Consider the following 57671-nt stretch of genomic DNA (forward strand, 5'->3'; position numbering starts at 1 on the left):
GGCGGAGCGCGTGGCCCTGCACGATGATGACGTCGGCCCAGGCCTCGTGCTCGACCATCTGGCGCGGGTGGCGGTGCGGCACCGTGACGACCTCGTACGAGGGGTCGATCGGCGACGAACGGGTCAGGCTGATCACGCGGACGTCGTGCTCGTTCGCGAGCTGCTTCGCCATCTGGGTGGCCCGGATCGCCGGGCCGGCCATCTTCTCGCCGATGGAGTCGCCCGTGATGATGAGCACGCGGCGCCGCGTGCCGACCTCGAGCACGCCGAGCGAGTGCACGATCTTGTCGTAGCCGGCGAGGTAGTTCTCGATCGGGTACGCCGGCTCGTCGCGGTTGCCGAACAGCCGGAGGAGTTCGCGGTCGCTGCGGACGCGGCTCGCCTGGATCTCGCGGCGCGACTCGGTCATCGACGGCAGCTGCTCGACGAACTGGTCGACGCCGTAGATGCCGGCCATGCTCGTCTTCGGCACGGGGATCGTCGGGACGCTGTCGTCGCCCGGGTTGCGGAGGTCGAGCTCGGTCGAGTCGAGCTCGCCACGGCCGATCGCGCGGCGGACGACGAGCGCGAGGGAGCCGGGGAGGGCCGCAGCGAGCTGCTCGTCGCCGAGGTTCTTGTAGAGCGTGAAGAGGGCGTTCCGCTCGAGCAGGTACGTCTCGCGGAAGTCGCCGAACTTGTTCATCGACGCGTGGTGCTTGTGGAACGCGACGGACTTCGGCTGGTACCGGAAGCGCCAGCCGAGCAGGTTGAGACGCCACCCGAGGTCGACGTCCTCGTAGAACATGAAGTAGCGGTCGTCGAACCCGCCGAGCTGCTCGAAGAGCTCCGCGCGGATGAACATCGCCGCGCCGGTGCCGAACAGCACGTCGGTCTCGGACTCCCAGCGGCCGGTGTCCGGGGAGCCGGCGAAGGGCTTGTAGCCCATGCCGTACCAGGTCATCGCGGCCTCGGTGAAGTCGACGTTGACGCCTTCCCAGTCGAGGACCTTCGAGGCCACCGCACCGATGTCCGCGCCGGAGGCGAACGTGGCCATCGCCTCGCGCACCCAGCCGGTGTCGGGACGGGCGTCGTTGTTGAGGAACGCGACGATCTCGCCGGAGGAGTGCTCGACACCGAGGTTGCAGCCCCCCGTGAACCCGAGGTTCGCGCCGGAGTCGACGAAGGTGAAGTCGAGGTCGGAGGCCTTCAGCCGTCCGACGTGCTCCGGACCGGAGCCGTTGTCGACGACGATGACCTCGAGCTTGTCCTGCGGCCAGTCCTGCTTGCGGAGCTCGGCGATGCTCGTCAGGGTGTCGTCCGTGCCCTTGTAGTTCACGAGGACGACGGACACGACTCCCGGCTTGCGCTCTGTCACGGCGGGTTCCTCCAGCGGCTGCCGCGCCAGCGGCAGGGATCGGTGATGCGACCGTCGGGGATGCCCGTCGGCCGACATCACCCTACAAGGCGCAGCACGGCGCTCGGCTGAGGTCGGGTCCGGGTCGTGCACAATGGCACTCGTGTCGCACCACTCGATCCCGTCCTCCCCCGCATCGTCCCCGCTCGCAGAGGAGTACGCCGCGATCGCACGCGGCGACCACGCGACGGGCCCGAGGGGCACGATCCGCTTCGCGGTCTCGACGGACGACCCGACCGAGGGTAAGGGCGACCTGTTCGTCGCGCTCGGGCTGGCCCGGGCGCTCCGGTCCGCGGGCTGGGGCGTCGACTTCTGGCCGATCGGCCGCTGGACCGAGGAGGTCCCGGCGGACACGACGGTGCTCGTGAGCATGATCGAGTCGTTCGTCCCGGGTCTCGTGCCGGCCGGCACCGCGACGGTGGCGTGGGTGCGCAACTGGACGGCGCAGTGGGCCTCGCTCCCCTACCTCGCCGAGTACGACGCCGTGTGGGCGTCGTCCTCGATCGCGCGGGACGCCCTCGCCGCCGTGTACGACGGCCCGGTCGAGGTGGTGCCGATCGGCGTCGACCTCGACCTCTTCACGACCGAACCGACCGACCCGACCGAACCGACCGACACCGCCGGCACCCCGACACCGCGCAGCGACCGGACCGTCACGACCGTCAACTTCTGGGGTGCCCGCCGCCGGGTCCAGGACGTCCTGCTCGAGATCGCGCCCGCCGAGCCCGTCGTGTGGTTCGCCGCGAACGTCGAGCACGTCGAGCCGTCCCCCGGTGTCGAACTGCGCGCCGCGGTGCCGTACTTCGCCCTGCCGGAGGTCTACCGCGCGGCCGCGTTCGTGGTGGACGACGTGATCGCGCCGGCCGCCGAGTTCGGCACGCTCAACTCCCGGCTGTACGAGTCGCTCGCCTGCGGTGCCCTCCCGGTCACGGACTGCGCGCTCGGACTCGACGAGCTCGGGCTGGGCGACGTGCCGGTGTTCACCGACGCGGCCTCGCTCGAGCGTGCGATCGCGATGCCGACCGCGGAGCGCGACGCCCTCGTCGAGCGGCTGCACGCCGTGGTCGTCGAGCGGCACTCCTACGCCGCCCGCGCCGAACAGGTCCGGTCGTCCCTCGACGCGGCGGTCGAGCGGGCGGACGGCCGCACCGGCGATCGTGCGCCGCTCCTGCGCTGGGCGACGCTGCAGCGCGAGGAACTCCGCGAGACCGCCCACGAGCGCGACGTGCACCGCTCCGGGGTCCACCAGATCAACGAACGGCTGATCGTCTCGGAGGAGGCGGTCGCCGTTCTCGACCGTGGCCGACGCGACGCGGACGCGGCCCGCCAGGCGGCCGAGTCGGAACGCGATGCCATCGCGCTGCGCTACGAGGCCCTGACGCGCTCCGCCGAGTACCGGGTGCTGGACCGCCTCGGTCGCGTGGCGCGCCGGCTCCGGCAGCGCGGCTGACGGAACGGACCGGTCGACGGACGGGAGGCACGGTGCCAGCTGGCACCGTGCCTCCCGTCCGTCTGTCCGTCACCACCTACGAGACGGTCACCGTCTTCGTGCCGAAGTCCTTGTAGACCCCGCCCGGGAGTTCCTGGTACCAGACCCGCACGGTGTGCTTGCCGGCCGTCAGGCCGGTGAGCGAGACGTCCAGCCCGACGTCGGAGCCCCAGCCGGGGTGGACCTTCTCGACGTCGGTGCGTACGGTGTCGGCGCTCCCGGCGGTCGCCCCGACGCCGTCGACGTGGATCTTGTACTTGACCGGGGCGAACGTGTCGGGGTCGATGGCCCAGCCGGTGACCCGCGCGGTCCCCCTGCCCCCGGTCACGCCGTCGTACGCGCCGTAGACCGCACCGGTCTTGCCGGTGCTCGTGCTGCTCGTCGCCGTGACCGTCACGGACTTCGTGCCGAAGCTGACGTAGGTGCCGCTGGGGAGGTCCTGGTACCAGACTGTGACGGTGTGCGTGCCCGGTGCGATCCCGGTCAGCGTCGTGGCGAGACCGACGTCCGAACCCCAGCCCGGGTGCGACGACGCGATGTCCGACCGGGCGGCGTTCGCGGTGCCCGCCGCGGCGCCGACCCCGTCCACGTGGATCTTGTACAGCACCGGGTCGTACCGGTCCGGATCGATCGCCCAGCCCGTGATCGCGACCGTCCCGGCGCCGCCGGTGGCCTGCTCGAACGCGCCGGTGACGGGGCCGCTCCCACCGGTGGCGCCGCTCGACGGCGGGGTCCCCACGGTCACGGTCTTCGTGCCGGCGCTGACGTAGGTTCCGCTCGGCAGGTCCTGCCACCAGACCGTGACGGTGTGCTTCCCGGGAGCGATCCCGGTCAGCGTCGTGGCGAGCCCGTGCGCCGAGCCCCACTTCGGGTAGGCGGTCGCGACGTCGCTGCGCGCGGCGTTCGCGGTCCCGGCCGCGGCACCGACCCCGTCGACGTGGATCTTGTACAGCACGGAGGCGTACGTGTCGGGGTCGATCGCCCAGCCCTTCAGCGCGACGGTCCCGGCGCCGCCGGTCGCCGACTCGAAGGAGCCCCGCGGGGCGCCGGTCGCGCCGGTCTTCGCGGTGACCGTGGTCGCCTTCTGCGCGACCTTGACCCAGACGGAGCCCGGTCGGTCCTGCGTCCAGAGCGAGACCGTCCTGGTCCCCGCTGCGACGTTCTGGACGGTCTTCGAGAACCCGACCGTGGAGCTCGCGCCCGGGTACTTCGCCGCGATGTCCGCGCGCTGGACGTCGGCGGTCGCAGCGATCGCGCCGACACCGTCGACCTGCACCTTGTAGGCGGTCGCAGCCGACGAGTCACGGTCGAGCGCCCATCCGCTCACGGCGATGGTCCCCTGGCCGCCCGTGACCGTGTCGAGACTGCCGACCGGCGCCGAGGACGGCACGGTGACGTCGCCGCAGTTCAACAGCGTGTTGGCCCCCGGCCCGACGTTGATGCCGAACACGCAGACGTTGTGACTCCCGGGTGCGATGCCCGTCAGCGTGGTCTGGAACCCGTGCGCCGTGTTGTTCGCACCGAGCTGGCCGGCGAGGTCGGCTCGCGTCGCGTCCGCCAGCACCGAGGCCTTGCCGACACCGTCGACGTAGAACTGCGCCTTGATCGGGGCGGTGGTGTCCGGATCGGCCGTCCACCCGCGCACCGAGATCGTGCCGCCCGCTGCGCCGCTCTGGGCGTCGACGAACCCGATCGGGGACGAGCCGCCCGTGGGCGAGCCGAACCAGTCGGTGTACATCCGCCAGAAGTTGCGGTTGCCGTAGGCCGAGCAGCTGTCGCCCGTGCCGTAGAGGTTCGCCATCGCAGCGGTGTTCGGCGTGTACGGCGTGTAGATGTACAGCCCGGCGGTGGCCGCGTTCTGGATGTACACGGTCTTCCGGCCGCACGCGGCGTTCGGGTTGTACAGGATCGAGTTGTTCCGGCCGGCCTGGTACGCCCACGAGGTCGGCGACGCCTGGTAGCGCTTGAACTGCAGCGCGGCGGCGTAGACCTGCTGGCCGAACCCGAAGTACTTCGGGTCGCACGGTGCCGTGTCCGGGCAGGCGAAGCCCGTGGCGTGCAGGTACATGTAGTTCGTCGGGGCGTTCGTCGTGACGATGCCCTGCTCCTTCTGCAGGAGCACGAGGAGCACCTTCTGGCTGATCCCGCAGGCCGCGCCGACCTGGGCGATCATCGTCGCCGCCGACTTCGACCCGGCGGCGATCGCCGCGCACCGTCCGGAGACGGCCGGGATCGCGCTCATGCTCTGCACGAAGTTCTTCAGGCACACCGGGCCGCCGGACTGCTGCTTGCAGTTCGGGGCGACGCTGTTGAGGAACGACTGCACGCTGGTGGCGCTCATCGCGGACCCGTTGTAGAAGTTCGCGTCGCTGATGATGTAGCCGGGGTCGAAGTTCGCGGCGACGGCGGCCGAGGCCGACTCGGAGCCGTCGTTCCCCGCCGCGATCGTGCCGATCGTCAGGCCGCCGGCGGCGACCGCCAGGGAGGCGACGAGCGCCAGGGTCGCGCGGAGCGGGCGGCGTCGCCCGTCCTTCGTTCGGATGGATCGCATCACGGCACCTCCGCCGTCATCGGGTCGGACGTGGTCGACTTCGACCCGACCGTGTACTTCAGGGTGATCGACCACGTGCCGGTCGACACCTGGTTCGCGGGGAACGACACCTGGGCGCAGTTCACGGACGAGGCACTCGCCTCGGCCTTGCTCGTGGCGGTCCGCGACACCGTGCCCTTCTTCGCCGTGAAGGTGCAGGTGCCGGACGTGTCGGTGGTGCCGGAGACCAGGCCGCCGGCCTGGAGGGTCTTGCTGCCGGTGTCCCAGCCGGAGAAGGTCAGGACGGCGGTGGCCGGGAAGTCCGACGGGTCGACGTCGGGCTGGGTCGTCTGACCGGAGCCGGGGAAGGCCGTCGGGACGTCGTCGTCGCCCGCGGTGGCACCGGACGACGGCTCGCCGACCCCGTCCGTCGTCGTGGGGGTCGGCGACGGCGTCGTCGTGGCGGAGGCCGACCGCGTGGCGCTCGGCGTCGGATCGGTGTCTCCGCCGGCGGAACAACCCGCCGCGAGGAGACTGAGAGCACCGACCACCGCGAGCGCAGCGATCGGCCGTGGAGCAAGCTGCATGCTGACGGGCCGTCCTGTGGATGTTGACAAGGGTCCGGGTTGCGTCAACGGTAACCCCAAAGTGAAGGTTGAGGGTTGCTCCTGCGCACATTCACCCCCGCACGGGGGCGAACGACACGTGTCGCTCGGCACCGGCGTACTCCGGTTCCCCATCGCTGCGGTGAGTATGCTGTTCCGGTCCTGCCCCCACGAACGAAGAGACGAATGGTCGATCAAGCCCGCATGGCGGCGCTCGCGAAGGAACCCCTCGTCGTCGTCGGCGCCCCGACGAGCGCGATCCGAGGCACCTGGCGAGAACTCCGCGACGTCTTCCGGCAGCGCGAGATGCTCGGGATGCTCATCCGCCGCGACCTCAAGGCGCGGTACAAGGACTCGGCGCTCGGGTTCGTGTGGACGCTGGTGCGCCCGCTGACCCAGCTCCTCATCTACTACTTCGTGATGGGACAGATCCTCGGCGCGGCCAAGGGCATCGACAACTTCGCGATCTACGTCTTCACCGGCCTGAGCGCGTACACGCTGTTCAGCGAGATCGTCGCGGGGTCCACCGGATCGATCGTCGGCAACTCCGGCCTGATCAAGAAGGTCTACGTCCCGCGCGAGGTCTTCCCGCTCGCGAGCGTCGGCGCCGCCCTGGTGAACTACGTCATCCAGTTCGCCATCCTCATCGCCGCGACGATCGTGCTCGGTCTGTTCCCCTGGCACGGCGGACTCGTCTACCTGATCCCCTCGTTGCTCGTCATCCTCGTGTACGGCGCCGCGATCGGGCTCGTGCTCTCGGCCCTGAACGTGTACCTGCGCGACGTGCAGTTCGTCATCGACGTCGGCCTGATGGTCCTGCTCTGGGCCTCGCCGATCGTGTACTCGTACTCGATGGTCATCGAGCGGCTGAAGGTCGACTGGGTCCTCGCCATCTACACGAACAACCCGCTCACCCTGTCGGTCCTCGGCATGCAGAACGCCATCTGGCTGCACGACCCGGCGAAGGTCACGTACCCCGACCACCTCATGCTGCGACTCGGCATCGCCTTCGTGATCGGGCTCTTCTGCCTGCTCGGAGCGCAGCGGGTGTTCTCCCGCCTGCAGGGCAACTTCGCGCAGGAGCTCTAGACCATGGCCATCAGCACACCTGTCTCCCCCACCACGCGCCAGGACACCGCCGAGCGCCCCGACGTCATCGTCATCGACCACGTCCGCAAGCGGTTCGTCGTCCGCAAGGACAACACCATCCGCGAGCGCATCGTCACGCTCGGTCGCGCCGGCCGGAAGCACCGCCAGGACTTCTGGGCACTCGACGACGTCACCGTGTCGATCCAGGCCGGCACCACCGTCGGGCTCATCGGCCAGAACGGCTCCGGCAAGTCCACGCTGCTCAAGGCCATCGGCGGCATCATCCAGCCGACGTCCGGCACGGTCGCGCGCCGCGGGCGTCTGGCGGCGCTGCTCGAGCTCGGCGCCGGGTTCCACCCGGACCTGTCCGGCCGCGAGAACGTCTTCCTCAACGCGAGCCTGCTCGGCCTGAGCCGCAAGGAGACCGAGGAGCGCTTCGACGACATCCTCGCGTTCTCCGGGATCGGCGACTTCATCGACACCCAGGTGAAGTTCTACTCATCCGGCATGTACGTGCGACTCGCCTTCGCGGTGGCCGTGCACACCGACCCCGACGTCCTGCTGGTCGACGAGGTCCTGGCGGTCGGCGACGAGGCGTTCCAGCGCAAGTGCCTCGACCGCATCCGGTCGTTCCAGGAGCAGGGCAAGACGATCATCATCGTCACCCACTCGCTCAGCCAGGTGCAGGAGATGTGCGACCGCGTCGTGCTGCTCAACAAGGGCAAGGTCCTGCACGACGGCGACGCGATCCAGGCGGTCAGCAAGTTCCGCGACGTCCTCGAGGAGCGCCGTTCCGACGAGCTCAGCGCGGACGTGGCGGTCGGTCGCGGCACCGTCCTCGGCGCCACCGTCACGGTCGAGGGCAAGGAGCACCGCGCTCCGGTCGTCCCCGGTGACGACCTCATCGTCGACATGGAGTTCGAGCACCTGGACCGCGTCGAGGACTGGGAGGCCGCGGTGCAGATCAACAACACCGCCGGTCAGGTCGTCTACGGCACCACCACGGGCATCATGGGCATCCACCTCGAGCCGCTGCACGGTCGCCGGAAGCTCCGCCTCCGCATCGCGGACACGAACTTCGGCACCGGCAAGTACTTCATCAACGTGTCGATGATGGACTCCGCCGGACGACACCTGCACGACCTGCCCGAGTGCGACTCGTTCGAGGTCCCGTCGTTCGGCGACGCCGTCGGCACCGTCTACGCGAAGCCCTCGATCGAGGAGCTCGGCTGACCCCGACCGACGGCGCCAGCCGCACCGCGGTCGTCGTCGTCAACTGGAACCGCGCCGACCTCACCACGCGGGCGGTGCGTGCCGTCCTCGACGACGGCGCGGCCGATGAGGTCGTGGTCGTCGACAACGGCTCGACCGACGACTCCGTGGCCGTGCTCCGACGCCAGCTGCCGGAGGCGACGGTGCTCGTCCGTGAAACCAACGGCGGGTTCGCGGCGGGTGCGAACACCGGCATCCGGCACACGGACGCCGAGATCGTGGTCCTCCTCAACAACGACGCCGAGCCCGCTCCGGGCTTCGTCGCGGCCCTCCGCGACCACCTGGACGCCGCCCCCGCGGCGGTCGCGGCCGTGACGGGCCGCATCGTGCTCGCCGGACGCTGGTCGCGCCTCCAGTCCGGTTCACCATCCCCCACCGGACGCGCGCTGCGGGACCACGACGGCCACCTGTGGGTGCCGTCGCCGGACGGCGAGGTCCGTCTCAACTCGACCGGCGTGCGCGTCGACCGCGACGGCAACGGCAGGGACCGCGACTGGTTCGCAGCCGTCGACCGGGCCGCCGACCGCGAGGTCTTCGGGTTCTCCGGCGGCGCGTCAGCGCTCCGACGAGCCGCGTTGGACGACGTCGGACTCCTCGACGAGTCGCTGTTCATGTACTACGAGGACACCGAGCTCGCGTGGCGGCTCCGACGCCGTGGATGGCGCGTCGAGTACGCCGGCGACGCGGTCGTCGAGCACGACCACTCCGCGTCGTCGGGCGTGCAGAGCGACCTGTTCGTGTTCCGCAACGCACGCAACCGGGTGGTCGTCGCCCTCTGGCACGCGCCGTGGTCGACGGTGCTCCGTGCGAGCACCCGGACCCTCGTCCGCGGCCTGCGCGGACTGGCCGCCGGCAGCACCCGACGGGAGGCGCGACTCGTCCTGGCAGCACTGGCCGACGTCACGGGACACCTCCCCGCGCACCTCGCGCACCGGCTCCGCCAGACGCGGGTCGCGTCCGTCCCGCGGAGCGCCGTGGACCCGAGCGCATGAGCGCGGCGGGCTATCCTGGGGACTCCCCCGTCGACGGCACCGGCCGCGGCGTTCCCGCACGGAAGGAACCACGCGTGCCGCAGCTCACCGTCCTGATCGACGGGACGGCGGTACCGCGGAACCTCGGCGGCGTCGGACGCTACGTCGAGGGGGTCGTCTCGCACCTCACGGATCCCGACCTCGACGTCCACCTGGTCGTCCGGCCGGTGCACGCGTCGCACTTCGCCGAGATCGCCCCGCACGTCACGGTGCACCGGGCGCCGGCGTGGACCGACTCGGTGCCGCTGCGCTTCCTCTGGGAGCAGACCGGCCTGCCCGCACTCGGCCGCCGACTCGGTGCGACCGTGCTGCACTCACCGCACTACACGTTCCCGTTCTCGTGGCGACGCGGGTCGGTGGTGACGCTGCACGACGCGACGTTCTTCTCCAACCCGGAGTGGCACTCGCGCCTGAAGCGCACGTTCTTCACGTGGTGGAGCCGCCGCTCGCTGCGGACCCGTCCGGTCGTGATCGTGCCGAGCGCCGCCACCGCGACCGAGGCCGCGCGCGTCGTCACCGGCATCCGCGCCGACGTCCGGGTCGCTCCGCTCGGGGTCGACCGCACCCGCTTCCACGAACCGACCACGGCCGAGGTCGAGGACGCCCGGATCGCCGCCGGACTCCCCGACGACGCCCCGTGGATCGCGTTCCTCGGCACGATCGAGCCGCGCAAGAACGTCACGGCGCTGCTCGACGCGTACGCCGCCGTGCGGGGTGCGCGGGACGCGACCGGGTCACCGACACCGTGGCTCGTGCTCTCCGGCGCGCGCGGCTGGGACGACGCCGCGATCGAGCGGCTCGACGCGCTGCAGGACGCCGACCACGTCGTCGAGGCCGGGTACCTCCCGCTCGAGGACCTCGCCGGCTTCCTCGGCGGCGCGGAGTTCGTGGTGTACCCGTCGCTCGGCGAGGGCTTCGGCCTGCCGGTTGTCGAGGCGATGGCCACCGGGGCGTGCGTGCTCACCACCCGCCGACTCTCGCTGCCCGAGGTCGGGGGCGACGCCGCGGTGTACACCGAGCCCGACGCCTCGGCGCTGGGAGCCGCGATGGCGTCGCTGCTCGACGACCCCACGCTCGTCGCGTCGCACCGGGCCGCCGCGCTCCGACGGGCCGACGACTTCACCTGGGACGCCACGGCCGCCGTCCACGTCGGCGCCTACGAGGCCGTCGGAGGTGCACGATGATCCGCGTCGCCGTCCTGACGGTCACCTACAACACCGGTGAGACGATCCGGCCCTTCCTCGCGAGCATCGAAGCCGCCTCGACGTCGCCGGTCGCCGTCGTCATCGCCGACAACGGGTCCACCGACCTCGACGCGCTCCGGGCGATCGGCGAGTCCTACGGCGCCGTCGTGGTGTCCTCGGGTGGGAACCGCGGCTACGGCGGCGGGATCGACGCCGCCCTCGCCGCGCTCGACGACGTCCTGCCCGACGTGCGGCCGGACTTCCTGCTCGTCACGAACCCCGACGTCGTGCTCGAGCCGGGGTCGATCGACGAACTCGTCGCCGCGGCCGACCGGCTGCCCGACGGCGGGTCGTTCGGGCCGCAGATCCTCGACGACCAGGGCGAGACCTACCCGTCCGCCCGGCGGCTCCCCTCGCTCCGCACCGGCCTCGGCCACGCGGCGTTCTCGCGCTTCTGGCCCGCGAACCCGTGGAGCCAGCGGTACTGGTCCACCACGCAGGTCGTCGAGCGCGAGGCCGGCTGGTTGTCCGGCGCGTGCTTCCTCATCCGCACCGACCTGTTCCGGCAACTCGGGGGCTTCGACGAGTCGTACTTCATGTACTTCGAGGACGTCGACCTCGGGCAGCGGGTCGGGTTGTCCGGACGGGCGAACGTCTACGTGCCCACCGCCGTCGTCACCCACACCGGCGCGCACTCGACGTCGTCGAACCGGCGCCGCATGGAGATCGAGCACCACCGCAGCGCCTACCGGTTCCTGTCGCGGAAGTACCGGGCCTGGTGGCTGTGGCCGCTGCGGCTCGTGCTGCGCGTCGGTCTCGCCGTGCGTGCGCGCTGGGTCACCCGCAAGTAGCACGGCGGCGTCGTCCACGCGCACCGAGTCGGTGCTTCGCGTCCTGGACGGGCGGCCGGTGCCTCTGCGCGTCAGCGCCGGAGGCGGGCCCGCTCGGCGCGGGCGGCGTCCAGCAGGACCCGGGCGCGGGCGTCGAAGGAGTGCTCGGAGGCGATGCGGGCGGCGACCTCGGCGCGCTCGTCGGGTGTCGGCCAGGGGCGCACCGGGTCGAGCAGGGCGGCGAGGTCGTCCCGCGACCGAGCCACCGCGAGCGTCGGGACGTCGAGCACGTCGTCGAGACCCTCGACCGGATCGGTGACGACGACTCCTCCGGAGGCCAGCACGTCGAACACCCGGTTCGACACGAAGCCCCCGGCGGCCATGTCCGGCCAGTGGTCGTTGAGCACCACCCGCGCGGAGGCGTAGGACGCGGCGACCTCGGCCCGGGTCAACCTCGACGCCCCGCGCATCGGCTCCGGCACGACGGACTCCCACCCGGGTCCGTGCACGCGCAGATCGGCACCGAGCGCGACCGCGTCGGACACCACCGGGCGGGAGGCACCCCGGGTCGACCCGACGAAGACCACCCGGCCGGCATCGGGTCCCGTCGGCGGGGACGGACGGAAGACCGCCGGGTCGGTCGCCTGCAGCAGCGTGGTGACCGGGACACCCGATCGCTCCGCCGCCGCTGCCGCCCAGACGGGCCCCGCCGCGAACACCGCGTCGAAGGAACGGAGTTCGGTGTCGACGAGGTCGTCGGGGTGGCTGATGACCCAGAGCAGGTTCACGGACGCCGGGTTCGGCGGCACCCGGTCGAGGCCGCGCACCACCAGCGTGACGTCGTCCGTGCCGTCGTCGTCACGGACGTGGGCGTCCCGGCGGTCGACGCGGACCCGCTGTCCCAGCCGTTCGAGGGCCCCGGCGAGCTCGGCGGCGAAGTGGACGTCGCCCCAGCCGTCGCCCTCGGGCCCTGCGGGGGCGGCGATCTTGAGCGACCACGCGAGCTTGTCGGTCGACACTGTCCGCTGCGGCGCGGGCGCGACCGGACGGGCACCCCATGGTGGCAGCGGCGGACCTGCGACGACACCCGAGCCGCCGGGCTCCGGCTCGCGGTCGCGCCAGGCGGCGAACGCGTCGACGACGGTGCGGTCGATCGTGCGACCTGCCTCGGCCGACCGTTCGACTGCCCACGTCACGACGGGATCCTGCCCGGTCCGGTCCGCGACCGCTCGGGTCCAGGCCGTGACCGTCATGCGTTCGTCCGGGAGGCACGGCGCCGGCACCAGCGCTGCACCCGGCACCGCGACCACCGGTTGGTCAGCCGCGAACACCTGTGCCGTCCGGATCCCGTCGGCGAGGCGCGCGTCCGACACGGCTGCGGCGACGTCCGGCGACGGCGGGGAACCCGGATCGTCGTCCGTCCCGGGGAGCGCCCCCGGTCGGAGCAATCGAGATCCGTGCCGACGACTGCCGTCGGCCAACCACACGCGCGCCTGGGCGACACGGTCGTGGCCCGCCGTGGCGAGCACCTGCAGGTCCTGGTCGGTGACGCCGACGGTGGAGTCGACGACGAGCAGGACGCGACCGACCCCACCGGACACCCCGGCGTTGATCGCGGACCCGATGCCGTCCACCGGGTCGGTGCGCACCCACGGCAGGCCGCGCTGCGGGGCGTCCCGTGGCGAGGCGTCGGCCACGTACCCGACGGCACGGACGTCGGCCTCGGGGCCGAAGGCCCGACGGGCCGCCGCCACCAGCGCGGGCAGTCGCTCGTACCGGTCCGACCGGCTCACCAGGACCACGGTGACCGCGCGGTCCAGGTGCGGCAGGGTGCCGTCGAACCCGGCCACGAGAACGGGCGACGCCGCCGTCTCGGACGCGGGTCGCGCCTCCAGGCCGGAGCCGGAGGGCGTCGCGTCGCGACGGCGGCGTCTGAAGATCGCCACGAGAGCGACTACGCGGAGAGGAGCCGCTGCAGGTAGACGCCGTAGCCGCCCTTGACCAGCGGCGCGGCGAGCTCGGCGAGCTGCGCGTCGTCGATCCAGCCGTTGCGCCAGGCGATCTCCTCGATGCAGCCGATCTTGAAGCCCTGACGGTCCTCGATGACCTTCACGTACTCCGAGGCCTGCATCATCGACTCGAACGTCCCGGTGTCGAGCCAGGCGGTGCCGCGGTCGAGGACCTGCACGCCGAGCTCCCCCGCCTCGAGGTAGCGCTCGTTGACGGTCGAGATCTCGAGCTCGCCACGCGCGCTCGGCTCGATCGTCTTCGCGATCTCGATGACCTTGTTGTCGTAGAAGTACAGACCGGGGACGGCGTAGTTCGACTTCGGCTCCGCCGGCTTCTCCTCGATCGAGACCGCGGTGAAGGCGTCGTCGAACTCGACGACGCCGTACGCCTTCGGGTCGGCCACGTGGTACGCGAAGATCGTCGCGCCGTCGACCTCGGTGTTCTTCCGGAGGTTCGTGCCGAGGCCGGTGCCGTGGAAGATGTTGTCGCCGAGGACGAGCGCCACGCTGTCGTCGCCGATGAAGTCCTCACCGATGACGAAGGCCTGCGCGAGGCCGTCCGGGCTGGGCTGCACGGCGTACTGGATGTCCATGCCGAGCGAGGAGCCGTCGCCGAGCAGGGCGCGGAACTGGTCGTTGTACTCGGGCGTCGTGATGACCAGGACCTCGCGGATGCCGGCCATCATGAGCGTCGACAGCGGGTAGTAGACCATCGGCTTGTCGTAGATCGGCATGAGCTGCTTGCTGATGCCCTTGGTGATCGGCCAGAGACGGGTGCCGGAACCCCCGGCGAGGATGATGCCCTTCAACGTTCTCTCCTGTTACTTCTTCGTCCGCAGGGACTCGGTGTAGGCGACGCATTCCTCGTACGTCGGGAGCAGCCCGGCGGCCGCGGCTTCCTCGAGCGTCGGAGCGCTGGTGTCCTTCTCGGAGAGCACCGGCTCACCGAGCCCCTCGGGCAGTTCCAACCCGACCGTCGGGTCGAGGATCGTGATCCCCTTCTCGCGTTCGGGGTCGTAGTGGGCGCTGACCAGGTAGTTCACGGTCGACTGGTCCTCGAGCGCGACGATCGCGTGGCCGAGGCCCTCGGACAGGTAGACGGCCTTGCGGTCGACGTCGTCGATCCGGACGGAGTCCCACTGCCCGAAGGTCGGGGAGCCGACGCGGATGTCGACGATGTAGTCGATGAACGCGCCGCGGACGGCGGTCACGTACTTGGCCTGGCTCGGCGCGACGAGGGCGTAGTGGATCCCGCGGGCCACACCGGCCGACGAGATCGACATGTTCACCTGTCGGAGGTCCAGCGGGTGGCCGATCGTCTCTTCGAGGACGTCGGCGCGGTACGCCTCGAGGAATGCTCCTCGTGCGTCGCCGTGCTGGACGGGCGTGAACTCCCACGCGCCGGGGATCTTCAGTTCGCGGATCTGCACCGGGGCAGCCTAGCAAGCCGACTGGTACACCACACTCCGGGGAACCGACTCACCCTCATGGTCGTCACGCGCCGTTTGCCCCCGTCGCATAGGCTGTTCTGGTTCTGCGCCCCGCGACCGCCCGAAACGAGACCAAGCGAGCCTGTGAAGCTATTCGTCCAGATCCCCTGCCTCAACGAGGAGAACACCCTCGCCAGCGTCCTCGACTCGATCCCGAAGCAGATCGACGGCATCGACGAGATCGAGATCCTGGTCATCAACGACGGCAGCACCGACCGCACGGTCGAGGTCGCCAAGGAGCACGGTGTCCGGCACTTCGTGCACCACACCACGAACATGGGCCTCGCGCGGTCGTTCCGTGACGGCGTCGACTACGCGCTCCTGCACGGCGCCGACATCGTCGTGAACACCGACGGCGACAACCAGTACCCGCAGGCGCAGATCGCGGAGCTGGTCCAGCCGATCCTCCGGAAGGAGGCCGAGATCGTCATCGGTGACCGCCAGACCCGGACGATCGAGCACTTCTCCGGCTTCAAGAAGCTCATGCAGCGCTTCGGCTCCTGGGTCGCGTCGCGTGCCGCCGGCCTCGACCTGCCCGATGCGGCGAGCGGGTTCCGCGCGTACTCGAAGTACTCGCTCATCCGACTGAACATCGTCACCCGCTTCAGCTACTGCATGGAGACGATCGTGCAGGCCGGGTACAAGCGCCTCGCGATCGCGTCCGTGCCGATCACCACGAACCCGAAGACCCGCGAGTCCCGCCTGTTCAGCAACATCTGGCAGCACATGTTCCAGTCCGGGTCGGCGATCGCCCGCGTCTACCTGATGTACCGCCCGATGGCGCTCTTCCTCTGGGTCGCCGCCGTGCTCGGAGCGCTCGGTCTCTGGCCGCTGATCCGCTACCTGGTGCTCCTCGCGACGGACACCGGTGGGAACCACCTGCAGTCGATCATCCTCGGCGTCGTCCTCCTCATCACCGCGGTGCTCTCGGTCGTGATCGGCGTCGTCGCCGACCTCACCAGGCTCAACCGCACGCTCGCCGAGGAACAGCTCGACCTGCAGAAGCTCCAGCGCTATGGCGACTGAGCGCACCGCACACACGGACCGACTGGCGCCGGGGACCCGGTTCGCCCTGTGGATCCGCCGACCGCGGTCCTGGATCGAGATCGCGGCGTGGGCAGCCCTCGCCGCCTTCGTGGTCTTCACGATCGGACCGGCACTCACCGGGCACGGGACCTTCCTCAACACCGGGCTGCTCAGCCGGTACACCCCGTGGGCGCAGACCCTCGGCGACAGCGTCACGTCGACGAACATCTACACGAGCGACCCGCTCGACTCGAACGCCCCGCAGACGTCGCTGCTCGCCACCCTCGCGCACCAGGGCGTCTTCGCGGCGTGGGACCCCTACGTCGCCGGCGGCACCGCCCTCGGGGGCGTCCCCGACTCCGGGCAGTTCTCACCCCTGTCGCTCCCGTGGTGGATCCTGCCGCTGTCGTACGCACCCGGGGCGGTCAAGTTCCTCGAGATCGTCGCCGTCACGGTGGGCATGTCGCTCCTGCTCCGCCGCTGGGGCGTCCCCCGTGCCGGCTGGCCGATCGCCTCGCTCGTGTACGCGTCGTCCGGCTTCATGGTCGCCTGGTCGAACTGGCCGCAGACCCGTGTCGCGGCGTTCATCCCGCTCGTCTTCTGGGCGGTGGACCGCGCGGCGGTCGAACTCCGCAAGCGCGACCTCCTGAGCGTCGGCGGCACGCTCGCCGCGATGCTGCTCGGGGGGTTCCCGGCGGTCGTCGGGTACACGCTGTTCTTCGCGGGCGCGTTCTTCGTCGCCCGCACGATCGTCGCGCACCGGAACTGGCGGGGCGTGCTGGGCAGCGCCGGGATCGCGGTCGGCGGCATCGTCGTCGGGGTGCTGTTCTCCGCGTGGCAGCTCGTCCCGTTCGCGCTCAACGCCCTGAGCGTCGTGGACTTCTCGGGTCGCGCACAGCGCGGCCCGAACGGCCTCGGTGCGTTCCCGCTCGTGACCGCCTGGGTGCAGGACATCTCGTTCGCACAGGCGTCGGGCGCGTCGTGGGGCGTCCGCAACCCGGTCGAGGAGTACTCGTACATCGGCATCGCCGCGGTCGTCCTCGTCGCCGCGGCCGTGCTCATCCGGCCCGCGGTGCGGCCCCTCACCGATCGTGTCCCCTCCCCGTTGGTCGCCCGACGCACGGTCGGGATCGTCGCCATCGCCACGGCGCTCCTCGCGTTCGCGATCGTCGTCGTCTACCTCGGCGGTCCGGTGCTCTCGGCCGTCCGTGAGCTCCCGGTCTTCAACAGCAACCCGATCGGCCGTGCGCGCTGCGTGGTGCTCTTCATCGCAGCCGCGCTCGCCGGCGTCGGCTTCGGTCGGCTCGTCGACGGGGACGACCTGCGCGCCGAGCTCGCACGCTTCCGGACGGCCTCGCCGCTCCGCCGCACGGGCCGCATCGCTGCGATCGCCGTCGTGCTGTTCGCCGCGGTGGGCGCGAGCGCGTTCACCTTCAACGCCCTCGGACACGTGCCGAAGGGCTACGTCCACCAGGTGAAGCTCGAGATCCTCGCGATCGGGCTCGTCGGGATCGGCACCGTGATCGCGGTCGGCCTCGTCTGGCTGTTCCGCTCCCGCGTCGTCATGGTCGTCGCGGCCTGCGCGGTCGCCGCCATGGTCGCCGCCCCGGCGGTCGTCGCGACGAAGCCGTGGTGGCCGATCGCACCGGCCTCCACGTTCTACCCGGACGCCCCGGCGATCGACTACCTCAAGGACCACGTCTCCGACCAGGACCGCTACACCACCACGGGCAACGCGACCATCCTCGGGGCGGCCTCGTACTTCCAGATGCGGTCCGTCACCGGTCACACGTTCCAGACGGCCGAGTGGAAGCAGCTCATGGGCGCCGTCGACCCGGACACCTACCCGACGGCGACGTACCTCACGCTGAGCCCGAACCTGATGCCCGAGCTCGCCGACTCCGGCATCCTCGACCGGCTCGCGACGAAGTACATGATCGCGGACCCGTCCGCGGTCATCGCCGGCACGACCGAGGCCGCACCGACCCGGACGACCTGGACCGACCTGACCGCCGATCGGTCGACGGTCGAGTCCGGCTCGGAGACGGGGCCGGTCAACGGCATCACGTTCACCGGTCCCCCGGCCACCACCCTCGCGCCGGGCGGCATGGAGCTGACGGTCTCGGCGATCGCCGACGGCTCGGGTGAGACCCTCGCGTCCACGAAGAGCTGGGTGCCCGGTCTCGGCGGTCCGCGGAACGTCGCCCTCGAGGGCTCGGACATCCCGGCGGACACCGCCTGGCACCTCACGATCACGGTCACCGGCCAGAACTCGGTCGTCCCGATCGGGACCGACGACGACGGTCACGCGGTCATCAGCGTCACCCGCCCGGTCGCCGGCGACGGCGTCTCGGTCGTGCACACCGGCGACGCCACGATCTACGAGCGGAGCAACGCGCTCCCGCGCGTCCGCTGGGCCTCGAGCGCGGTGGTGGAGAAGACGACGACCGGCCTGGTCCGGAAGCTCGCCGACCAGTCCCTGCCGGACGACACCGTCGTCCTCAGCGCGGACCCGGACCACCGGGCCGACCCGGACGGCACGGCGACCGTGTCGCTGCAGCCGAGCGACGTCAACTCCACGGTCGCGAAGGTCGACGCGACCGGCGGCGGGTGGGTCGTGGTCGCGGACTCGTTGCAGCGCAAGGGGTGGTCCGCCACCGTCGACGGCGCGACCACAGACATGGTCCGCGCGGACAGCGTCGGCGCGGCGGTCTGGGTCCCGGCGGGGAAGCACACCGTCGAGCTCCGGTACCACACGCCGGGACTCCGGGAGGGCATCGCGCTCAGCGCAGCCTCCGGGTTCGTGGCCGCGGTCGTCTGCGCGTTCGTGCTGGTCCGTCGTCGCCGGCGTCGACTCCGCTGAACCGTCCGGTGTCCGTCCAGGACGCCGTCCCCTACAATCGTCACTCGTTCCGTCAACCGACTCCACAAGGGAGACCCCGTGAAGATCCTCGTCACCGGAGGAGCCGGCTTCATCGGTTCCAACTTCGTCCGCCGCACCCTGCAGGACGCCTACCCCGGCCTCGAGGGCGCCGACGTCGTGGTCTACGACGCGCTGACCTACTCGGGCAACCTCGAGAACCTGGCGCCGGTCGCGGACTCGCCGCGGTACTCGTTCGTGCAGGGCGACATCACCGACGCCGCGAAGCTCGACGAGGTCGTCCCGGGCGTCGACGCGATCGTGCACTTCGCCGCCGAGTCGCACGTCGACCGGTCCGTCCGTGACTCCGGCATCTTCGTCGAGACCAACGTCGTGGGCACCCAGCGTCTCCTCGACGCCGCACTCCGCCACGGCACCGAGCGCTTCGTGCACGTCTCCACCGACGAGGTGTACGGGTCGATCAGCGAGGGCTCCTGGGCCGAGGACCGCCCGCTCGAGCCGAACTCGCCGTACTCGGCGTCGAAGGCCGGCAGCGACCTGCTCGCCCGCAGCTACCACCGCACCCACGGGCTGAACCTCTCGATCACGCGCTGCTCGAACAACTACGGGCCGTACCACTTCCCCGAGAAGGTCATCCCGCTGTTCGTCACGAACCTCATCGACGACAAGCACGTCCCGCTGTACGGCGAGGGCAACAACATCCGTGACTGGCTGCACGTCGACGACCACACCCGCGGCATCGCGATGGTCCTCACCAAGGGCCGCGCGGGCGAGATCTACAACATCGGCGGCGGCACCGAGCTCACGAACAAGGAGCTCACCGAGATGCTGCTCGAGGCCACCGGCAAGGACTGGTCGTACGTCGACCGCGTCGCCGACCGCCTCGGCCACGACCTGCGGTACTCGGTCGACATCTCGAAGATCCAGGCCGAGCTCGGCTACGAGCCCCAGGTGCCGTTCGCCCAGGGTCTCGCCGACGTCGTGCAGTGGTACCGCGACAACCGTGCGTGGTGGGAGCCGCTCAAGGAGCGCGCGGCCCTCGCATGACCCGCTACCTCATCACCGGCGCGAGCGGCATGCTCGGCCAGGACCTCCAGCACGCACTCCGTGACGCCGAGGTGACGGCGCTCGGGCGGGCCGACCTCGACATCACCGACCCGGAGGCCGTCGACGCGGCGGTCGCGGGACACGACGTGGTCATCAACTCGGCCGCGTACACGAAGGTCGACGACGCCGAGACCCACGAGGCCGAAGCCCACGCCGTGAACGCCACGGGGCCGGAGCTGCTCGCCCGGGCCGCGGTCCGGCACGGCGCCAAGCTCGTCACGGTCTCGACGGACTACGTCTTCGACGGACACGGCACCGCGCCGTACGCCGAGGACGCCCCGACGGACCCGATCAACGCCTACGGGCGGACGAAGGCCGCGGGCGAGGCGCTCGTGCGCGAGATCGCCCCGGACTCGTCCTACGTCGTCCGCACCGCGTGGATCTACGGCGCACACGGCCCGAACTTCGCAGCCACGATGCTCCGTCTGGCCGGATCGCACGAGACCGTGAGCGTCGTCACCGACCAGGTCGGACAGCCGACGTGGACGGGTGACCTCGCCGCGCGCATCGTCGAGCTGGTCGAGTCGGACGCCCCGGCGGGCACCTACCACGGCACGAACTCGGGGCAGGCGTCCTGGTACGACTTCACCCGCGCGATCTACGCCGAGATGGGGCTCGACCCGGAGCGCGTCCTGCCGACGGACAGCGCCGCCTTCGTCCGCCCCGCTCCCCGACCGGCGTACAGCGTGCTCGGGCACGACGGCTGGTCGCGCGCCGGGCTCGCACCGATGCGCGACTGGCGTGACGCCCTGGCCGCCGCGGTGCAGGCGGGGGCGCTCACAGCGTGACCGACCCGCAGGACCGACCGACCACGCTCACCACCGACGACGAACCGGCCGTCGCCACCCGCGGGTGGCGACGCTGGGCCGTCAACGGCATCAAGATCGCGTTCCTGGTCGCGGTGGTCGTCGCGGGCGTCCTGTACGTCGCCGGCAAGTGGACCGAGGTCTCCGACGCGGTCGCGTCGATGAACCCGGTGTGGCTCGTACTCGCGTTCCTCGCGGTGATCGTCGCGCTCGTCCTCTCGATGCTGTCGTGGATCGTCGTCTGGCCCGCGTTCGGCATCCGGCTGCCCGTGCTCCGCGGCGGCCGGGTGTTCTTCGTCAGTCAGCTCGGCAAGTACCTGCCGGGTTCGGTGTGGCCGATCGCCGCGCAGGCCCAGATGGCCGGTGAGGTCGGACTCGCCAAGTCGTCGTCCATCGTGCTCTCGCTGATCTCGATGCTCGTCTCGATCGCGACGGGCCTCGGGCTCGGTGCGGTCCTCGTCCCCTTCATCGACGTCCACCTGCTCGAGGACTACTGGTGGCTGCCGATCGTCGGCGTCGCGTTCCTCGTCTGCCTCACGCCGCCGGTGATGCGCTTCGGCGTGCGGCTCGCGCTCCGGATCCTCCGGCGACCGGACGCGCAGTTCACCTACGGCTGGCGCGTGGCCGGGCAGAGTTCCGGCCTGCAGGCCGCGAACTGGCTGTTCGCCGGCGTGCAGCTCTGGCTGGTCCTGATCGGCCTCGGCGTCGACCCGGCTCGCAGCTTCGTGCCGTCGATCGCCGCGATGGCGCTGGCCTTCGCCCTCGGCGTGCTGCTCATCCCGTTCCCGGCCGGCATCGGCGTCCGCGAGTTCGTGCTCACCGCGGTGCTCGCGTCCGTCACCGGGGCGGGCGTCGCGGTCACCGCGGCGATCCTGTCGCGACTGCTCTACGCGATCGCGGACTTCGCCGTCGCGGGCGTCGCCGCCGCGATCCGCCGGCGCGCGTAGCGCGCACACGAGGGCGCGTCAGCTCACCTTCGCGTTCAGCCACGTGCCGTCGGCCTGGAGGCACGGATCACGTGTGCCGATCGGCTCACGCGATCCGTGCCTCCAGGCCAGGGCAGTGACCGTGCGCGGTCAGCGCTCGCTGAAACCAGCGACCGTGTCCGTGTAGTCCGTCCACATCCGGTCCGACGCGTGCTGGTCGACGCCCGCGCGCAGACGCTCCAGCTCGCCGGGGCGGACGATGCGTTCGAGCGCCGCCGCGAGGGCGTCCACGTCGTCCGCGGGGACCACCAGACCGTCCACGCCGTCGTGGACGTCGAGCGCCAGCGTGCCGGCGTCGGACGCCAGCACCGGGGTGCCGAAGCGGTTGGCGAGCGCGACGTTGAACGACGACGACCCGGTGCGGTACGGCAACGCGACGACGTCGAACCCGCGGATCATCGCCCCCATCTCCGCCATCGCGACGTACTCGTCGACGATCTCGACGCGGTCCTCGATGCCGAGCGAGCGGACCTGCTCGCGGTACTCCTCCACCGGCTGCCAGAACTCGCCGCGCACGACCACGCGGACGCCGGGGACGCGAGCGGCGGCCTCGATCAGCTGGTCGACGCCCTTGTAGTGCCGGACCATCCCGAAGAACCCGACGGTCACCAGGTCCGCGTCGGTGCGGGCGCCCGGCGTCCCCGGTGCGTCGTCGCCGGCCACGAAGTCCGGCAGGGGGAGCCGCGCCACGCGGACGTCCACGTCGGCACCGTCGCCGACGACCTGGCGTGCGAGTGCCGCCTGGTCGTCGCTGTGCACGAGGACGGCACCGTACTGGCGGTACATGGCGCCGACGAGGCGTTCGTCGAACCGACCCGGCTCGTGCGGCAGGACGTTGTGCGCGAGGACGACGCCACGGGGACGACGACCGGCGGCGACGTGCATCGCCGCGTAGGGCACCGCGTGGTACGGCGTGACGCCGGTCACCAGCACGACGTCGGCCTTCCGCATCGCGAAGCCGGCCCGGAGCCAGGTGAGCGGGTTGTACCAGGTCAACCGTTCCGTGGTCGACGCGAAGGGTTCGACCTCGGGCTCGGAACCGGGCACCCGGGTGGTGCCACCGCGCAGGAAGGACGGGTACTGCGCCTTCCACGACATCAGGTGCACCTGGTGCCCGGCCGCCCGCAACCGGTGCGCCACGGTGGTGGTGTGTGCGGCGATCCCGCCGGAGTAGGGGTGCGTCGGTCCGACGATGACGATGCGGAGAGAGCGAGGCATCGGACCAGCCTACCGGGGCACGGTGCGCACGCTGGGCTCCCGGTCTGCCCTGGTATGGTCGGGTCCTCCGCGGACCGCCCCACCGTCCGCGACCGACGGAAGGACCGCCTCGCAATGACGACGCTCCGCGTGATCGTGGACCAGGTGGTCGCCCCCGTCCCGGGTGGCATCGGCCGCTACGCGGAGGAACTCGCCAGGCACCTCGTCGAGACCGCGCCGGCCGGTTGCGACGTCGTCGGCGTCGTCTCCGCGGTCGGCAAGGACGAGCTCGACCACGTCCGCACCCTCCTCCCCGGCCTCGCCGATCTCGAGAAGACGGCACTGCCGCGGCGGGAGCTGTCGCTCGCGTGGCAGGGCGGCTTCGTCGGAGGTCTCTCGCACGGCATGGTGCACGCCCCGAGCGTGCTCGCACCCCTCGTAAAGCACAACCGGTTCAGCGAACCGGGGCGGCAGACGGTCGTCACGGTGCACGACGTGGTGCCGTGGACGAACCCGGAGACCCTGACCCCCCGCGGAGTGCAGTTCCACCGTGCGATGGTCAAGCGCGCCTGGAAGCACGCGGACGCCGTCGTCGTCCCGACCCACGCGGTCGCCGGGGCCCTCAACGAGATCCACCGCTTCGACGACCGGCTCCGGGTCATCGGCGGTGCGCCGAGCGGCCGGCTCCGCACCCCGGTGGACGCCGACCTGCGTGCTGACCGCCTCGGGCTGCCGGACCGGTACGTCCTCGCAGTGGGGACCCTCGAGCCGCGCAAGGGCCTCGGGGCGCTCATCGAGGCGATGGCGCACCCGGACGCGCCCGCTGACGTCCCGCTCGTGATCGCCGGACCCGACGGCTGGGGCGACGTCGACGTGTACGACACCGCCGAACGCGCGGGGCTGTCCCGCGACCGCGTCAAGATCCTCGGGCGGGTCGACGACGCCGACCTCGCCGTGGCGTACGACCGGGCGACGGTGTTCGTCTTCCCGAGCTTCGCCGAGGGTTTCGGGCTCCCGGTGATCGAGGCGATGAGCTTCGGCACGCCGGTGATCCACTCCGACGACGCCGCCGTGCGCGAGGTCGCGTCCGACGCCGGGGTCACGGTGGCGCGCGAGCCGCGGGACTCCTACCCGGAGCGTCTGGCGCAGGCCGTCTACCAGGTGGTCAACGACCCGCTGCTCGCGGGGCAGCTCGCCGTCGCCGGACCGGACCGCGCGCGGATGTTCGACTGGACCGACTCGGCCAACGAGACCTGGCAGCTGCACGCCGACCTCTGACCCCGCGCGACCGCGCGGACGGCCGTCAGAGCGCGTCGCGCAGGCGCGCCGCCTTCTCCTCGACGACCTGCTCGAGCGCGGCGGCGTGGGCCGCGAGCCGCTCCGCCACGGTGGCGTCCGCCGAGCCGATGATCCGCGCCGCGAGCAGCCCGGCGTTCGCCGCTCCGTTGATCGCCACCGTCGCGACCGGGATGCCCGCCGGCATCTGCACGATCGACAGCAGCGAGTCGAGGCCGTCCAGGCGCGCGAGCTGCACCGGCACACCGATCACCGGGAGCGTCGTCATCGAGGCGACCATGCCCGGCAGGTGTGCCGCTCCCCCGGCCCCCGCGATCACCACGCGGATCCCCCGTCCGGCAGCGGCGCGGGCGAAACGGACCATCTTGTCGGGCGTCCGGTGCGCCGAGACGACGTCGGCCTCGTAGGGGATCCCGAGTTCGTCGAGGGTCTCCGCGGCGGCACGCATGGTGGGCCAGTCGGAGTCGGACCCCATGATGATCGAGACGAGCGGCTGGACGGGCGCGGCGGAGTCGGTCACGGCACGAGCCTAGTCGAGCAGCACGGCCCGCCAGGTGTCCCCGTCGCTGCCGATCGTCCGGTCGGCGCGGACCCAGCGCACGGTGGCGTCGTCGGCGACACCGGCATCCACGGCGGCGCGCACCGCGGTCCGCCACGCGGTGACGTCGTCCGGCACGGCCGCGATCCCGTGGTCCCGTGCGATCCGGTAGGACGGTCGGTCCGAGACCACGGCGGGCAGGCCGAGCGCGGTGTACTCGATGGCCTTGAGGTCGCTCTTCGCCCGGTTGAACTCCTCGTCCCGCAGCGGTGCCACCCCCGCACGCCACCGGGTGCGGTGGTCGACGAGCCAGCGCGCGAACGCCGGGTAGTGCCCGTCCGGCACCTCCACCCGTCGGTACCAGTCGGCAGGTGCGTCGTCGGTGACGCCGATCACCTCGAGCCGGACCGGACGGCCGTCCGACGCGACCAGGTCGGTGAACACGTCGCGGAGCAGCGCGAGGTCAGCCGTGTGGGTCATCGTGCCCATGTAGAGGACGCGGTGTTCGTCGGTGCGCAGGTCGTCGTCGACGACGGGGTCGCCCGGCGTCCAGATGCCGGGGTCCAGCGCGTTCGGGACCACTTCGACCCGGCGCGCGAGCGGCCGGACCACCGAGGCGAGCTCTGCCGTGCTGACGACGACGACGTCCGCGCCCCGGACGAGTGCATCGATGGACGCGAGCCGGCTCGGGTCGTACTCGGCGCGCGCGAGGCGTGCCCGCCCGGACTCGGTGAAGAAGTCGTCGTCGACCTCGGCCACCACGCGGATCCCGCGGGCCTCAGCGGCGGCCAGGAACGGAGCGACCAGCGCGACGGGCAGGGCGTCCCGCTGCACCAGTACGGCTCGGTAGTCCGTCGCGTCGCTCCCGTCGACGAACGTCACCGGGTCGACCTGCCGGACCGAGGCCCGCCCGCTGCCGGCGAGGTGTTCGGTCCGCCGGACGACCCGGACGTGCGCGGACGCCGGATGGGCGCCGCCGCCCCCGGCGACGACGTAGCCGACCACGGGGACCGGCGCAGCCGGGACCGCGGGCGGCGTCGGCGGGGTGCCGCCGAGGACACGGCGGAGACGCCTGACGGCGCGGCGGGCGAGATCACGCGGCATGTGGCCATTCTTCCGTACCGGGGTGCGCGGCACGCACGCCGCCCGCCGAGCGGGCGGAACACGCCGCGCGCCGCCCGCCGAGCGGGCAGAAGCGGCCGGTCGCGCGCGCCGAACGAGACGAGAACGGCCCACTCGGGTGAGTGGGATCGGACTGGAGGCACGGTGCGGGGCCGCCACGCGCCTCCAGTCAGACCCGCCCCGGCCCCACCCGCCGGACGGGCAGGACACGCCACGCGCCGCCCGCCGAGCGGGCGGAAGCGGCCGGTCGCGCGCGCCGAACGGGACGAAAACGGCCCACTCGGGACGACTGGCGCCGCCGGTCGGTCAGCGCACGATGACGGTCGCGCAGCCGATCGACGTGTCTCCCCCGCGCCCGATCCCGACGGCGGTCAGGCACACGCTCCGGCGGCCGCTCGGGACGGCGACCGTCACGGTGAACCCGTGCGACGGGCCGACCCCGTACACACGGTCGACGTCCGGTCGCGACGTACTCGCCGCCGTCGTGCCCACCACCTTGCCGGCGACGACGACGCGCATCGTCACCGCCTTGCCGAGGTCGTCGCGGTCGAACGCCCAGCCCGAGACGGTGACGCGACGGGACGCTCCCGAGGCGATGCGGTCGCGGTGCGCGGTCGGGGCGACCGCCGGCGCCGGGACGGCCGGAGTCGCCGCCGGTGCCGTCGCCTGGGTGCCGAGCTGCGCGTTCGCGACGAGCGCCTGCGCGAACGTGGACCACCACTTCCCCGCGGCCGGCCCGCCGTTGCAGGTCCCGTCGCTCGCGCCGGGCGTCTTCACCCACAGCAGCGCGTCGAGCCCGGTGCCGTCCGCGACGACGCGCGGCGAGGTCCCGAGGCCGGAGCCCGGACCGTTGCACCAGGTCCCGCGCCACCCGCGGCCGTTCCGCGAGGTGTCGATGACGTAGTGCGAACCCCCGGTCGCAGCGGAGACCTTCTCGGCGTACGCCTGCTCCTGTGCCGTCGGGTAGTAGTTCGCGACGTTCGTGAAGAAGCCCCGTGCCCGGCGCACGCCGGCACTGTCGAGCCGCGCGGCCATGACCGCGGGCGGCACCCAGTTCGAGTTGCCGGCGTCGAGGTAGGCGGGGACCCCGGCGGCCGTGAAGGCGTCGACCTCGCGCGAGAGGATCCGGTACCGCTGCTGGTCGAGCGTCGCGCTGCACGCGGCGTTGCTGAGCATCGCGAGGGAGTCCGGTTCGACGACGACGGCGGCCCGGTGTCCGGTCAGCCGCGCCGCGATCTGGTCGACCCAGGCGTCGTAGGTGGCCTCGTCGAACCCGCCGGCGGAGTACCCGCCGCAGTCTCGCTGCGGGATCGCGTAGGTCACGAAGACCGGGGTCGTCCCGGTGCGTTCGGCACCGGCGACGGCGGCGTCGATCGTCTTCGTGAGCGTGGCGCCCTGGGTCCAGTCGCCGAGCCAGGTGGCCACCGGGTACTGGGCGATGGTGCGCGCCGCGGCGGCTCCGGCCGGGTCGCTCGTGGCGAGCGCGGTGGCCTGCCTCGCGGCTTCGCTGGTGTCCGAGCGGTACGGGCCGGCGCCGTAGAGCGTGGCGGCCGACGCGGACCGGATCGTCGCGGCGCTGACCGCCGCGGACGCGGTGGTGGGCGTCAGCGCCGCTGCGGTGAGCGCGAGGAGTGCGCTGAGCGCCCCGGTCGTGCCGAGCAGGGTGGTGCGGCGCATGACGAACTCCCGGGACTGGTCGACCTCTGACCCGTCCATGGGAGCACGCCGGTCACGACGGCGTCCACACGCCAGATCGGGTGCCACCCGATCAGGTGTCCGCGCTTCGGCGGACCGACGCCGGGCGGCGTCAGTCGTCGAAGTGCGCCGCGGCGGAGCGTGCACGGTACGTGACGTCGTCGACGTCCTCGCCGATCACGGTCACGTGCCCGATCTTCCGGCCGGGTCGCGGGGCCTTGCCGTAGAAGTGGTACTTCGCCTCGGGGAAGGCCTCGAGCGCGCCCGGGTACCGCGCCGCGAGGTCGCCGTCCGCCGGGCCGCCGAGGACGTTGATCATCACGGCGACGGGCGCGTGCGCTCCGGTCGCGCCGAGCGGCAGGTCGAGGACGGCGCGGAGGTGCTGCTCGAACTGGCTCGTCGTGGCACCGTCGATCGTCCAGTGGCCGGTGTTGTGCGGGCGCATGGCGAGCTCGTTGATGAGGATCCGCTCGTCGTCGGTCTGGAACAGCTCGACCGCGAGCACCCCCGTGACACCGAGTTCGGTCGCGATGCGCACCGCGATGTCCTCGGCCACGTCGGCGATCCGTCCGGCGCTGTCCGGCGCCGGGGCGAACACCTCGGCGCAGACGCCGTCGCGCTGCACGGTCTCGACGAGCGGCCAGGCGACGACCTCGCCGGAGGGGCGACGGGCGACGGACTGGGCGAGCTCCCGGGTGAAGGGCACGAGTTCCTCGACGAGCAGTGCCTGCCCACCGCCGGCCTCGGCGACCGCGATGAACCAGTCGGAGACGTCGGCGGGGTCGGACACCACGCGGACCCCCTTGCCGTCGTACCCGCCGCGCGCGGTCTTCACGACGGCTCGGCCGCCGTGGTCGTCGAGGAACGCCTGCAGCTCGTCGGGGTCCTGCACCGCGGCCCAGTCCGGCACCGGCAGCCCGAGCTCCGACAGGCGCGTGCGCATCGTGATCTTGTCCTGCGCGACGGCGAGTGCGTCCGGGCCGGGACGCACGGCGACACCGGCGTCGACGAGGGCGCGGAGGACGTCCTGCGGGACGTGCTCGTGGTCGAAGGTGACGACGTCGACGTCCCGCGCGAACGCGAGCACGGTGTCGACGTCGTGGTAGTCGCCCTCCGCGGTGGCCGCGATCGCCGCCGACATGCCCGGCCCCTCGGCGAGCACCCGGATGTCGAGTCCGAGCTCGACCGCTGCGGGCACCATCATCCGTGCCAGCTGTCCTCCACCGATGACCCCGACGCGCAACGCCATGCTGTGTGTTCCTTCCGTCGTTCACACCGCCCGGTGAGAACGCGCTGTCTACAATCGCTGTTCGGGTCGCCAGTGTGCGACCGCCGGTCGGCGAACGGAGCACGACCAGCGACAACTCTACGGACCATGGAGACACCGTGCGGCGACTGATTGCCCAGCTGGCTCGCTTCGGTGTCGTCGGCGCCGTCGGCTTCGTCGTGGACACGACGATCTTCAACATCCTGCGCGCGACGGTGCTGAGCCCGGACGAGGTCCACTCCGGACCGTTCTGGGCGAAGGTGGCGTCGACCGTCGTCGCGATCTTCGTCAACTGGATGGGCAACCGCTACTGGACGTTCCGCGACCAGCGCCGGAGCGTCGCGACCCGCGAGGGCGTCGAGTTCGTGATCGTGTCCCTGGGCGGCATGGTCATCTCGCTCGGCTGCCTCGGCATCTCGCACTACGTGCTCGGACTCACGTCGGCGCTGGCGGACAACATCTCGGGCAACGTGATCGGCCTGGTGCTCGGGACGGCCTTCCGGTTCTGGCTGTACAAGGTGTGGGTCTACCACCCCGAGCGGGGCGGCCGTCGGCCGTCGGACCCGACGCGCGCCGACGCAGCGGACTCCGGCGCCGGCACAGCGGACTCCGGCGCGACGAGCGCCGACGGCGAACGGGTCACCGCCCCGTAGGATCGTCGGGTCGCGTCCCCCGACCCAGGAGCACCACGCATGCACACCGAGCCCGTCGACGTCCATCCCCGGGTCGCAGTGTGGGAGCGGGTGACGATCGCGATCGTCACCGCCGCCTTCGCCCTCTGGCTCGTCGTGTGGGCGCTCGTCGTCCCCGTGTTCCAGGCTCCGGACGAGCGTGCCCACGTCGACGCGACCGTGCAGGTGGCCCTCGGCAACGCCTGGGCGCCGCCCGGCGACCTGCGGATCCTGAACGCCGTGATGGTCGCCCAGCAGCAGGAGGCCACGCAGCCCGCGGCCTCGCGGTCCACCGTCTCGGAACTGCTCGACAAGGCACCGGGGACGTCGGAGACCGTCGACCAGATGACGCAGCACCCGCCGACGGCGTACCTCGTCGGGGCCGCCGCCCTGCGGCTGGCGCACTACGGCGACCTGCGTTGGGACCGTGCGGTCGAGGTCCTGCGGCTGGTCGACGTCCTCTGGGCGACGGCGCTGCCCCTTTTGGCGTGGGCGACCGTCCGCCGGCTGACGCGTTCACCGCGCGCGGCGCTCGTCGGCGCCATGGCGCTGTTCGCGACACCGCAGCTCGCGTCCATCGCGTCGTCGGTCTCGAACGACGCCCCCGTGATGCTGTTCGGGGCCGTCGTCACCTGGCTGGCGACGCGGATGCTCACCGGCGACCTGCGGCGACGCACCCTCCTCGGCCTCGGCGTCGCACTCGGCGCCCTGATCTGGATGAAGGGCACCGGCCTGCCGGCGATCCCCTTCGTCGCCGTCGTGGTGCTCGTCGCCGGATCGGGAGCGGTGCCGTTCCTCCGTCGCGTGGGCCGGACGGTGGTGACGCTCGGGATCGCCGCGCTCGTCGGTGCCTGGTGGTGGCTGCACAACCTCGTCACGTACCACCAGCTGCAGCCGAACGGCTACGAGCAGTACCACCCGCCGATGCCGTTCCCGCCGGGCGAGGGCCCGAGCCTGCTGCGGTTCCTCGACGTCAGCTGGGGCACGATCACGCGGACGTTCTGGGGCAGCCCGGGCGGGAGCGCCCAGGTGACGATCGGTGCGGTGCTCACGGCCGTCCTCACGATCGTGGCGCTCGGCGTGGTCCTGGTGTGGGGCTTCCGACGCGGTCCGGAACGACGCGCAGTGGTGTGCCTGGCGGTGTTCCCCGCCCTGCTCGTCGCCGGGCAGACCTGGACGAGCGCGAACGCCTACCTGACGACGACGTTCGTGTCGGCCACCCAGGGCCGCTACTACTTCCCCGCGATCGTCTGCCTCATCGCGATCAGCGCGGTCGCGTGGCGTCGGATCCCGCGCACCGCCGGCGGTCGACGGGTGCTCGCCACGGTGCTCGCGGTCGGCTCCGTCGTCATCGGGTGGTACGGCCTCGCCGTCGTGGCGTCGTGGTTCTGGAACGCCGCCCGCGGCCCGGTGACGGCCGAGGGACTCACCCGCTTCGCCACGTTCGGTCCGGGCCCGGTGTGGTCGGTCACCGTCCTCGTCGTCGCGACCGCCGTCGGGCTCCTCGTCGCCCTGGTCCAGGTGCCCCGTCGGACGCAGATCGGCGCCGACACCGTGCAGGAGCACGACGCCGACGCCGACGAGCGGGTGGAGCAACCGGGTCGCTAGCGGCCCATCCCCCGGTAGGTGAAGCCCGCGGCCGTCCAGGCGTCGCGGTCGAGGCAGTTGCGGCCGTCGATGACGACCGGGTTCGACACGAGCGAGGCGGAGACCGTGGGGTCCAGCTCGCGGAACTCGTTCCACTCGGTGAGGACCAGCACGAGGTCGGCGTCGCGGAGCGCGTCCGTGGCGCTCTCGACGTACTCGAGCTCCGGGTGCAGGCGACGGGCGGTGACCACGGCCTCGGGGTCGTACGCGGCGACCGCGGCACCGTGGCCGAGCAGCCGTGCCGCGATGTCGAGGGCCGGGGAGTCGCGGACGTCGTCGGAGTTCGGCTTGAACGCGAGACCGAGCACCGCGATCCGCTTGCCCGTGACGGCACCGCCGAGGACCTCCTGCGCCAGCTCCACCACGTGGTCACGCCGACGCAGGTTGATGGCGTCGACGTCGGCGAGGAACGCGAGCGAGTCGGGCACGCCGAGCTCGTTCGCGCGCGCCTGGAACGCCCGGATGTCCTTCGGCAGGCAGCCGCCGCCGAAGCCGAGGCCGGCGTTGAGGAACTTGCGCCCGATCCGGGCGTCGTGGCCGATGGCGTCGGCGAGCGCTGTCACGTCGGCGCCGACGACCTCGGCGATCTCGGCCATCGCGTTGATGAAGGAGATCTTCGTCGCGAGGAACGCGTTCGCGCTGACCTTGACGAGCTCGGCGGTGGGCAGGTCGACGACGAGGCGCGGGGTGCCCTCGGCGAGGGTCGTCGCGTAGACCTCGTCGAGGAGGGCGACCGCGCGCTCACCGGTCTCGCCAGCGGGGACGCCGTAGACGAGGCGGTCCGGGGAGATGGTGTCCTGCACGGCGAAGCCCTCGCGCAGGAACTCCGGGTTCCAGACGAGCGAGGCGCCGGGGACGGCTGCTTCGACCTCGGCCGCGAGACGAGCAGCGGTGCCGACCGGGACGGTGGACTTGCCGACGACGAACTCGCCCGCACCGAGGTGCGGCGTCAGCGCGGCGACGGCGGCGTCGACGTAGGTGAGGTCCGCGGCGCCGGTCGGGCCCTGCGGGGTGCCGACGGCGAGGAAGTGCACGCGGGCGCCGGCGACCTCGGCCATGTCGGTCGTGAAGCGGATGCGGCCGGACTCGACTGCCTCGGTCAGGATCTCGGGGAGCCCGGGTTCGAAGAACGGTGCCTCGCCCGCGGCGAGCCGCTCGATCTTGACCGGGTCGACGTCGACCGCGACGACGTCGTGTCCGAGCTTGGCCATGGAGGCGGCGTGCACGGCACCGAGGTAACCGCAGCCGATGACAGAGATACGCACCCGAAGAAACTACCGGGTTCTCGTCGAACTTCCACCGAGTGCGATGGCACCGTGTCGGTCAGGGCCGGACGTCACCCCACTGCGGCCGCTCGGGACCGCCCCCGACGATCTCGTCCCAGTCGGGTTCGCGGTGCCGTCGCCGCGCCTCGTACGCCTCCACCATGTCGTGGAGGACGGCGACGACCAGGTCGGCGTGCGGCACGTCCCCGAGCACCACGGCGGGCTCGTCCCCGGGGAAGACGATCACGTCGCCCGACCGGAACACCCCTTGGAGCCCGCGCCGTCGGACGGTCACGTCGTAGCCGCGCGAGTGCAGGAGCTCCCGGCGCGTCCGCGTCCCGAGGCCGTGCACGACGACGAGCCGCCGGGTGGTGACGACGTAGCGCTCGGACATCCACCGGAACAGCGGCATCGCACCGCCGAGGAACACCAGGACGACCACGAGCGCGGCGACCACGGCGTTCAGCCACGCGAGCTGCGCCTGGAACACGCCGAACCCGAACCCGCCCGCGAGCGTCACGAGCACGACGAACACCGCCGGGCGCACGAGCCGGCGCGCGTGCGGCCGCAGGCGCGCGACAACGCGTTCGGGCGGCGGCTCGTCGGTCATGCCGTCATGCATACCGCAGGTGGGTGACGTCCCCCACTGCGACGCCCCTGGTGAAGCCCTGTCGATCCCGGATCGTGATGCGGCCGTCGTCGTCGATGCCGGTCGCCTCGGCCTCCTCGGCCGTGCCGTCCGGGAGCTCGAGGCGGACGTGCTGGCCGATCGTGCCGCAGGCCGACCGGACGCGGGACCGGACCGTCTCGGCGGCGTCACCGCCCGCGACCAGGGCGGCCACTGCCTCCAGGACGGCTCCGTGGAAGGCGACCAGCACCTCGTCGGCCAGGTCGGCGGCGTCGCCGTTCGCGCCGGCGACCGCCAGCGACGTGGACGTCGGTGTCGGGAGCCGGTCCGCGGGGATCGTGAGGTTCACGCCCGCGCCGACGACGACGCTGCCGTCGGAGGCGACCTGGCAGAGGATGCCGCAGACCTTCCGTCCACCGATCTGGACGTCGTTCGGCCACTTCACCAACAGCGCGCGCTCGTCGGCTGCCGGTCCGTCGCCGCAGACGGACGGGCCACGGAACGCGAGCACCCGTCCGATCGCGTCCCGCATCGCGGTGCCCGCGACGAGCGGCAGCCAGCCGCGGTCGCGCTCGACGAGGTCGGCGCGGACGAGCACGCTGACGGCCAGGGTCTCGCCCGCCGGCGCCGACCACGTGCGGTCGAGGCGGCCGCGTCCCGCGGTCTGGTGCAGGGTCGCGAGGACACTGCCGTGCGGCTGGTCGGCCGCGGCGGCGAGCAGGTCGGCGTTCGTCGACCCGGTCGTCTCCGGTGCCGTGAACACGGCGCCCACGGCATCCACGGCTGCGCGACTGCTCGTGAACGGCAGGGACGACGACGGGGACGCGGGTGTGGACATGCACGCAAATCTACGGGCAGGAACCGTGGGGGTCCTCCAACCGACCCCGTGGTCGCCGCCGGTAGGGTGAGCGGGTGACTTCAGGAGACACCCCCGATCTCTCGACGACGGCCGGCCGGCTCGCCGACCTCCGCGAGCGGTACCACGAAGCAGTGACCGCCGCGGGCGAGGCCGCGATCGCCAAGCAGCACGCCAAGGGCAAGACCACGGCGCGTGAACGCATCGAGCAGCTGCTCGACGAGAACTCCTTCGTGGAGCTCGACGAGTTCGTCCGACACCGCACCCACGCCTTCGGCATGGAGTCGAAGCGACCGTACGGCGACGCGGTCGTCACCGGCTTCGGCACCATCCACGGCCGCAACGTCGCCGTGTACGCGCAGGACTTCACCGTCTTCGGCGGCTCCCTCGGCGAGGTCGCGGGCGAGAAGATCATCAAGGTGATGGAGCACGCCCTCAAGACCGGCGTGCCGATCATCGGCATCCTCGACTCCGGCGGCGCCCGGATCCAGGAGGGCGTCGTCGCCCTCGGCAAGTACGGCGAGATCTTCCGCCTGAACACCCAGGCGTCCGGCGTCATCCCGCAGATCTCGATCGTCATGGGCCCGGCGGCCGGCGGGGCGGTCTACTCCCCCGCGCTGACCGACTTCGTGATCATGGTCGACAAGACCAGCCACATGTTCGTCACCGGCCCCGACGTCATCAAGACCGTCACCGGCGAGGACGTCGGCTTCGAGGAGCTCGGTGGCGCCCAGACGCACAACGCGGTCTCCGGCGTCGCGCACTACCTCGCCGAGGACGAGTCCGACGCGCTCGACTACGCCCGGTCGCTCATCGGCTTCCTGCCGGACAACAACCTCTCCGACGCCCCGGCGTACGACGTCGCGCCCGAGCTCGAGACCACCGACGCCGACCACGAGCTCGACGTCGTCATCCCGGACTCGACGAACCAGCCGTACGACGTGACGACGATCATCGAGCACATCGTCGACGACGGCGAGTTCCTCGAGGTCCAGCCGCTGTTCGCGCCGAACATCCTGATCGGCTTCGGCCGGGTCGAGGGTCGCACGGTCGGCATCATCGCGAACCAGCCGCAGGCCATGGCGGGGACGCTGAACATCGACGCCGGCGAGAAGGCCGCCCGCTTCGTGCGGTTCTGCGACGCGTTCGGCATCCCGATCCTGACCCTGGTCGACGTGCCCGGCTACCTGCCCGGCACCGACCAGGAGTGGACCGGTGTCATCCGCCGCGGCGCGAAGCTCCTGTACGCCTACGCCGAGGCCACCGTCCCGCTCGTCACCGTCATCACGCGCAAGGCGTACGGCGGCGCGTACATCGTCATGGGTTCGAAGCAGCTCGGCGCCGACATCAACCTCGCGTGGCCGACCGCCGAGATCGCCGTCATGGGCGGCCAGGGCGCCGTCAACATCCTGTACCGCGCCGAGATCAAGCGCGCCGAGGAGTCCGGCGAGGACGTCGCGGCCGTCCGCGCGAAGCTCGCGAACGAGTACACCTACAACGTGGCGTCGCCGTACCTGGCGGCCGAGCGCGGTGAGCTCGACGGCATCATCCAGCCGCACGCCACCCGCGTCTCGGTCATCAAGGCACTCCGGGCACTCCGGGGCAAGCGCGCCACGCTGCCGCCCAAGAAGCACGGGAACATCCCGCTCTGATGGGCCGCCACGCAGCAGTCGTCCCACCCGTGCCCGTCGACGCGGCCATCTCGGCCGCGGCCGACGTCCGTGTGGTGTCCGGCGAGCCCTCCCCGGAGGAACTCGCCGCCGTCATCGCCGTCCTGCAGCGACAGGCGGACGAGGCAGCAGCGAACGGCCGCCCCGAGGTCACCGTGTCGCCGCGCTCCGGCTGGGAGGCCTCCGCGCGGGGGCTCCGTCGTCCGCTCGAGCACGGCGTCGGCGTCTGGCCCCGCTCGCTCCGCTGATCCGTCGGGGCCTTGCGGGGCGCCGGAGGAACGGGCGACCATGTACCCCTGGGGTCCGGACGGGGCCGCACGTTGCACCGTGCACTTCCCGGTCGGTCTCCCCTCACTCGGGGGACACGGAGGGTCCACGGCGTCGGAAAACGCAGGATTTGTCCCCCATAATGACGACTGACACGGGGCTTGGCGGAGGGCATAGTAGTTCGTGTTCGGTGTCCTTCAACGAAGAACATCGCAGGCGGTGGCCGACTAGGGTACGAAGCCACCACCAGCTACGAGTCAGGGCGATATTCGGGTTGTCGCTCAGACTCGGGTCGTGAACGGGCCGGTCGGATTCCGACCGGCCCGTTCCCCGTTTCCGGGGACGTCGAGTGCACCGTCCCTGGTCGCACGTGTGCATCAGGCGGACGGGAGGCACGGTGCGGGCCCGCCCCGCGCCTCCAGTCCGCTGCCACGCGCCGCCGTGACGGACGCGGCCGCTACGCAGCCACGTGCCGCGGGATCTCCAGCCACAGGACCACGGAGTCGTCCTCGTCGCCGTCCTCGTCGTCCATGCCCGCGCCGAGCGCCGCGGACTCGCTCGCCGCCAGGTCCAGCCGCAGCCCGACGATCGTCACCGCGGAGTCGGAGCCCTCGGAGACGGTGCGGACGATGACGTTGTCGGCCTCGCGGGCCTGGCGCAGCGCCTCGGCGATCCGGGCGTGCACCCGTCGGAGATCCTCGATCTCGAGGTCGTCGAGGCCGCCGTCGTCGTGCAGCTGCACGGTCGCACCCCGTCGACGCAGGCGCATCACCTCGTCGCGGACGTCGTCGGAGAGCAGGGAGCGGCCGCGGATCTCGTCGCGGATCGCCTGCTCGAGGTGCAGGCACTCGGCACGCTCGGCGGCGTCGAGGTCTCCCCCGGTGTCGATGATCCGCTGCAGCATCGGCAGCGCCATCCGCGTGGTCTGGCTCAGGCGGAACTGCCGCTCGAAGACGTGGGCGTCCTGCGCCGCCTGCCAGTCGACGGTCTCCTGCTCGGCGCGGACGAAGTCACGGGTGACGCGGGTGGCCCGGTTCATGGCCGCGGCGAACCCGGTGGCGATCGCGACCCACGAGACGCTGCCGAGCACGCCGAGGGAGCCGAGCGCCCCGAGGCCCGCCCACGCGACCGTGTGCACGGCCAGGAAGCCCACACCGATCCAGGCGAAGGGACCACGGCCACGCACCACCAGCACGACCATGAGGGTGCCCACGGCGGCGATCCACCAGGTGGTGTAGTTCGGGCCGGACCGCAGCTCGACCACCGGCGAGGCGACGATCGGCATCACGATGGCCGTCCCGAGCGAGAAGCACGTCGCCCAGACCGGCAGGGTCCGCCCCGGCAGGAACACCGCGAGGCCCGTCGCGGCCGCGTAGAGGACCATGCACGCGATGACCGGTCCGACGTCGAGCACGCGGGGCAGCGTCGTCGCAGCGAGCAGCAGGTGGTAGACGGAGAACAGTGCGGCGAGGCCGATGGCGACGCCGGCGGGGATCGACACCTTCATCGCTGGGCCTCCTGGTGTGGCGCCCAACCGAGCAGCACTCGGGTACCCGAGCCGGGGGCGGTGAGGATCTCGGCCGAACCGCCGACGGCCACGACCCGTTCGACGATGGACCGACGGACGCCGAGCCGTTCCGCGGGGATCGCCTCGATGTCGAACCCGGCGCCGTCGTCACCGACCTCGACGTGCACGCCGGCGCCACGCTGCTCGACCCGGATCCACCGGTCGACCGCCGCACCGCCGGCGTGCTGCACGCTGTTCACCGCCGCCTGCAGGGCCGCGGAGGCCAGGGCGTCGGCGACGGTCGCGGGGATCCGCTTGCTGCCGAGCTGGCCCGGCTGGACGCAGACCGGAGCGGCCAGCGCACCGACGGCATCGGTGATCCGGGCGCGCAGGTCGACGAGCGACACCGGCGGTGCGTCGCCGGGGCCGTCCGAAGCGGCGGCCTCGAGGTGGTCGATCGCGTTCCGTGCCATCCGCGCCGCGAGCATCTCCGCGTCGGCGGTCTCGGCCCGCGCCGCCGACAGCAGCGTCGTGAGGACGCTGTCGTGCACGATCGCGTCGACCTGCACCCGCTCGACCTCGGTGGCGTGCTCCCGGATCGCGTGCGAGTAGCGCCGGACCGCCGTGGCCTGTGCGGCATCGACCGCGGTGGCCGCCCGCCGGAGCACGACGGCGATGACGAGGACGGCCCCGCTGAGGATCGCCGTGTAGACGCCGTCGAGGAGCGCCCGCACGCCCGCGTCGCCGCCGACCGGGGTGAGCCGGATGACGACGTACACGGCGGGTACGAGCGCGGTGTAGACCGTCGCGCGCCACGGCGCGAAGCCCATCGCGGCAGCGGTCGACCCGACCGTGCAGAGCCACCACGGCCACGGCACCTGGTCCGCCGGGATGGGTTCGCGGACGGTCAGCGGCCAGGTCACGAGTGCGACGAGGAACAGCAGCGCGCAGACGATCTGCGCGACCTGGGCGAGCCGCCGGGCGAAGACGGACGCTCCGACGAACAGGAACGACGCCGCGAGCCCGCAGGCCACGACCGGCCCCCAGACCGGGTCCAGGTAGGGCAGCTGGTCGAGCACGGCCGGCACCGTGGTGGCGCCGAAACCGAGCGCGGCCACGGCGATGAGGATCGCGAAGGCGCGCTCGACCGACGCCTGGGTGATGGACGCACGGACGCTCCGTGCGGGATCGGCGCCGAACGGACCCGGCCCGCCGGGCGGGACCGTGCCGGCCGCGGGCAGCACGCCGGCGGTCCGCGCCGGACCGGCAGCCCGTGCCGAGCCGCCCGCCGGCACCGCGTCAGCCGCAGCCATCCGTCTCAGCGGCCGTCGCCGTCGGGGTCGATGCCGGAGTCGAGGCCCGGCAGGATGCCGTCCTCGACCGCACGGCGGAGCAGGTCGACCTTCGTCGGCGCGGGACGACCGACCTCGACGTACTTCACGCGGATGCGGTCGAGGTACTCACGCGCCGTCGAGTACCCGATGCCGAGCTGTTGGGCCGCCAGCTTGAGCGGCAGACCCGAGGCGTAGAGGTGCAGGATCTCGCGCTCGCGACGGCCGAGCTGCGCCTTCGCGAAGTCCCGGTCGGCGTCGATCGCGCTCGCCCACTCGAGGTTGTTGAGGACGTCCCCGCGGGCGACGGTCGCGACGGCGGCCATCACGGTCTTCGTCGCGGAGGACTTCGGGATGACGCCGGCGGCCCCTGCTGCCAGTGCTTCCCGGACGTTCGCGACCCGGTCGGCGATCGAGTGCACGAGGACCGCGGAACCGGTGCCCTGCACACCCTTCACGTTCGCGGTCACGGTGGAGCCGTCGCCGAGCGACAGGTCGAGGACGACGACGTCGACCTCACGTCCGTCGAGGTGCTCGATGTACCCGGGAACGCTCGCGGCGGTGAGGACCACCTCGAACCCCTCGTTCTGGCACGCTGCCTGGATCCCGAGTCGCACGGACTCGTGGTCGTCGACGATGGCGACACGGACGGGCTTGGTCGCCAGTTCGGTCGTTCCGGATGTGGTCGTGTCTGTTGCCACGGTGGCCTCTCTCGTCGATGCGCACCCCCGGCCCCTGAAACCGGGGAGCCATCACCGATCCAGGATACCCAGGTCGGACTCAGGCAACGGCTCGACGCGGGCGTGACACGGCGACGCGTGTTGCACTCCGACACACGCCGCGCAAATCGGCCAGAGGCGGCGCGTCGCCCACGACGGCAGCGCGCCGCGCCCGGCGGTCACGCGCTCGACGTCAGCCGACGGGCACCAGGCGCGCCACGGCCTCCAGGTGGTGCGTGTGCGGGAAGAGGTCGAAGGCACGCAGTGCCTCCAGGCGGTACCCGAGGTCCGCGAACGTCGCGACGTCGCGAGCCAAGGCGACCGGGTCGCACGCCACGTAGACGACCTGTGCGGGCTGGAGTGCGGCGATCTGCACGACGACCTCACGCCCGGCGCCCGAGCGCGGCGGGTCGAGCACGATCGTCCCCGCACGGTGACGCTGCCGCTCGCCGGCCGACAGGCTCGACACGGTGCGCTGCAGCCAGCGGTCGACACGGCCGGTCTCGGCACGGGCACCGATCCACTCGGCGAGGTTCTCCTGCGCGTGCTCGGTGGCACGCTCCGAGCTCTCCACGCTGGTGAGCTTGGCGCGCGGTCCGACGAGGTCCCCGAGCGCGGCGCCGAGCAGCCCCACACCGCCGTACAGGTCGAGGTGCTGCCCCTCGGGGTCGAGCCGGTCCCGGTCGACGAGGTCCTGAACCGCGGCGGTCAACACGGCCGGGGCCGCACGGTGCACCTGCCAGAACCCGTTGTCGTCGACGGCGAACGAGCGCTCCCCGACGACCTCGGTGACGACGGTCGGCTTCTGCTCGTCGATCACGAGTCGCGCACCCTCGGAGCCGCTCGGCGCGAGGACGTCGACAACGGAGGCTCCGGGCATCGCGCCACGGCCGAGCGGTGCGTTCTCCTGCACGACGCGGCTCGCGAGCGGGAGCGACGTGACCGGCACGACGGTGTGCGACCGGGCGGCGAAGGGGCCGGCGGTGCCGTCCGCGTCGACGTGCAGGCGGACGCGGGTGCGCCAGCCGGTGCCGTTCGACTCGTCGTCGCCGGGTGCGGCCTCGACGACGACGTCGTGGCCGAGCACCTCGGCGAGGTCCGTGTGGGCGAAGCGTGCGAACGAGTCGACGAGGACGTCGTGCTTCAGCGTGCGCTGGTGCGCCAGCGCGATGTGCCCGAACTCGGCACCGCCGGCGCGGACGGCCGGATCCCGGTCGAGCGCGGCCTCGGGCCAGACGTGGTCGACGCGGTGCTCGCTCGGGGTCTCGACCGACACGGTGTCGGCGCGCCAGAACGACTTCTTCCGGTCCTCGGTGACCCGGGCGACGACGCGTTCGCCCGGGATCGCGTCCGACACGAACACCACCCGCCCCTCGTGCCGTGCCACCGAGATGCCGCCGTGGGCGATCCCGGTGACGTCGAGGTCGAGCAGCGTTCCGACGGATTCACCCATGGTTCGATGTTCCCATGCGTCTGTACCTCGCGAGTACCTCCCCCGCCCGTCGCGCCCTGCTCGCCCAGACCGGGATCGAGCCGGTGCTCGTCGCGCCAGGGGTCGACGAGGACGCCGCGGTCGCCTCGGCCGCCGCGTCGCTCGGTCGGGAACTCACCGGTCCGGAGCTCGTCGCGCTGCTCGCCGTCGCCAAGGCGTCGGCCGTCGCGGACGCCCCGGTGGCCGGCTCTCCCGTCGACGGCTTCGTGTTCGGCGGCGACTCCGCGTTCGAGGTCGAGGGCGTGCTGTACGGCAAGCCGCACGACCCGGCCGTCGCGCGCGAGCGGTGGCGGCAGATGCTCGCCGCCGGGGGCGGCACGCTGTGGAGCGGGCACTGCGTCATCGACCGGCGGCGGGCCGTCGACGCGCCCGGTTCGCAGCCTGGAGGCGCGGGGCGGGCCGGCACCGTGCCTCCCGTCCGCACCGTGGACGCGTCGGGCGGTGGGCCGCTGGGCCTGGCCGCGTCGTTCGCCGACGTCGCGCCCGGTGGGTCGGGGCTCGTCGCCTCCGGCGACCGTGTCGTGGCGGTCGACAGCGCGGTGCTCACCTTCGCGGACGACATGTCCCCCGAGGAGATCGACGCGTACGTCGCGACGGGCGAGCCGCTCGAGGTCGCCGGTGCGTTCACGATCGACGGGCGGGCGGCCGCGTACATCACCCGGATCGACGGCGCACCCTCCGCCGTGGTCGGGCTGTCGCTGCCGGTGCTGCGATCGATGCTCCTGCGGGGCTTCGGCGTTGCCTGGCACGATCTCTGGGCTCTGTAGGAATCCACACTGCTTCAGCGAGGTTCTTTGTGGGTGCCAGTCAATTCGTGCCCCCGTCGCACGAATACGCTGGCTTACCATGCCCCGTATCAGCAAGGTCCTCATCGCGAACCGCGGCGAGATCGCCGTCCGCATCATCCGCGCGGCCCGCGACGCAGGCAAGGCATCGGTCGCGGTCTACGCCGACCAGGACCGTGACGCCCTCCACGCCCGCCTCGCAGACGAGGCCTACGCGCTGAACGGCACCACGAGCGCCGACACCTACCTCGTCATCGACAAGATCATCTCGGTCGCCCGCCGCTCCGGCGCGGACGCCGTGCACCCGGGCTACGGGTTCCTCGCCGAGAACGCCGACTTCGCCCGCGCCGTCATCGACGCCGGGCTGACCTGGATCGGGCCGTCGCCGGAGTCGATCGAGCAGCTCGGCGACAAGGTGTCCGCGCGGCACGTGGCCGAGAAGGTCGGCGCACCGCTCGCCCCGGGGACGATCGAGCCGGTGCAGGACGTGTCCGAGGTCTTCGACTTCGTCGACCAGGTCGGGCTGCCCGTCGCCATCAAGGCGGCGTTCGGCGGCGGTGGCCGCGGGCTGAAGGTCGTGCGGGACCGCTCCTCGGTGGAGGAGCTGTTCGAGTCCGCCACGCGTGAGGCCATCGCGGCGTTCGGTCGCGGCGAGTGCTTCGTCGAGAAGTACCTCGACAAGCCGCGCCACGTCGAGACGCAGTGCCTCGCCGACGAGCACGGCAACGTCGTCGTCGTCTCCACGCGCGACTGCTCGCTGCAGCGTCGCCACCAGAAGCTCGTGGAAGAGGCGCCCGCGCCGTACCTGACCGATGCGCAGACGGAGCGGCTGTACGAGTCGTCGAAGGCGATCCTCCGCGAGGTCGGCTACGTCGGCGCCGGCACCTGCGAGTTCCTCATCGGTGCCGACGGCACGGTCTCCTTCCTCGAGGTCAACACCCGCCTGCAGGTCGAACACTGCGTCTCCGAAGAGGTGACGGGCATCGACCTCGTCCGCGAGCAGTTCCGCATCGCCGAGGGCGGCGTGCTCGACTACTCCGACCCGTCGCCGAAGGGCCACTCGTTCGAGTTCCGCATCAACGGCGAGGACCCGGGCCGCAACTTCTTCCCGGCACCCGGCCCCGTGCACGCGTTCAACGCGCCGTCCGGCCCCGGTGTCCGCGTGGACTCGGGCGTCGTGTCCGGTGACGTGGTGTCCGGCTCGTTCGACTCGATGCTCGCGAAGCTCATCGTGACCGGTGCGACGCGTGAAGAGGCCCTTTCGCGCTCCAGACGAGCGCTTGCGGAGTTCGAGGTGACCGGTCTGCCGACCGTGCTGCCGTTCCACCGCGCCGTCGTGTCCGACCCGGCGTTCGCGACGGACGACTCGACGCCGTTCTCCGTGTACACGCAGTGGATCGAGACGGATTTCCAGAACGACATCCCCGCGTGGAGCGGCTCCCCCGAGGAGCTCCCGGCGCCGGCCGCCCGCGAGAGCGTCGTGGTCGAGGTGCAGGGCAAGCGCATCGAGGTCACCATGCCCTCGATCGTCGGCGGTGGCGCCGGTGCTGCCGGTCGTCGTCCGGCCGGGCCGTCCGCTCCCCCGAAGCGTCGTTCCTCCGGCGTCCGCGGAGGGCTGGCGTCCTCGGGCTCCGTGACGTCCCCGATGCAGGCCACCGTGGTGAAGCTCGCGGTCGCCGAGGGTGACACCGTGGTGAAGGGCGACCTGCTCGTCGTGCTCGAGGCCATGAAGATGGAGCAGCCCGTCGCTGCCCCGCGCGACGGCGTCGTCACCGGGCTGAACGCCCCCGTCGGCCAGACGATCTCGTCCGGCCACGTGCTGCTCGAGCTCGCGTAGGGCGCGGGCGGCGCCGCCCGCGCCCCGGCGCGCCGCGGCGCGCCGCGGCGCGGGTTCGCAAAACACCGGTGTTCGTACAAGGAACCCCCGCATGACGGGGTTCGGCGTACGAGCACCGGTGTTGTGCGTCACGACAGGCGAGCGATGCCGGCGCGTTCGAGGCGAGCCGGCGCGCTGCCGCCCGGTTCGACGTCGCGCCAGGTGACCCGGACGACCGTTCGGATCTCGGGGACCGCACGGAGTCGGTCTTCCCGGAGCTTCTCGTCCATGACCACGCGCTCCGGAGTCCGTCCACCACGCATCTCTCGGTCGCGGTACTTCACGAGGCCGTCGAACTCGACCACCACTCCGGCCTCTGGGAACCAGAAGTCGACCCGCCCGATGAGTCCTTCGGCGTCGCGGAACTCGCGCTGCAGGGCAGGCGGCGGGAAACCCTCCTCAGCCCATCGAAGGCGAGCGACGGACTCCCCCGGCGAACCCGCGAGTCCGTCGGCGAACTCGATCGCACGCCGTGCCCGGCTGGATGCGCGAGGCCGCGGCGTGCGGCGTGCGAGCTCGGCCAGGAGCTCGTCCTTCGACACGCCTCGTGCGAGGACGGCGTCCAACACGACGATCGCAGTACGGAACGGTTCCCGGAGTGCGACGTCGACCGCTGTGACGGTCAAGGGCGTCACGGCGTAGCCGCCGATGTGTACCGGCTCGACGATGCGCTCCGCCGCGCCGACCTTCTGCAGGTGGGCACGGCGCTGTCCGTTGCGTCGCTTGGGGTCGAGGACGGCGACGAGTTCCGGTGTCTCCCCCAGCCAGGGCAGGTCGTGGAGCACGACGGCAGAGTGGTGCGAGACGATGAGGTCACCGCTGGTCCAGGGCATCACCGCATCGATCCTGGCGCGGTGCCGCTCGTGTTCCGTCGCGGTCGCGAAGACTGCGCGCACGACGTACCGACCCGGCGTCAGTCGCAACAGTTCACCGCGTCGAGCTGCGTCGATCAAGCGACGCTGCGCGCGTGGATCTGGATCGCCGGCGGCGACGCCGAACACCTCGAGACGTCCCATGACTGCACGATGGCAGCCTCCTGTTCCGGCTGGGAACAGGCGCGGAAGCGAGTGGATGACTCGGTCTCGATCAGCGGCTGTGGAGGAGTCGTCCCCCGATTCCTGACGCCCGGCACCCGACCTGGCGCGGCGCGGGCATGCAAAACACCGGTGTTCGTGCGTGGCACCGCGTCATGCTGGGGTGCGTTGGACGAACACCGGTGTTTTGCGGCAGCGGCAGCGGCAGCGGCAGCGGCCGGCAGAGGAACCGGCGGCTACGAGACCAGGGGGCGGACTGCGGCGGCCAAGGTGTCGACGAGGGACTGTGCCTCGGCGGGGGTGGAGGCCACGGTGTCGATGTAGACCTTGACCTTGGGTTCGGTCCCGCTCGGGCGGACGATCACCCGGGCGTCACCGGCGAGGTCGTAGCGCAGGATGTCGGACGGCGGGAAGCCCTCCACACCGTCGAGGTAGTCCGTCGTCGTCAGGACGTCGACACCACCGAGGGAGGTCGGCGGCGAGGACCGCAGGGACGCCATGATCGACCCGATGCGCGAGAGGTCGTCCACGCGGGTCGCGACCTGGCCGGAGGCGAACGCACCGAACTCCGCCGCGAACGCCTCGAGGTGGTCGGCGATCGTCGAACCCGACGCAGCGAGGTCGGACGCGAGCGACAGCAGCGACAGGGCAGCCGAGATGCCGTCCTTGTCGCGCACCACGTCCGGGTCGACCAGGTAGCCGAGCGCTTCCTCGTACCCGAACAGCAGCTCGGGCACACGGGAGACCCACTTGAACCCGGTCAGGGTGTCGCGGAACTCCAGCCCGTGCCGCGCCGCGACGCGTGCGAGCGCCGGCGAGGACACGATCGACGCCGCGAGCGTCCCCGAACGACCGGCGGCGGACGCCTGGACGGCAGCACGCCACCCGAGGAGCCACCCGACCTCGTTGCCCGAGAGCCGGCGGAAGAAACCGGAACCGTCCGGGATGGCGAGCGCCAGACGATCGGCGTCCGGGTCGTTCGCGATCACGAGGTCCGCCCCGACAGCGACGCCGCGCGCGATCGACAGGTCCATCGCCCCCGGTTCCTCGGGGTTCGGGAACGACACCGTGGGGAACGCCCCGTCGGGCTCGATCTGCTCCGGCACCGTCGACGGCACGGCGAACCCGGCAGTCTCGAACACCGCACGGGCGGTCTCCCACCCGACGCCGTGCATGGCCGTGTAGACGACCTTCGGCTGGTTGTCGACCGGGAGGCGCGGTGCCGGCACCGTCGCGGCCGTCGCGTCGACGTACGCCTGCACCAGGGCGTCACCCGCCACCGCGTAGTCGGTCGCCCGAACGAGATCGCGCACGTCGCCTGCGGCGACGTCGTCGATCGCCGCGGCGATCGCACCGTCGACCGGTGGGACGATCTGCGAGCCGTCGTCGGCCTCGCCGAGGTACACCTTGTAGCCGTTGTCCCGCGGCGGGTTGTGGCTCGCGGTGACCATGACCCCGGCACCGACGTCGAGGTGCCGGACGGCGAACGCCAGGACGGGGGTGGGGAGCGCCGACGGCAGCAGGGTGACGTCGAGCCCGAGTCCGCGCATCACCTCGGCGGAGTCGCGGGCGAACACGTCGGAGTTCACCCGGCCGTCGTAGCCGATGACCACGCTGCGGCGACGACCGGTGTCGATGAGGAACCGGGCGAGCCCGGCGGCAGCCTGGGTGACGACGACGCGGTTCATCCGCAGCGGACCGTACCCGAGCTCGGCGCGGAGTCCGGCGGTACCGAACTGCAGCCGTCCGTCGAACCGTGCGGCGAGGGCCTGGACCGCGGGTCCGTCACCGGTCGCCGCAGTGTCGACGGCGGCGGCGAGCTCGGCCCGGGTCTCCTGGTCCGGGTCCTGCTCAGCCCACGCGCGGGCGGCGGCGAGTACCCCCGCCAGGTCGAGCTTCACAGCGCGCCCACCACGCGGGCGAGCAGGTCGGCGATGACGGGCTCGGCCTGCTTGCCGGCTTCGAGCACCTCGGCGTGGGACAGCGGCGTCTTCTGGATGCCGGCGGCGAGGTTCGTGATGAGCGAGAAGCCGACGACCTCCATGCCCGCCTGCCGTGCCGCGATGGCCTCGAGCGCCGTCGACATGCCGACGATGTGCCCGCCGATGGTCTTCGCCATCTGCACCTCGGCCGGGGTCTCGTAGTGCGGCCCGCGGAACTGCGTGTAGACGCCCTCGTCGAGCGTCGGGTCGATCGTGTGGGCGATCGCCCGCAGCCGCGCCGAGTAGAGGTCGGTCAGGTCGACGAACGTCGCGCCCTCGAGCGGGCTGTCCGCGGTGAGGTTGATGTGGTCGCTGATGAGCACGGGCGTGCCGGGCGTCCAGTGCTCCTTGATGCCGCCGGCACCGTTGGTGAGCACCATGATCGAGGCGCCCGTGGCCGCGGCGGTGCGGACGCTGTGCACGACGCGACGGACCCCGTGGCCCTCGTAGTAGTGCGTGCGGGCACCGATGACGAGCGCGTGCCGACCGTCGGCGAGACGGATCGAGCGAACGGTGCCGGAGTGCCCGGGCACTGCGGACGCGCTGAAACCGGGGACGTCGGCGGCATCGATCGACGACACGGTCTCACCGATGAGGTCGGCGGCCTTGCCCCAACCGGAACCGAGGGTCAGGGCGATGTCGTGCCGCTCGATCCCGGACTTCGCAGCGATGACTGCGGCGGCGTCGCGCGCGACCTCGAACGGGTCGGCGGCGGGGTCGTTCAGCGGGTTCTCCGTGCTCATGCCCCAACTCTAAAGGGACAGAACACAGCCCGGCGAACGGGTCGGAACCCGGGTCAGTGCTCGCCGAGCGCCCGGTCCACGGCCGCCGTGATCTCGCCCTGGTCGAAGTGGTTCCGGATGACGATGACCTCGGCGTAGGTGTCACCGATCGCTTCGACGAACTCGGCGCTCGTCAGGATGACGTTCGCGTCGTCCGAGACTTCACGCACCGAGGCGACGTCCGCCGCGACCACGGATGCCTGCAGGCCGAGCGCGCTGAGGGCCTTCTCGGCGTTCACCTTGAGGATCCCGCTCGAGCCGATCCCGGCGCCGCAGATGGTCACGATCTTCACGCGGAGACCCCCATGATCGTACGGACCTCGTCCGCCGTGGCCGCCGCGGCGAGCCGCCCGGTGACGGTGGCGTCGTTGAACAGGTTCGCGATCTCGCCGATGGACTCGAGGTGCGCCCCGACCCCGGCGACCGCGAGGCCGAGCACGACCCGGACCGGGTCGTTGTGCGGGTGTCCGAAGGTCACCGGCGACTCGAGCGTCACGACCGAGAGCCCGTCACGGAGCACGGCGGGCCCCGGTCGGGCGTGTGCGAACGCCAGGCCGGGCGAGATCACGATGTAGGGGCCGTGTTCCTCGACCAGCCCGATCATCGCGTCGGTGTACGGATCGGTGGCGGCCCCCGAGGCCACGAGCGCACCGCCGGCCAGCCGGAGCGCGTCGCGCCACGAGGACGCGGTCGCCCCGAGCACGACGGCTTCGTCAGGCAGCGGCGGCAGTGGCATGCGTCAGGCCTCCTGGTGACCGGCCGTGATGGTGGCGATGATCTCCTCGCGGTCCTCGAGCGGCAGGAACGAGCCGAGGGCCGCGTTGATCTGGAACGCCGCGAGGTCGTCGAGGTCGTAGCCGAACGTGCCGGCCAGGAGCGCGAGCTCCTTCGACAGCGACGTCCCGCTCATCAGGCGGTTGTCGGTGTTCACCGTCACCCGGAACCCCAGCTGGTAGAGCACGTCGAACGGGTGGTCGGCGAGGTCGTCGCCCCACGCGGCGATCGCGCCGGTCTGCAGGTTCGACGACGGGGAGACCTCGAGCGGGATCTCGCGGTCGCGGACCCACGACGCGACCTCGCCGAGGGAGGCCAGCGTCGAGCCGTCACCGGCGTCGGACAGCGTGACGTCCTCGAAGATCCGGACGCCGTGGCCGAGGCGCAGGGCCCGGCCGTCGACGAGGGCGGACCGGATCGAGGCGAGGCCGTCCGCCTCGCCCGCGTGCACGGTGACGGGGAAGAGCTCGGAGGCGAGGTAGTCGAACGCGGCGCGGTGGTTCGCGGGCGGGAAGCCGGCCTCGGCTCCGGCGATGTCGAAGCCGACGACACCGGCGTCCCGGTGCCGGACGGCGAGCTCGGCGATCTCGAGCGAGCGGTCGGCGTGGCGCATCGCCGTGACGAGCTGACCGACGCGGATGCTGCCACCAGCGGCCTCGACCGCTTCCTCGATGCCGGCCTGGACGGCGTCGACCGTCTCGTCGAGGGTCAGGCCGCCCTGCAGGTGCTGCTCGGGTGCCCAGCGGACCTCGCCGTAGACGACGCCGTCGGCGACCAGGTCCTCGACGAACTCCTTCGCGACGCGGTGCAGCTGCGGAGCGGTCTGCATCACCGACGTGGTGACGTCGAAGGTCTTGAGGTACTCGACGAGCGAGCCGGAGTTCGACTGGTCGGCGAACCACTGCCCCAGCTCGGCCGCGTCGGTGGTCGGCAGCGACACACCAGACGACTCCGCCAGCTCGACGATCGTCGCCGGACGCAGACCACCGTCGAGGTGGTCGTGCAGCGAGACCTTCGGCAGGTCGTTGATGACCGCTCCGGCGTCGGGCAGGCGGTAGGTCGGGGCGTCGGCGCTCATGCCCCCAGGCTATCGGTGGTCACCGACCGAGCGCAGGCACCTGTGCACAACAGACGGACGAACGGACTGGAGGCTCCCCACAGGTCAGCCGACGGGCTTCAGCCCGCGATGCGCTCCCGCACGATCGGACCGCGCGGCTCCGCCGACGTACCGATCGCCCACGCCCCCTCGAGCGACTCCAGCGCCCGCGGGATCCGCGACTCGTCGTCGCTGTGCAGCGTCCAGAGCGGCTGTCCCTCGGTCACGGTGTCCCCCGGCTTGACGTGCAGTTCGATGCCCGCGCCGGCCTGCACCGGGTCCTGCGCGCGCGCACGACCGGCACCGAGGCGCCAGGCCGAGACGCCGAACGGCAGCGCGTCCTGCTGCGTGAGCACACCCGACGACGGCGCGGTGACGACGTGCTGCTCGCGAGCGACCGGCAACGCGGCCGAGGGATCGCCGCCCTGCGCCGAGATCATCCGACGCCAGGTGTCCATCGCCCGGCCGTCGGCCAGCGCCGCGGCCGGGTCGGCGTCCGGCATCCCGGCGAGCGTCAGCATCTCCGAGGCCAGTGCCACGGTCAGCGCGACGACGTCGGCGGGTCCGCCGCCCTCCAGCACCTCGACCGACTCCCGCACCTCGAGCGCGTTGCCGATCGTCAGGCCGAGCGGGACCTCCATGTCGGTCAGCAGTGCCGAGGTCTTCACCCCGGCGTCGTTCCCGAGGTCGACCATCGTCTGAGCCAGCTCGCGCGACGCCTCGTACGTCGGCATGAACGCACCGGACCCGAACTTCACGTCGAGCACGAGCGCACCGGTGCCCTCGGCGATCTTCTTCGACATGATGCTCGACGCGATGAGCGGGATGCACTCGACGGTGCCGGTGATGTCCCGCAGGGCGTACAGCTTCTTGTCCGCGGGCGCCAGGCCCGTGCCAGCGGCACAGATCACGGCACCGACGTCCGACAGGATCTCGAGGAGACGCGAGTTCGACAGCGCAGCCTGCCACCCGGGGATCGACTCGAGCTTGTCGAGCGTGCCACCCGTGTGGCCGAGCCCGCGGCCGGACAGCTGCGGCACCGCGACGCCGAACGACGCCACGAGCGGCGCCAGCGGCAGCGTGATCTTGTCGCCGACCCCGCCGGTGGAGTGCTTGTCCACCGTCGCCTTGCCGAGCGACCCGAACGACATCCGCTCCCCCGACGCGATCATCGCGAGCGTGAGGTCCTTGATCTCCCGGCGTTCCATCCCGTTCAGGAAGATCGCCATCGCCATCGCGGCCATCTGCGGGTCCTCGACGTAGCCGCGCGTGTACGCGTCGACCAGCCAGTCGATCTCGGCGGTGCTCATCGCCCCGCCGGAGCGCTTCGTGCGGATGAGGTCGACGGTGTCGAAGGGCTCGACGGCCATGGGGATCAGTGCTCCTGCTGGTAGGTGGCGAGGGTCCGGGGTCCGAACGCGTCCGGCAGGACCTCGTCGATGGTGCGGATGCCGGACACGGTCTCGAGGAGCATGCCCTCGGTCGAGTGCTCGAACAGCAGCTGACGGCAGCGGCCGCACGGCATCAGGGTGGCGCCGTCGCCGTCGACGCACGTGAACGCGACGAGCTTGCCGCCGCCGGTCATGTGCAGCTGCGACACGAGCGAGCACTCCGCGCAGAGCGTGACGCCGTAGGACGCGTTCTCGACGTTGCAGCCGGAGACGATCCGGCCGTCGTCGGTGAGCGCCGCGGCGCCCACCGGGAACGACGAGTAGGGCGCGTAGGCGTGCCGCATCGCGGCCGTCGCTGCGGTCCGCAGGGCGGTCCAGTCCACGTCGGACTGGAGGCGCGGGGCGGCGTCCGCAGGGGCGGTGGCGGTGACCGCCTGGTCACCCTGGGCGTTCGTGTGGGTCATGTGCCGCGCCTCCCGGCTAGCTCTTGATGTACGGCTTGCCGGACGCGGCAGGACCGCGCGACTGCCCGACCAGGCCGGCCACCGCGAAGATCGTCACCACGTACGGGAGCATCAGCAGGAACTCGCTCGGGACGGGCGAGTTGATCGCGCCGAGCGTGTTCTGCAGGTTCGACGCGAAGCCGAACAGCAGCGCCGCGAGCGTGGCCTTGATCGGGTCCCACCGGCCGAAGATGACGGCGGCCAGCGCGATGTAGCCGGCGCCCGCGGTCATGTCCTTCGTGAACGGTCCGACCGCGTCGAGGGTGAAGTACGCGCCACCGAGGCCCGCGATCGCCCCCGCGAGGGAGACGTTCCAGAACCGCGTGCTCGTGACGTTGATGCCGACCGTGTCGGCCGCCTGCGGGTGCTCACCGACCGCGCGGAGGCGGAGGCCCCAGCGGGTCTTGAACAGCGCGAACGTGACGACCGCGACGGCGATGTAGGCCAGGTAGACGACGACCGTCTGCTCGAAGAACACCGGACCGATGACCGGGATCTGGTGCAGCAGCGGGATGTCGATCTTCGGGAAGCGCACGCCGACGTTGAGCGTGGTCTCGTTCGGCGAGAGCACCTGCGAGTACAGGAAGCCGGTCAGGCCGGAGATGAACGCGTTGATGACGACACCCACGATGACCTGGTCGACGAGGTACTTGATGCTGAACGCCGCGAGGATGAACGACACCAGGACACCGGCGACGAGCGCACCGACGAGGCCCACCCACGGCGAACCGGTCAGCGACGCGATGAGCGCCGAGGTGAACGCGCCGGCGAGGAACTGGCCCTCGATCGCGATGTTCACGACACCGACACGCTCCGAGATGACGCCGCCGAGGGCACCGAACACGAGCGGGACGCTGAGGCCCAGGGCGCCGACGAGCAGGCCGGGCAGCGGGACGGTGGCTCCGGCGGCTGCCCACGTCAGGAACCCGACGACGAACACGATCGCGAAGACCGACGTGACCCAGAGCGGGACGCGTCGGAAGGCCCGGACCTCGACGAACGCGTACACGGTGGCGATCGCCAGGAGGACGACGACCACGTACCCGGTCGCACCGGCGGCCAGCGGGACGTCCGGCAGGGCGAAGAAGTCGCCGCTGTTGGCGAGGCGGAACGTCGTCGTGCCGGTGCGGTGGAGCAGGACGAAGAACACGAGCGCGAGCACCGTGAAGACGGCGTACCCGATCGGGAGCTTCCAGCTGCGGGTGGTCTCGACCGGACGGTCGGCGAGGGGCGACGCGGGTGCCGCCGTGGGGCTGAGGGTGCTCACGCGGCGACCGCCTTCTTGCTGTTCTTCGTGGTGACGCGACGACGTGCACCCGGCTGCGGGATCCGGAAGATCGCGCGGACGAGCGGCGGGGCCGCGATGAAGAGGACGATGAGGGCCTGGATGACGCCCACGATGTCGATCGGGATGCCGTTCGCGGCCTGCATGGCGTAGCCACCGTTCTTCAGCACGCCGAACAGGATCGCCGCCCAGAACACGCCCCACGGCTTCGAGCGTCCGAGGAGTGCGACGGTGATCGCGTCGAAGCCGATGCCGGCGTCGATGCCCGAGGTGAACCCGGTCGTGACCGCGCCCTGCACCTGGTACGCACCGGCGATGCCGACGAGGGCACCGGAGATGACGAGCACCCAGATGGTGAGGGCGGGCACGCTCATGCCGGCGACCCGGGCCGCACGGGGGTTCTCACCGATCGTGCGGAACCGGAAGCCGAGCGACGACTTGTTGACGAGCCACCACACGACGACGACCGCGAGGATCGCCACGATGAATCCGAGGTCGATGCCGTACCGGGCGCCGAAGAGCGACGGGAGCACCGCGCTGTCCTTCGTCGCGGGTGAGATCGGGTTCGTGCTGCCCGGCGCCTGCAGCAGCTTCGGGGTGCGCAGCAGGTAGCTCACCAGGTACAGCGCCACGTAGTTGAGCATGATCGTGACGATCACCTCGTGCGCACCGGTGCGGGCCTTGAGCACACCGACGATGCCGCCCCAGACCGCGCCACCGACGATGCCGGCGACGATGGTGAGGGGGATGTGGATCGCGGCGGGCAGGTCGAAGGAGAACCCGACCCAGCCGGCGGCTGCGGCGCCCATCAGGATCTGCCCCTGGCCGCCGATGTTGAACAGGCCGGCGCGGAACGCCAGGGCGACGCCGAGGCCCGCGGCGACGAGCGGCACCGCGTAGTCGACCGAGCGGGTGAGCGGCACGATGGCCTGCTGGAAGCTCGAGGCGCCGAAGTTGACCACGGACCCCTCGAACAGCGAGGCGTAGGAGCCGCCGACCGCGGTGCCGATCGCCCGGAGCGTGTCGACGGGGCGTGCGAAGAAGTAGCCCGCGGCCGCGCGGACGTTCTCGTCGGTGATCGCGATGAGGATGCCGCACGCGACGAGCGCGAGGACGACGGCGAGCACCGTGACGAGGGCGGAGCCGTTCAGGATGCCCTGGAGGGCGGCGTGCCAGCGGTCCTCGCCGTTGCGGCACTCGGTGTCCTCGGCGGAGTCCGTCATGAGGTGCGGGGTGGACTCGACGTCCTGCAGGCGGTCGTCCGTCAGCGGGGCGCCGGACTCAGGCTGCGTCTCCGGCTGCGTGTTGTCTGGCGTGGGGGTGCTCACGCTGCCAGCTCCGTTCCTTCGGGCAGTTCGCCCGCCATCATGAGACCGAGGACGTCGCGCGGGGTGTCCGCGGGGACGATGCCGACGATCCCGCCGCGGTACATCACGGCGATCCGGTCGGCGAGCGCCACGACCTCGTCGAGCTCCGTGGAGACGACGATGACCGGGACGCCGGTGTCGCGGGTCGCGACGATGCGCTTGTGCACGAACTCGATCGACCCGACGTCGATGCCGCGCGTGGGCTGCGCCGCCACGAAGAGCCGCAGGTCGCGGCTGAGTTCGCGGGCGAGGACGATCTTCTGCTGGTTGCCGCCGGACAGGCGCCCCGCAGCGGTGGTGCGACCGGGCGTGCGGATGTCGAACTCGGCGATCTTCTCGTCGGCGAAGGCGTCACGCTCCGCCGAGCGGATGGTGCCGGCGCGGACGAACTCGGCGTGGTCGGCACGGTCGAGCATGAGGTTCTCGGCGATGGTGAACTCGCCGACGAGCCCGTCCTCCTTGCGGTCCTCGGGCACGAAGCCCACGCCCGCGTCGAGGATCTGCTTGACGCTGCGGCCGGTGAGCTCCTGACCGTCGAGCGTGACCCGCCCGCCGTGCACGGCTTCGAGGCCGAGGATCGCCTCGGTGAGCTCGGTCTGGCCGTTGCCCTGGACCCCGGCGATCGCGAGGATCTCCCCCCGGCGGACGCTGAACGAGACGTCGTCGACGAGCACGATGCCGTTCGGGTCGGTGACGGTCAGGCCGTCGACGACGAGGGCGTCCTCGCCCCCGGTCGCCGGCGTCTTGTCGACGACGAGCGAGACCGCGCGGCCGACCATCAGCGCTGCGAGCTCGTTGTTCGTCGCGGTGGGCGACGCCTCGCCGACGACCTTGCCGAGCCGGATCACGGTGATGCGGTCGGCGACTGCGCGGACCTCGCGGAGCTTGTGGGTGATGAAGACGATCGCGGTGCCCGCCTCGCGGAGCTGCCGCATGATGCCCATCAGCTCGTCGGTCTCCTGCGGGGTGAGGACGGCCGTCGGCTCGTCGAACACCAGGACCTTCGCGTCGCGGGACAGCGCCTTGATGATCTCGACGCGCTGCTGCACGCCGACGGGCAGGTCCTCGATCTTGGCGTCGGGGTCGACGTCGAACCCGAAGCGCTCGGAGATCTCCCGCACGCGCTTGCGGGCACCGGCGAGGTCGAGCCGACCGCCGAACGTGGTCTGCTCCTGACCGAGCATGACGTTCTCGGCGACGGTGAACACGGGCACGAGCATGAAGTGCTGGTGCACCATGCCGATGCCGGCGCGCATGGCGTCGCCGGGGCCGTCGAAGTCCTGGACGACGTCGTCGAGGAGGATCTCGCCCTCCTCCGCCTGGTACAGGCCGTAGAGGACGTTCATCAGGGTCGACTTGCCGGCGCCGTTCTCGCCGAGGAGGCAGTGGACCTCACCTGGCTCGACGGTGAGCGAGATGTGGTCGTTGGCGACGAGGGGGCCGAACCGCTTCGTGATGCCGCGGAGTTCGAGCTTCATGTTCGGGAGTCTATTTCTGTCTCACGCGCGCCACACGGGCGCACGAGAACGCGGGCGAGGGAGGCTCCCCCGCCCGCGTTCATCGGGTTAGGACTGCGTCTTGACCTTGATCGAGCCGTCGATGATGCCCGCCTTGATCGTGTCGAGCTCCTTCTCGAGGCCCTTGTCGACCTTGTCGGCGAAGTCGTGGAACGGCGCGATGCCGACGCCGTCGTTCTTCAGCGTGCCGACGTACGGCGTGTTGGAGAACTTGCCGTCGGCGGCCTGCTCGACGACGTCCTTCGTGGCGGGTCGCATGCCCTTCTCGACCGAGGTGAAGGCGATGTCCTTGTAGCGCGGGTCGGCCTCGTAGAGGTCGCTGTCAGCGCCGATCAGGACCGAACCGTTGTTCGCGTCCTTGATGGCCTCGGCAGCGGACTGGTAGATCGGGCCACCGACGGGCAGGATCACGTCGGCGTCCTGGTCGATGAGGGTCTGCGCGACGGCCTTGGCCTGCGTGCCGGCCTCGAAGCCACCCGTGAACGAGCCCTTGCCGGTGTCGACGTTCCAGCCGACGACCTTGACGTCCTTCGACTTCTGCTCGTTGTAGTACTTCACGCCGTCCGCGAAGCCGTCCATGAAGATGGTGACGGTCGGGATCTGCATGCCACCGAAGGTCCCGACGACGCCGGACTTCGAGTAGGACGCCGCCGCGTAGCCGGCGAGGAACGCCGCCTGCGAGGTGTCGAAGGTGATCGGCTTGACGTTCTTCGCGTCGATCGAGTTGTCGTCGATGATCGCGAAGTTCGTGTCCGGGTTCTCCGCAGCCTGCTTCTTCGTGGCGTCGGCGAGGTTGAACCCGACGGTGACGATGAGGTTGCAGTTCTGACCGACGAGCTGCTGGATGTTCGAGTCGTAGACGGTCGCGTCCTTCGACTCGGCCTTCTTGTAGGTGGCGCCGAGGTCGTCCGCGGCGTCGACCATGCCCTCGTAACCGAGCTGGTTGAACGACTTGTCGTCGAAGCCACCGGCGTCGGAGACCATGCAGGGGCGGAAGTCGGTCTTCTTGGCCGTCGCGGTGTCGGACGGGGCCGCCGAGCAACCGGCGAGGACGGCAACGGTGCCGGCGAGCGCGAGCGCGCTCAGCAGGACCTGACGGGTACGAGATGTCACGGGTGGGTTCCTCCGGGGAGCGTGCCCGGACCACGTGCGTTCCGGGCGATCGTGGCGACAGTACACGACCGCCCGGCCGGTACAGAACGACCTCGGAGGGGTCTGTGGATCAGTTACGGGATCGCGACCGCACGGAAACGCGCCCGTAACGCGGAGTCACCGTTCCGTCCCCAGTTCTGGGGGCGTCAAGCGCTTTTCGTGATGGAGCGCTACAGGACGTCGCCGCGGCCGCTGATCTTCAGTGCATCCACCACACCCTTGACCCGCTGCGCGTTCGCACTGGTGGTCACGAGCAGGGCGTCGGGGGTGTCCACGACGACGATGTCCTCGACCCCGATGAGCGAGATGAGCCGCTGACTGTGCGAGACGACGATCCCGCTCGACGAGTCCGCCAGGATGCGGGCGCCGTCGCCGAGCACGGCGAGGTTGTTCGCCCGCCCCCCGGACTGCAGCTTCGCCAGGGACGCGAAGTCCCCGACGTCGTCCCAGTCGAAGTCGCCCGGGATGACGGCCATGCGACCGGCAGCGGCAGCGGGTTCGGCGACGGTGTAGTCGATGGCGATCTTCTCGAGCTCCGGCCACACCGCGTCGACGACGGCCCCGCGGGAGGAGGTGTCCCATGCGTCGGCCAGTTCCTCGAGCCCGGCGAGCAGCTCGGGCTTCGTCCGGCCGATCTCGGCGAGCAGGACGTCGGCGCGGGCGATGAACATGCCGGCGTTCCAGAGGTACGTACCCTGCTCGACGTACGAGCGGGCGGTCTCGAGGTCCGGCTTCTCGACGAAGGACCGGACGGCGTGCGCGGTCGGGGCCCCCTCGATGCCGAGGGGGTCCCCGTGCGCGTGGATGTAGCCGAAGCCGATCGCGGGTTCGGTCGGCGTGATGCCGATCGTCGTCACGTAGCCGGCACGCGCGGCGACGACGGCCTCGCGGACGGAGCGTCGGAAGCCGCGCTCGTCGCCGATGACGTGGTCCGCCGCGAACGACCCGATGACGACGTCGGGCTCACGACGACGGAGGATCGCCGCGGCGAGACCGATGGCCGCCGTGGAGTCCTTCGGCTCGCTCTCGAGCACGACGTTGTGGTCCGCGACGCCCGGCAGCTGCGACTCGACGGCGACACGGTGCGCACGGCCGGTCACGACCATGATCCGCTGATCGCCGGACAGGGGCGCGAGCCGGTCCCACGTCTGCCGGAGCAGCGAGGTGCCCGAGCCCGTCAGGTCGTGCAGGAACTTGGGCGCGTCCGCCCGCGACAACGGCCACAGCCGCG

49 protein-coding genes (2 of these 49 cut by a window edge) are annotated in these 57671 nt (G+C 71.6%); 18 read left to right on the top strand and 31 right to left on the bottom strand.

The window, feature by feature from the left end; all coding sequences use genetic code 11:
* Positions 1–1354 carry the 5' portion of a glycosyltransferase gene (locus ABIC61_RS05535; RefSeq protein ID WP_354029110.1) on the bottom strand. It extends 1136 nt beyond the left edge of the window, so only the first 1354 of its 2490 coding nucleotides appear in the window; the start codon lies at positions 1352–1354; the stop codon falls past the left edge of the window.
* A gap of 142 nt (positions 1355–1496) precedes the next feature.
* On the opposite strand from ABIC61_RS05535, the gene ABIC61_RS05540 reads away from it, so the two are divergent.
* Positions 1497–2843: a glycosyltransferase family protein gene (locus ABIC61_RS05540; protein ID WP_354029111.1), complete on the top strand. Its 1347-nt coding sequence runs from the start codon at positions 1497–1499 to the stop codon at positions 2841–2843.
* A 76-nt stretch (positions 2844–2919) separates the two neighbouring features.
* Here the strand turns inward: ABIC61_RS05540 and ABIC61_RS05545 are convergent, their stop codons facing one another.
* Together ABIC61_RS05545 and ABIC61_RS05550 are read right to left on the bottom strand one after the other, a co-directional pair.
* Positions 2920–5433: a hypothetical protein gene (locus ABIC61_RS05545; protein ID WP_354029112.1), complete on the bottom strand. Its 2514-nt coding sequence runs from the start codon at positions 5431–5433 to the stop codon at positions 2920–2922.
* Positions 5433–5999, bottom strand: a complete 567-nt coding sequence (locus tag ABIC61_RS05550; protein ID WP_144752449.1) for a hypothetical protein — start codon at positions 5997–5999, stop codon at positions 5433–5435. The genes ABIC61_RS05545 and ABIC61_RS05550 overlap by 1 nt, the downstream gene beginning before the upstream one ends.
* 204 nt (positions 6000–6203) lie before the next feature.
* Here ABIC61_RS05550 and ABIC61_RS05555 point away from each other — a divergent pair, with 204 nt between their 5' ends.
* From ABIC61_RS05555 to ABIC61_RS05575, 5 genes are all read left to right on the top strand, one after another.
* Positions 6204–7106, top strand: coding sequence for an ABC transporter permease (locus ABIC61_RS05555; RefSeq protein ID WP_144752446.1), 903 nt, complete (start codon positions 6204–6206; stop codon positions 7104–7106).
* 3 nt (positions 7107–7109) lie between these two features.
* Positions 7110–8339 (top strand): ABC transporter ATP-binding protein, encoded by a 1230-nt coding sequence (locus ABIC61_RS05560; RefSeq protein WP_144752443.1) that lies wholly within the window; start codon positions 7110–7112, stop codon positions 8337–8339.
* Positions 8258–9370, top strand: a complete 1113-nt coding sequence (locus ABIC61_RS05565; protein ID WP_354029113.1) for a glycosyltransferase family 2 protein — start codon at positions 8258–8260, stop codon at positions 9368–9370. Before ABIC61_RS05560 ends, ABIC61_RS05565 begins: the two co-directional genes overlap by 82 nt.
* A 74-nt stretch (positions 9371–9444) precedes the next feature.
* On the top strand, positions 9445–10593 hold the full coding sequence (locus tag ABIC61_RS05570; protein ID WP_354029114.1) for a glycosyltransferase family 4 protein: 1149 nt from the start codon (positions 9445–9447) through the stop codon (positions 10591–10593).
* Positions 10590–11444, top strand: coding sequence for a glycosyltransferase family 2 protein (locus ABIC61_RS05575; protein WP_354029115.1), 855 nt, complete (start codon positions 10590–10592; stop codon positions 11442–11444). The genes ABIC61_RS05570 and ABIC61_RS05575 overlap by 4 nt, the downstream gene beginning before the upstream one ends.
* Before the next feature lie 71 nt (positions 11445–11515).
* Here ABIC61_RS05575 and ABIC61_RS05580 read toward each other — a convergent pair whose 3' ends face one another.
* Genes ABIC61_RS05580 through ABIC61_RS05590 form a run of 3 tightly spaced genes read right to left on the bottom strand, consistent with a single transcriptional unit; the run spans position 11516 to position 14862 of the window.
* Complete coding sequence (locus ABIC61_RS05580) at positions 11516–13369, bottom strand: glycosyltransferase family protein (RefSeq protein ID WP_354029116.1); 1854 nt, start codon at positions 13367–13369, stop codon at positions 11516–11518.
* 8 nt (positions 13370–13377) lie between these two features.
* The gene (gene rfbA, locus ABIC61_RS05585; RefSeq protein WP_144752429.1) at positions 13378–14241 is read right to left on the bottom strand and encodes a glucose-1-phosphate thymidylyltransferase RfbA; all 864 of its coding nucleotides are present in this window, start codon (positions 14239–14241) and stop codon (positions 13378–13380) included.
* A gap of 12 nt (positions 14242–14253) precedes the next feature.
* Entirely contained in the window at positions 14254–14862 is a 609-nt protein-coding gene (locus tag ABIC61_RS05590; protein ID WP_144752426.1) for a dTDP-4-dehydrorhamnose 3,5-epimerase family protein, read from the bottom strand.
* A 144-nt stretch (positions 14863–15006) separates the two neighbouring features.
* Here ABIC61_RS05590 and ABIC61_RS05595 point away from each other — a divergent pair, with 144 nt between their 5' ends.
* From ABIC61_RS05595 to ABIC61_RS05615, 5 genes are all read left to right on the top strand, one after another.
* Entirely contained in the window at positions 15007–15948 is a 942-nt protein-coding gene (locus ABIC61_RS05595; protein ID WP_144752423.1) for a glycosyltransferase family 2 protein, read from the top strand.
* The gene (locus ABIC61_RS05600) at positions 15938–18811 is read left to right on the top strand and encodes a YfhO family protein (RefSeq protein ID WP_354029117.1); all 2874 of its coding nucleotides are present in this window, start codon (positions 15938–15940) and stop codon (positions 18809–18811) included. The genes ABIC61_RS05595 and ABIC61_RS05600 overlap by 11 nt, the downstream gene beginning before the upstream one ends.
* A gap of 78 nt (positions 18812–18889) precedes the next feature.
* Entirely contained in the window at positions 18890–19876 is a 987-nt protein-coding gene (gene rfbB, locus ABIC61_RS05605) for a dTDP-glucose 4,6-dehydratase (RefSeq protein ID WP_354029118.1), read from the top strand.
* Positions 19873–20724 carry a dTDP-4-dehydrorhamnose reductase gene (gene rfbD, locus ABIC61_RS05610; protein ID WP_144752414.1) on the top strand — a complete coding sequence of 284 codons (852 nt, stop codon included), beginning with the start codon at positions 19873–19875 and terminating at the stop codon, positions 20722–20724. The genes rfbB and rfbD overlap by 4 nt, the downstream gene beginning before the upstream one ends.
* A complete protein-coding gene (locus ABIC61_RS05615; protein WP_144752411.1) occupies positions 20721–21689 on the top strand; it encodes a lysylphosphatidylglycerol synthase transmembrane domain-containing protein in 969 nt (322 codons plus the stop codon). The genes rfbD and ABIC61_RS05615 overlap by 4 nt, the downstream gene beginning before the upstream one ends.
* 129 nt (positions 21690–21818) lie before the next feature.
* Here ABIC61_RS05615 and ABIC61_RS05620 read toward each other — a convergent pair whose 3' ends face one another.
* Positions 21819–22946 (bottom strand): glycosyltransferase family 4 protein, encoded by a 1128-nt coding sequence (locus ABIC61_RS05620; RefSeq protein WP_354029119.1) that lies wholly within the window; start codon positions 22944–22946, stop codon positions 21819–21821.
* 114 nt (positions 22947–23060) lie between these two features.
* Here ABIC61_RS05620 and ABIC61_RS05625 point away from each other — a divergent pair, with 114 nt between their 5' ends.
* Positions 23061–24203, top strand: coding sequence for a glycosyltransferase family 4 protein (locus ABIC61_RS05625; RefSeq protein WP_354029120.1), 1143 nt, complete (start codon positions 23061–23063; stop codon positions 24201–24203).
* 25 nt (positions 24204–24228) lie between these two features.
* Here ABIC61_RS05625 and purE read toward each other — a convergent pair whose 3' ends face one another.
* The 4 genes from purE to ABIC61_RS05645 all read right to left on the bottom strand — a co-directional run bounded on the left by purE (position 24229) and on the right by ABIC61_RS05645 (position 28825).
* Complete coding sequence (purE, locus tag ABIC61_RS05630; RefSeq protein WP_440130706.1) at positions 24229–24741, bottom strand: 5-(carboxyamino)imidazole ribonucleotide mutase; 513 nt, start codon at positions 24739–24741, stop codon at positions 24229–24231.
* A 9-nt stretch (positions 24742–24750) separates the two neighbouring features.
* Positions 24751–25863: a glycosyltransferase gene (locus tag ABIC61_RS05635; RefSeq protein ID WP_354029121.1), complete on the bottom strand. Its 1113-nt coding sequence runs from the start codon at positions 25861–25863 to the stop codon at positions 24751–24753.
* A gap of 324 nt (positions 25864–26187) precedes the next feature.
* Positions 26188–27597, bottom strand: a complete 1410-nt coding sequence (locus tag ABIC61_RS05640) for a glycoside hydrolase family 6 protein (RefSeq protein WP_354029122.1) — start codon at positions 27595–27597, stop codon at positions 26188–26190.
* 91 nt (positions 27598–27688) lie between these two features.
* Complete coding sequence (locus ABIC61_RS05645; protein ID WP_354029123.1) at positions 27689–28825, bottom strand: 5-(carboxyamino)imidazole ribonucleotide synthase; 1137 nt, start codon at positions 28823–28825, stop codon at positions 27689–27691.
* A gap of 137 nt (positions 28826–28962) precedes the next feature.
* Here ABIC61_RS05645 and ABIC61_RS05650 point away from each other — a divergent pair, with 137 nt between their 5' ends.
* Together ABIC61_RS05650 and ABIC61_RS05655 are read left to right on the top strand one after the other, a co-directional pair.
* Positions 28963–29496 (top strand): GtrA family protein, encoded by a 534-nt coding sequence (locus tag ABIC61_RS05650; protein WP_354029124.1) that lies wholly within the window; start codon positions 28963–28965, stop codon positions 29494–29496.
* 39 nt (positions 29497–29535) lie between these two features.
* Positions 29536–31122, top strand: a complete 1587-nt coding sequence (locus tag ABIC61_RS05655; protein WP_354029125.1) for a DUF2142 domain-containing protein — start codon at positions 29536–29538, stop codon at positions 31120–31122.
* Here ABIC61_RS05655 and ABIC61_RS05660 read toward each other — a convergent pair.
* The 3 genes from ABIC61_RS05660 to ABIC61_RS05670 are packed head-to-tail and all read right to left on the bottom strand — an operon-like array spanning position 31119 to position 33892.
* Complete coding sequence (locus tag ABIC61_RS05660; protein ID WP_354029126.1) at positions 31119–32426, bottom strand: UDP-glucose dehydrogenase family protein; 1308 nt, start codon at positions 32424–32426, stop codon at positions 31119–31121. The two genes, ABIC61_RS05655 and ABIC61_RS05660, sit on opposite strands and share 4 nt — an antisense overlap.
* A gap of 58 nt (positions 32427–32484) precedes the next feature.
* Positions 32485–33036: a PH domain-containing protein gene (locus ABIC61_RS05665; protein ID WP_186321957.1), complete on the bottom strand. Its 552-nt coding sequence runs from the start codon at positions 33034–33036 to the stop codon at positions 32485–32487.
* Between the two features lie 4 nt (positions 33037–33040).
* Complete coding sequence (locus tag ABIC61_RS05670; protein WP_354029127.1) at positions 33041–33892, bottom strand: biotin--[acetyl-CoA-carboxylase] ligase; 852 nt, start codon at positions 33890–33892, stop codon at positions 33041–33043.
* Positions 33893–33966: 74 nt separating this feature from the next.
* Between ABIC61_RS05670 and ABIC61_RS05675 the strand changes: the two genes are divergently transcribed.
* Positions 33967–35562 carry an acyl-CoA carboxylase subunit beta gene (locus tag ABIC61_RS05675; RefSeq protein WP_079236473.1) on the top strand — a complete coding sequence of 532 codons (1596 nt, stop codon included), beginning with the start codon at positions 33967–33969 and terminating at the stop codon, positions 35560–35562.
* Positions 35562–35828: an acyl-CoA carboxylase subunit epsilon gene (locus ABIC61_RS05680; protein ID WP_354029128.1), complete on the top strand. Its 267-nt coding sequence runs from the start codon at positions 35562–35564 to the stop codon at positions 35826–35828. The genes ABIC61_RS05675 and ABIC61_RS05680 overlap by 1 nt, the downstream gene beginning before the upstream one ends.
* 476 nt (positions 35829–36304) lie before the next feature.
* Here the strand turns inward: ABIC61_RS05680 and ABIC61_RS05685 are convergent, their stop codons facing one another.
* The 4 genes from ABIC61_RS05685 to ABIC61_RS05700 all read right to left on the bottom strand — a co-directional run bounded on the left by ABIC61_RS05685 (position 36305) and on the right by ABIC61_RS05700 (position 40857).
* Positions 36305–37354 carry a DUF8320 family protein gene (locus ABIC61_RS05685; protein ID WP_144752375.1) on the bottom strand — a complete coding sequence of 350 codons (1050 nt, stop codon included), beginning with the start codon at positions 37352–37354 and terminating at the stop codon, positions 36305–36307.
* Positions 37351–38667: a sensor histidine kinase gene (locus ABIC61_RS05690; RefSeq protein ID WP_354029129.1), complete on the bottom strand. Its 1317-nt coding sequence runs from the start codon at positions 38665–38667 to the stop codon at positions 37351–37353. The genes ABIC61_RS05685 and ABIC61_RS05690 overlap by 4 nt, the downstream gene beginning before the upstream one ends.
* Positions 38668–38672: 5 nt before the next feature.
* On the bottom strand, positions 38673–39386 hold the full coding sequence (locus ABIC61_RS05695) for a response regulator transcription factor (protein WP_354029130.1): 714 nt from the start codon (positions 39384–39386) through the stop codon (positions 38673–38675).
* 211 nt (positions 39387–39597) lie between these two features.
* Positions 39598–40857, bottom strand: coding sequence for a class I SAM-dependent RNA methyltransferase (locus ABIC61_RS05700; protein WP_354029131.1), 1260 nt, complete (start codon positions 40855–40857; stop codon positions 39598–39600).
* Positions 40858–40871: 14 nt separating this feature from the next.
* On the opposite strand from ABIC61_RS05700, the gene ABIC61_RS05705 reads away from it, so the two are divergent.
* Positions 40872–41663 (top strand): Maf family protein, encoded by a 792-nt coding sequence (locus tag ABIC61_RS05705; protein WP_354029132.1) that lies wholly within the window; start codon positions 40872–40874, stop codon positions 41661–41663.
* A gap of 79 nt (positions 41664–41742) precedes the next feature.
* Positions 41743–43518: an acetyl/propionyl/methylcrotonyl-CoA carboxylase subunit alpha gene (locus ABIC61_RS05710; protein ID WP_354029133.1), complete on the top strand. Its 1776-nt coding sequence runs from the start codon at positions 41743–41745 to the stop codon at positions 43516–43518.
* 128 nt (positions 43519–43646) lie between these two features.
* On the opposite strand, the gene ABIC61_RS05715 is transcribed toward ABIC61_RS05710, so the two are convergent.
* The 13 genes from ABIC61_RS05715 to ABIC61_RS05775 form a co-directional block, all read right to left on the bottom strand.
* A complete protein-coding gene (locus tag ABIC61_RS05715; RefSeq protein ID WP_354029134.1) occupies positions 43647–44573 on the bottom strand; it encodes a hypothetical protein in 927 nt (308 codons plus the stop codon).
* A gap of 254 nt (positions 44574–44827) precedes the next feature.
* Positions 44828–46492: a phospho-sugar mutase gene (locus ABIC61_RS05720; RefSeq protein ID WP_354029135.1), complete on the bottom strand. Its 1665-nt coding sequence runs from the start codon at positions 46490–46492 to the stop codon at positions 44828–44830.
* Positions 46489–47316, bottom strand: a complete 828-nt coding sequence (locus tag ABIC61_RS05725) for a purine-nucleoside phosphorylase (RefSeq protein WP_354029136.1) — start codon at positions 47314–47316, stop codon at positions 46489–46491. Before ABIC61_RS05725 ends, ABIC61_RS05720 begins: the two co-directional genes overlap by 4 nt.
* 53 nt (positions 47317–47369) lie before the next feature.
* Positions 47370–47648, bottom strand: coding sequence for a PTS sugar transporter subunit IIB (locus ABIC61_RS05730; protein WP_144752350.1), 279 nt, complete (start codon positions 47646–47648; stop codon positions 47370–47372).
* A complete protein-coding gene (locus ABIC61_RS05735) occupies positions 47645–48091 on the bottom strand; it encodes a PTS sugar transporter subunit IIA (RefSeq protein WP_144752347.1) in 447 nt (148 codons plus the stop codon). The genes ABIC61_RS05730 and ABIC61_RS05735 overlap by 4 nt, the downstream gene beginning before the upstream one ends.
* 3 nt (positions 48092–48094) lie before the next feature.
* Entirely contained in the window at positions 48095–49207 is a 1113-nt protein-coding gene (locus tag ABIC61_RS05740) for an adenosine deaminase (RefSeq protein WP_354029137.1), read from the bottom strand.
* 98 nt (positions 49208–49305) lie between these two features.
* The gene (locus tag ABIC61_RS05745; RefSeq protein WP_354029138.1) at positions 49306–50595 is read right to left on the bottom strand and encodes a thymidine phosphorylase; all 1290 of its coding nucleotides are present in this window, start codon (positions 50593–50595) and stop codon (positions 49306–49308) included.
* 5 nt (positions 50596–50600) lie between these two features.
* Positions 50601–51080, bottom strand: a complete 480-nt coding sequence (locus ABIC61_RS05750; protein ID WP_144752338.1) for a cytidine deaminase — start codon at positions 51078–51080, stop codon at positions 50601–50603.
* 16 nt (positions 51081–51096) lie between these two features.
* Positions 51097–52386, bottom strand: a complete 1290-nt coding sequence (locus tag ABIC61_RS05755) for an ABC transporter permease (protein WP_354029139.1) — start codon at positions 52384–52386, stop codon at positions 51097–51099.
* Positions 52383–53732: an ABC transporter permease gene (locus tag ABIC61_RS05760; protein WP_354029140.1), complete on the bottom strand. Its 1350-nt coding sequence runs from the start codon at positions 53730–53732 to the stop codon at positions 52383–52385. The genes ABIC61_RS05755 and ABIC61_RS05760 overlap by 4 nt, the downstream gene beginning before the upstream one ends.
* Positions 53729–55249 (bottom strand): ABC transporter ATP-binding protein, encoded by a 1521-nt coding sequence (locus ABIC61_RS05765; protein WP_354029141.1) that lies wholly within the window; start codon positions 55247–55249, stop codon positions 53729–53731. Before ABIC61_RS05765 ends, ABIC61_RS05760 begins: the two co-directional genes overlap by 4 nt.
* A gap of 87 nt (positions 55250–55336) precedes the next feature.
* Complete coding sequence (locus tag ABIC61_RS05770) at positions 55337–56401, bottom strand: BMP family lipoprotein (protein ID WP_354029142.1); 1065 nt, start codon at positions 56399–56401, stop codon at positions 55337–55339.
* Between the two features lie 209 nt (positions 56402–56610).
* Positions 56611–57671, bottom strand: the 3' portion of a protein-coding gene (locus tag ABIC61_RS05775) for a mannose-1-phosphate guanylyltransferase (protein ID WP_354029143.1). 55 nt of this gene lie beyond the right edge of the window; the window shows 1061 of its 1116 coding nt (coding positions 56–1116); its start codon lies beyond the right edge, outside the window; it ends in the stop codon at positions 56611–56613.

Origin of the sequence: Curtobacterium sp. 1544 (assembly GCF_040544915.1) — a bacterium.
GTDB classification, from domain to species: Bacteria; Actinomycetota; Actinomycetes; order Actinomycetales; family Microbacteriaceae; genus Curtobacterium; species Curtobacterium pusillum_C.

Excerpts from the sequence above, each read along its gene's own strand:
- ABIC61_RS05745 (WP_354029138.1), bottom strand. The coding sequence starts at position 50,595 with ATGGCCGTCGAGCCCTTCGACACCGTCGACCTCATCCGCACGAAGCGC.
- ABIC61_RS05550 (WP_144752449.1), bottom strand. The coding sequence starts at position 5,999 with ATGCAGCTTGCTCCACGGCCGATCGCTGCGCTCGCGGTGGTCGGTGCT.
- rfbD (WP_144752414.1), top strand. The coding sequence starts at position 19,873 with ATGACCCGCTACCTCATCACCGGCGCGAGCGGCATGCTCGGCCAGGAC.
- ABIC61_RS05715 (WP_354029134.1), bottom strand. The coding sequence starts at position 44,573 with ATGGGACGTCTCGAGGTGTTCGGCGTCGCCGCCGGCGATCCAGATCCA.
- ABIC61_RS05645 (WP_354029123.1), bottom strand. The coding sequence starts at position 28,825 with ATGGCGTTGCGCGTCGGGGTCATCGGTGGAGGACAGCTGGCACGGATG.
- ABIC61_RS05665 (WP_186321957.1), bottom strand. The coding sequence starts at position 33,036 with ATGACCGACGAGCCGCCGCCCGAACGCGTTGTCGCGCGCCTGCGGCCG.
- ABIC61_RS05620 (WP_354029119.1), bottom strand. The coding sequence starts at position 22,946 with ATGCCTCGCTCTCTCCGCATCGTCATCGTCGGACCGACGCACCCCTAC.
- ABIC61_RS05655 (WP_354029125.1), top strand. The coding sequence starts at position 29,536 with ATGCACACCGAGCCCGTCGACGTCCATCCCCGGGTCGCAGTGTGGGAG.
- ABIC61_RS05545 (WP_354029112.1), bottom strand. The coding sequence starts at position 5,433 with ATGCGATCCATCCGAACGAAGGACGGGCGACGCCGCCCGCTCCGCGCG.
- ABIC61_RS05640 (WP_354029122.1), bottom strand. The coding sequence starts at position 27,597 with ATGGACGGGTCAGAGGTCGACCAGTCCCGGGAGTTCGTCATGCGCCGC.
- ABIC61_RS05710 (WP_354029133.1), top strand. The coding sequence starts at position 41,743 with ATGCCCCGTATCAGCAAGGTCCTCATCGCGAACCGCGGCGAGATCGCC.
- ABIC61_RS05575 (WP_354029115.1), top strand. The coding sequence starts at position 10,590 with ATGATCCGCGTCGCCGTCCTGACGGTCACCTACAACACCGGTGAGACG.
- ABIC61_RS05670 (WP_354029127.1), bottom strand. The coding sequence starts at position 33,892 with ATGTCCACACCCGCGTCCCCGTCGTCGTCCCTGCCGTTCACGAGCAGT.
- ABIC61_RS05600 (WP_354029117.1), top strand. The coding sequence starts at position 15,938 with ATGGCGACTGAGCGCACCGCACACACGGACCGACTGGCGCCGGGGACC.
- ABIC61_RS05560 (WP_144752443.1), top strand. The coding sequence starts at position 7,110 with ATGGCCATCAGCACACCTGTCTCCCCCACCACGCGCCAGGACACCGCC.
- ABIC61_RS05635 (WP_354029121.1), bottom strand. The coding sequence starts at position 25,863 with ATGCCGCGTGATCTCGCCCGCCGCGCCGTCAGGCGTCTCCGCCGTGTC.
- ABIC61_RS05740 (WP_354029137.1), bottom strand. The coding sequence starts at position 49,207 with ATGAGCGCCGACGCCCCGACCTACCGCCTGCCCGACGCCGGAGCGGTC.
- ABIC61_RS05765 (WP_354029141.1), bottom strand. The coding sequence starts at position 55,249 with ATGAAGCTCGAACTCCGCGGCATCACGAAGCGGTTCGGCCCCCTCGTC.
- ABIC61_RS05735 (WP_144752347.1), bottom strand. The coding sequence starts at position 48,091 with ATGCCACTGCCGCCGCTGCCTGACGAAGCCGTCGTGCTCGGGGCGACC.
- ABIC61_RS05690 (WP_354029129.1), bottom strand. The coding sequence starts at position 38,667 with ATGGCTGCGGCTGACGCGGTGCCGGCGGGCGGCTCGGCACGGGCTGCC.
- ABIC61_RS05700 (WP_354029131.1), bottom strand. The coding sequence starts at position 40,857 with ATGGGTGAATCCGTCGGAACGCTGCTCGACCTCGACGTCACCGGGATC.
- ABIC61_RS05555 (WP_144752446.1), top strand. The coding sequence starts at position 6,204 with ATGGTCGATCAAGCCCGCATGGCGGCGCTCGCGAAGGAACCCCTCGTC.
- ABIC61_RS05685 (WP_144752375.1), bottom strand. The coding sequence starts at position 37,354 with ATGAAGGTGTCGATCCCCGCCGGCGTCGCCATCGGCCTCGCCGCACTG.
- ABIC61_RS05725 (WP_354029136.1), bottom strand. The coding sequence starts at position 47,316 with ATGAGCACGGAGAACCCGCTGAACGACCCCGCCGCCGACCCGTTCGAG.
- ABIC61_RS05625 (WP_354029120.1), top strand. The coding sequence starts at position 23,061 with ATGACGACGCTCCGCGTGATCGTGGACCAGGTGGTCGCCCCCGTCCCG.
- ABIC61_RS05680 (WP_354029128.1), top strand. The coding sequence starts at position 35,562 with ATGGGCCGCCACGCAGCAGTCGTCCCACCCGTGCCCGTCGACGCGGCC.
- ABIC61_RS05705 (WP_354029132.1), top strand. The coding sequence starts at position 40,872 with ATGCGTCTGTACCTCGCGAGTACCTCCCCCGCCCGTCGCGCCCTGCTC.
- ABIC61_RS05750 (WP_144752338.1), bottom strand. The coding sequence starts at position 51,080 with ATGACCCACACGAACGCCCAGGGTGACCAGGCGGTCACCGCCACCGCC.